This window comes from Micromonospora sp. MGP-C2, assembly GCF_057766525.1.
The window spans coordinates 3,918,007-3,975,677 of sequence record NZ_JBYMEN010000002.1; the positions used below are offsets into that span (position 1 = coordinate 3,918,007).

Here is a 57,671-nt window from a genome sequence, read left to right on the forward strand (position 1 = left end):
GACCCGCTCCGGCCGATCAGCGCCGCCAGTATGAGGTGGCCGACCGCCTGCGGGAGGTTGCGGCACGACTGGCGCCGGGTTGGTCGGGCGCGGCTCTGGACTCGCTCACCGTGGACACTCCGGCGGGTGACTGTCCGCCGCCGTTCGTCCGGGTCGGCACGGCGGCGCCGTTGGACGACGCCCGTTTTCCCGCGTTGGTGCCACTGGTCGGCACCGGTCATCTGAGCGTGGACGCTGACGCCCGGGAGCCGCGGGTGGCGGGGTTGCTCCGGGCCGTACTCCTGCGGTTGTTGGGTGCGGCACCGGCGGGTGCCCTGTTGATTCGCGCGGTGGATGCCACGGGTGCCGTGCTGACGCCGTTCGGTGCGCTCGCTGATGCTGGCCTGCTGCCGCCACCGGCGGTGGACGTGGCGAGTCTGCGTGCGGTGCTGACCGAGGCGGAGCAGTGGGTCACGCCGGGTGCGAGCGGGCGACGCCGCCACGACCGGACGTTGTTGTTGGTGGTCGCGGCGCTGCCGGATTCGACCGGTCCGAGTGATCTGGCGCGGATCGAGGCGCTGGCCGAGCAGGGGCCTGCGGCGGGGCTGCACCTGGTGGTGGCGGGCTGGCCGCCGGCCGGCCCGTATTCGGCCCGGGCGCCGCTGCCGCACACCACCTCGTTGGTGCTGCGCAACGCGTACGCGTTGCTCGGTGATCCGCCGGGGGCGTCCTTCGCCGGGCCGGGCGCCGATCCGCCGGGTGGCTTGAACTCACCGGTCTTCGTCGAGTCGGACCCGCCGGCTGAGCTGGTCGATGCGGTCTGTCGGCGGCTCGCCGAGCAGGTGGAGGCGGGTTCCCGGTTGGGGTTGGCGGCCCTGTTGCCGGCGACGGGTGAGCGGCTGTGGGAGTCGAGTTCCGCGGACGGGTTGACGACCACGGTCGGTGATGCCGGGGGCCGGTCGGTGCCGTTGGGCTTCACCGAGCTGACTCCGCACTGGCTGGTGAGCGGCCGGTCCGCCGGGGGTCGCGCGGCGTTCCTGACCACCGCGTTGCTCGGTCTGGCCGCCCGGTACGGCCCGGACGATCTGGCGCTCTACCTGGTGGATCTCGGTGACGGTGAGTCCTTCGTGGAGTTCCTGCAGACCGAGCGTGACCGGTCGTGGATTCCGCAGGTGCGCGCTGCCGCGATGGCCGCCGACCGGGAGTACGTCCGGGATCTGCTCGACGAGCTGACGGCCGAGGTGCAGCGGCGGACGGAGGCCGGTGCGCGGGCTGGCGGGCAGCGCTTCGCGGAGTTGCGTCAGCATCGGCAGCTGCCACGGATCGTCTGTGTGTTGGACAATGTGCCGCTGCTCTTCGCCGAACGGGACCGGTTGGCGGCCGAGGTGGCGGCGCAGTTGGACGGGCTGGCCCGGGCCGGTCGGGCGTACGGCGTGCACCTGGTGCTGGCCGGTGCAGGTGAGCTGGGGTTGAGTGCCCGCGCGGATGCCGGTCACCGGGATTCGGTGCTCGGGCAGTTCCCGGTGCGGGTGGCGTTGCCGGGTGGCAGCCCGGTGTTGGAGCCGACGAATGATTCGGCGGCTGGTCTGCCGGTGGGCAGTGCGGTGGTCAACACCGCTGGTGGGCTCGGTGGTCCCCGGGGCGCGATCCGAGGTCACGAACGGTTGATCCGTCACCCCGACCCGCAGGACCACCCGGATGTGGTGGAGGCGCTGCGGCACGAGCTGTGGGCGGCCCGTCCGGCCGGTTCGGTGCCACCTGTGGTCTTCGCCGGTTACGCCCGACCCCTGTTGAGCAACGATCCGCGACACCGGGCGGCCCTGGCGGGGCAGGCCCACGGTCCGGCCGCTCTGCTGGGTCGTGCGGTGGACGTGACCCGCTCGACGGTCGCCGTGCCGTTGGGGCCTGCGGCCGGGCGCAACCTGGCGGTGCTGGGGTCGGGTGTCGCAGCGGGCGGGCTGCTGGTCACGGCGGCCCGGAGCACCGCCGACCATCACCTGCCGGGCACCGCCCGTTTCCTGGTGGCGGCACCGGACCCGGGCTCCCGAGCGCTGGCGGAGGCGTTGACGGCCGAGTTGGCGGCCCGGCATTCGGCCGAGATGGTGGATCTGCCGACGCTGCTCGCGGACCCCGCCGACGAGTTGCCGACGTATCTGGTGGTCTTCGGTCTGGACCGGCCGGGCCCCCGGGAGCTGCCGGTGGACCGGCTGCGGGCGCTCCTGCGGGACGGGCCGCCGGCTGGCAGACACCTGCTGGGCTGGTGGCGGGCGGTGCCGCCGTTCGCCGCGCTGTTCGAGCCGGCGGGCGAGGTCGACAAGCTGGCCGCCGTGGTCGTGTTGGACGTGCCGGTCGCGCAGCTCACTCCGGTCTTCGGGCGGCCGGTGGAGTGGCGGGCCCGCCCCGACCGGGCGGTGCTCTGGGACGGCCCGGACGAGCGGGGCAGGGTCCTGGTGCCGTTCGCCGACGAGGCCGGCTGATCCGGTGACGCGAGCGGGGGGTGTCGAGATGGGTCCGAACGCGACGGTGACCGGGCCGGGGCGGCAGCGGGCCGCTGCGGTGGGCGGAGACGCCACGCCGACGGTGGTCGAGCCCGGCGCGGCCTGGGGTGAGTATCTGGCCGCGGCACGTCAGCTGGACGGGGTACGCCGCAGCGCGGCTGCCGCAGCGGGTGAGCAGGCCCGGTCGGCGGAGGCTGCCCGGGAGGAGCTGACGGTGGTCCGTAGTGGGCTCGCGAGTCAGCAGGAACTTCTGCGGGAGCTGGGCGTACCGGCGATCTCCCTGGTGCCGTCGCCGCCGGAGCTGACCGAGGCGGCCCGGTCGATGGCGGGCGGCCCGGCTGCGGTGTTGGCGGCGCTGCGGGCCGCGCGGGGTCGGGCCGAGGCGGCGGACGCGGCCCTGGCGGCGCGCGGCCGGTTCCGGCCGGGGTCGTGGCCGGCGCGGGCCCGCAACCTCCTGGTGTACGGGCCGTTCGCGCTGGTGGTGCCGCTGATCCAGGTCGCGGTGTACGCGGCCACGGGCATCGGGCCGGCCAGTGTGGCGGCGTTGATCTGCGGGCTGCCGATGCCGGCGGTCGCGTTCGTCGCCGGGTGGGTGGGCATCGGTCGGTTGTTCCGTGTGGGCCCCGCCGAGCGGCTGGACCGTACGGTGCGCTTCGGCGCGCTGGTGTGCCTGGTGCCGGCGGTGCTGGTCACGGCAGGCCTGTTGCTGGCCCTGCTGGCCGGCTGACCCACCGGGGTCTGCGGGAGGACGGGCAGCAACGGAACCGGCCGGCCGTCCCGGGAGGGGGTCGGCCGGCCGTGGTGTGTCCAGGGGTGTCAGCGGGGGATGATCAACGCCATCGCCTCGGCCCGCGACTTGGAGTCCGTCTGCAGGATGCCGCGCACGGCTGAGGTGATGGTCTTGGCACCGGACTTCTGGATGCCGCGCATCGCCATGCACATGTGCTCACACTCCAGCACGACGACGACGCCGCGTGGGGCGAGCTTGCTCATCAGCAGGTCGGCGACCTGCGAGGTGAGCCGCTCCTGCACCTGGGGTCGACGGGCGAAGACCTCGACCAGTCGGGCCAGCTTGGACAGGCCGGTGATCCGCCCGTCCGGGCCGGGGATGTAGCCGATGTGCGCGCTGCCGCGGAACGGCAGCAGGTGATGCTCACAGAGGCTCATCACGTCGATGTCCCGAACGATCACCAGCTCTTCGTGGTTGGCCTCGAAGGTGGTGCTGAGCACCTGAGCCGGGTCGACCCGCAGGCCGGCGAAGAGTTCGGCGTACGCGCGGGCGACCCGGGCCGGGGTCTGCTGGAGCCCGTCGCGGTCCGGGTCCTCACCGACGGCGATCAGGATCTCGCGGACGGCCTTCTCGATCCGGCCGAGGTCGACGGCGTCCTCGACCGGGCGGCCGGTCAGCTTGCCGCTGATCAGCCGCGCGGCCACGAAGTCGAGCTCGTCGTCGGGTTCGGTCGCGGAGACGGCCAGCTCCCGGTGGGGGGAGCTGGCCGTCGGGTCGTTGCTCAGTGCGTGCCGTCCGAGTTGTTGGACGGCGCCCCGCCACCGACGGACGCCTGCGCGCCGTCAGCCTCGGCCTGCGCCTTGAGCTTGTCCTTCTCCGCGGGGGTGAGCACGGGCGGCTCGGTGGACGGCTGGCGCTTGCCGAAGCCGTTGTACGGAGCCAGCGGCGGGCGCTTGACCACCCGGGAGCAGATCCGCGCCATGTCGGCCGTGGAGAGGGTTTCCTTCTCCATCAGCTCGAGCACGATGTTGTCCAGGACGTCCCGGTATTCCACCAGGATCTCCCAGGCCTCGTCGTGCGCCAGCTCGACCAGTGCCCGCATCTCGCCGTCGATCTCGGCGGCCACCGAGTCGGAGTAGTCCCGCTCGTGGCCCATGTTGCGACCGAGGAACGGCTCGTCTCCGCTGGTGCCGTACTTGATCGCACCGAGCTTGGAACTCATGCCGTACTGGGTGATCATCGCGCGGGCCAGTTGGGTGGCCTTCTCGATGTCGTTGCCGGCACCGGTGGTGGGCTCGTGGAAGACCAGCTCCTCGGCGGCCCGGCCGCCCAGCGCGTACGCCAGGGTGTCGATCATTTCGGCGCGGGTCTGGGTGTACTTGTCTTCGGTCGGGAGCACCAGGGTGTGGCCCAGCGAGCGGCCACGCGACAGGATCGTCACCTTGTGCACCGGCGCGGCGTGCGGCAGCGCCCAGGCGACCAGCGCGTGCCCACCCTCGTGGTACGCGGTGATCTTCTTTTCGTTGTCGCTCATCACCCGGGTTCGTCGCTGCGGACCGGCGACCACCCGGTCGATCGACTCTTCCAGCGAGTCGTTGGTGATCGCCCGCTGCTCCTTACGAGCGGTGAGCAGGGCCGACTCGTTGATCACGTTGGCCAGGTCGGCGCCGCTGAAGCCCGGCGTGCGACGGGCCACCGCGTCGAGGTCGACGTCGGGCGTGAACGGCTTGCCCTTGGCGTGCACCCGCAGGATTGCCTTGCGGCCCTCCATGTCGGGGGCGTCCACCGGGATCTGCCGGTCGAACCGGCCTGGGCGCAGCAGCGCCGGGTCGAGGATGTCCGGCCGGTTGGTGGCCGCGATCAGGATGACTCCACCCTTGGTGTCGAAGCCGTCCATCTCGACGAGCAGCTGGTTGAGCGTCTGCTCCCGCTCGTCGTGGCCGCCGCCCATGCCTGCGCCACGGTGCCGGCCGACGGCGTCGATCTCGTCGACGAAGACGATCGCCGGGGCGTTCGTCTTGGCCTGCTCGAACAGGTCACGGACCCGGCTGGCGCCGACGCCGACGAACATCTCCACGAAGTCGGAGCCGGAGATGGAGTAGAAGGGCACACCGGCCTCGCCGGCGACCGCGCGGGCCAGCAGCGTCTTGCCGGTGCCGGGCGGGCCGAACAGCAGCACGCCCTTCGGGATCTTGGCGCCCAGGGCCTGGTACTTCGCCGGGTTCTGCAGGAAGTCCTTGATCTCGTACAGCTCTTCGACGGCCTCCTCGGCACCCGCGACGTCCGCGAAGGTCGTCTTCGGAGTGTCCTTGGTGATCATCTTGGCCTTGGACTTGCCGAAGTTGAGCACCCGGGAGCCGCCGCCCTGCATCTGCGACATGAAGAACAGCAGCAGGAGCACGAGCAGCGCGATCGGCAGCAGGTTGACCAGCAGGCTCACCCAGATGCTGTCCGACGAGACCTTGGCGTCGGCCGGGCCGGTGACCCGGTTGTTCGCCTTGGCGTCCAGCACCTCGTTCCAGATCTGGTCGCCAGCCTGGTACGGGAACTGAGCCTCGATCTTGTTGGTCTCGGTCTTACCGAACTTGGTCTTCTGGGCCAGGTCGAGCTGGAGCGTCTGCTCCTTGTCCTGGAAGACAACTTTGTTGATCTTGGCGGTGTGCAGCTGATCGAGCGCAACGGAAGTGTCCACGCGGTGGTAGCTGGGACCAGCGGTGAACAGCTGACTGAGCACAACGGCGCCGAGGATGACCAGGATGATCCAGACCACCGGTCGGCGGAAGAAACGCGTACGTTCCATACTGTTGTCGAGCGCCGGGGCGCCCGCATCCTCCTGATCGACGTCCTGACCGTCTGATGGTGTCGCCGCGGTGAGCGGCAGCCGGAGCCGCCGTGCGGGCCGGCCTCGACCCCGAGGCGCGAAACTGCCGCGCCGCGGTCATTCGACGGTACACCGTGTACGCGAGGAGTGAGCTTGCGAGCCCCGCAGTCGTGCACCATCAAAAGCCGCGCGTACGCGAGAAGCGGGCTTGCGAGCCTGCGCACCAGGCGCACCTTCGGGATCGACGGCACGCACCGTGGGCAGGCCCACCAGCCCGGCACCGAACGTACGGCGGGTCCGGGTAGGAACCGGCGTGGCGGGGAGTCCTGCCCGGCCACCTGAACGCCCGGTCACGCGGTCGAGGGGGTCGGGCGCGGAGTTACCTCCGGGCCACCGTGGTCCACGGTAACCGCAAGAGCTGAGAGCGCGCTGAACGTCGGCTTGATGGATGCCGATGCGAGTTGGCCTCACGACGCCGCCGGGTCGCCCCGACAGCTCGCCTCCCGCGTCAGGATCGGGCGTAGACCTCGGGCTTGAGCACGCCGACGTACGGCAGCTCCCGGTAGCGCTCACCGAAGTCCAGGCCGTACCCGACCACGAACTCGGTGGGGATGTCGAAGCCGACGTACTTCACCGGGACCGGCACCTTGACCGCGTCCGGCTTGCGGAACAGCGCGACCACCTCGACGCTGGCCGCCGAACGCGACTCCAGGTAGCGCAGCAGCCAGGAGAGGGTTAGCCCGGAGTCGACGATGTCCTCGACGACCACTACGTGCCGGCCGGCGATGTCCCGGTCCAGGTCCTTGAGGATGCGGACCACCCCGGAGGAGGTGGTGCCCTGGCCGTAGGAGGAGATGGCCATGAAGTCCAGCTCGGCCGGCGGACCGTTGCGGCCCAACGCCCGGGCGAAGTCCGCCATGAACATCACCGCGCCCTTGAGTACGCACACCAGCAGCAGGCCGTCAGTCACGTGGGAGTAGTCGGCGGAGACCTGCTTGGCCAGCTCCGCCGTCTTCTCGCGGATCTGCGCCTCCGAGATGATCACGTGGTCGATGTCGGCGTCGTACCAGGAGCCGTCAGCCATGACTCCTAGCCTGCCGTACGTCGGATGGCCTCCGTCGGCGGGGCCGCACCTTTTGGCGCGGTCCCGCCGGGGATTTCTCCGCAAATTACGCTAATCACATCAGTTGGTGCGTGACCGCCAGCGGCGGCCGTCGTCAGTGGGCTTCCAGTCGGCCGAGTCGTGGCTGTCGGCGGTGAGGCCGGCGGCCGAGGCGGCGACGAGCAGGACGAGGAACAGGAGGAAGAGCAGGAACTCCATGGCGGCGCTCGCTTTCGCATGATTGCTGTCGTTTTCGCCGCCGGTGCGCACCGGACTGAGACCAGTCTGCGACCACTCACGCCGACCGGACAGTGGCAGCAATGCCATTGGTCATCGATTTACTGCCACCCGTCGGGTTACCCTCGTCACATGCTCCGGTCCATCGCCGTTCTCGCTCTCGACCAGGTCGCCCCCTTCGAGCTCGGCGTGCTCGCCGAGGTGTTCGGCACCGACCGCACCGCCGACGGTTTCCCCGGCTACCGCTTCCAGGTGTGCAGCCCCGACGGTGCTCCGGTGCGTACGTCGTCCGGCTTCCACCTCACCCCGCACGCCGACCTCGGCCCGGTCGACGAGGCCGACCTGGTGGCCATCCCCGCGCACAGCCAGGGCACCACCGTTCCCGGCCCGGTGCTGGACGCGCTGCGCCGAGCCGACGCGCGCGGGGCGCACCTGTTCAGCGTCTGCTCGGGCGCCTTCCTGCTCGGCGAGGCCGGCCTGCTCGACGGCCGGGAGTGCACGACCCACTGGCGGTACGTGGACGAGCTGCAACGCCGCCACCCGCTCGCCCGGGTGCGCTGCAACTCGCTCTACGTCCAGGACGGTCGCCTGCTCACCAGTGCAGGCACCGCGGCCGGCATCGACGCCTGCCTGCACCTGATCCGTCAGGAGCACGGCTCGGCCACCGCGACCCGACTGGCCCGGCGGATGGTGGTTCCGCCGCACCGCGACGGCGGTCAGTCCCAGTACGTCGAGGCGCCCATCCCGAAGGCACCCGAGGCACCGACCCTGGAGCCGGTGCTGGAGTGGCTGATGGGTCACCTGGACCGGGCGATCACGGTGGAGGAGCTGGCCGCCCGTGCCGGGATGGCGCCTCGCACGTTCGCCCGCCGTTTCCGCGCCGAGACCGGCACCACCCCGCACGACTGGCTCACCAACCAGCGGGTGCTCCTCGCCCGACGGCTGCTCGAAGAGACCCCGTTGAGCGTGGAGGCGGTCGCCGACCAGGCCGGCTTCGGCGACGCTGCGGCGCTGCGGCACCACTTCAGCCGCCGGGTCGGTGCGACCCCGCACAGCTACCGGGCCACCTTCCGGGACCGGGCGCACAGCGCCTGACCAGGACTCAGCCCGGGATGACGGGTGACAGTCGGTCGGCGCGACGGAGCACCCGGACACCGCCCGGCAGATCGGTCGGGCCCTGGCCGTGCCAGTCGGTGACGAGCGCGTCCAGGGCGGTGACGTGCCGGTGGGACAGCGCTCCCGGCAGGGCGCCCAGATCACGCGCCCACGAGTGCAGCACCCGGCCACGCACCGCGGGGGCCAGAGCGGCCAGCGCGGGCACGGAGAGCCCTCCATCGGGACACCGGGCCGCCGCCAGCGCCGTCGCGGCCACCTCGTCCAGCGCGGCATTGTCGGCCGCCACCAGCCGGGCGGTACGCGCGAGGTTGTCCACCACGCCGGGACCGAGCGCGCGTACCAGCGCCGGCAGCAGGTCGGCCCGCACCCGGGACCGGGCGTACGACGGGTCGGCGTTGTGCGGGTCCTGCCATGGGCTCAGCCCCAGCACGGCGCACGCGGCCCGTGTCTGGTCCCGGCTGATCTCCAGCAGCGGGCGCAGCAGCGGCACACCGTCCAACTCCCGCCGGGCGGGCATCCCGGCCAACCCGCGGGGGCCGGCGCCCCGGGCAAGGGCGAGCAGCACCGTCTCCGCCTGGTCGTCGCGGGTGTGCCCGGTCAGCACCGCTACCGCGTTCTGCTGTTGGGCCGCCTCGGCCAATGCCTCGTAGCGGGCCTCCCGGGCGGCCGCCTCCGGCCCACCTGGGCGCCCGGCCACCTCCACCGGCACCACGCTCGTCGACGAGAACCCGACCTCGCGGCCCCAGGCGGCCACCGCCTCGGCGCGCTCGGTGGAGCCGTCCTGCAAGCCGTGGTCGACGGTGACGAGCACCGCGCTGCGGCCCATCCGAGGCGCCACGAACACGGTGGCTGCCGCGAGGGCGAGCGAGTCGGCGCCGCCGGAGCAGGCGACCAGCACCGGCCCGTCGGACGACAGACCGGTCAGAGCGCGGCGAACCGCCACCCGGATCGCGGCCACCGGCGGGGCGAGCGCGGCCACCGACGGGTGATCAGCCAGCGGCCGGGATGGTGCCGGCCGGGCCGTGCACCCGGGCGACCCAGGCGTCCGGGTCACCCAACTCCGACAGCCGGGGCAGGGTGAGCGGCGAGTTGAAGATCGAGTTGAACCCCTCCATGCCGACCCGTTCCACCACACCGTGGACGAACTTGCGTCCCTCGGCGTACTGACGCATCTTGACGTCCACCCCGAGCAGCCGGCGGATCGCCTTCTCCACCGGGTTGCCCGCCTCCCGGCGCCGGTTGAACGACGCCCGGATCCGCTCCACGCTTGGGATCACCTGGGGGCCGACGCCGTCCATGACGAACTCGGCGTGCCCCTCCAGCAGGGTCATCAGCGCGGTGAGACGGTCCAGTACGGCCCTCTGCGCGGGGGTCTGCACGATGTCCAGCACGCTCGTGCGGCTGTCCGGGTCGCGGACGACGTCGGACAGCGTGGAAACGCCCCGCCGCAGGCGCTCGACCATGTGCTCGCCGCCGCTGGACGAGGCATCCACGAAGGCCTGCACCTCGCTCAGGAAGTACGCGCGCATCCACGGGACCGCCGTGAACTGGGTGCGGTGGGTCACCTCGTGCAGGCAGACCCAGAGCCGGAAGTCCCGGGGGTCGGCGCCGAGCTTGCGCTCCACCTCGACGATGTTCGGTGCGACCAGCAGCAGTTGGCCCGGGTCGGCCGAGAAGACCTCGTACTGGCCGAGCACCCGGCCGGAGAGGTACGCCAGCACGGTGCCGGCCTGGACGCCGGTCAACCGGGACCCGATCGCCTCGGTCAACGCGCCCGGCTGCTTGTCACCGGAGAGCCGGCTCACCAGCGGAGTGATCACCTCGCGGAGACCGGCGATGTTTGTCGCGGCCCAGTCACGCCGGTCGACCACCCGCACCGGCGGGTGCGCCACCTGCGCCTTCAGCCCCGTGTAGTCGGCCACGTGCCCGGCCGCCTCGTCGGTCAGCCGACGCAGGTCACCGACCACGTCGGTGGCCTCGGTGTACGACACCCGGGGGCCCGACTTGCTCAGCGCCCCCGCGGTGGCGGCGGCCAGATCCCAGTCCACGAACTGCGCCATGGACCCACCGTACCCGCGCCGCGACACCCCGGCCCGGCCTCGCGCCCTCGATCGACGCCGATGGCGGTGGCCGGCAGGCGCGGAGACCCGCGACCGGCGACGGTCAGCGGCAGCCGCAGCCGGCCAGGGCGGCGGCGATCCGGTCCAGCGCCGGTTGGGCGGTTTCCTTGCCGCCCGGCACCTGGTCGGTGAGCACCGCGAAGGTGAGCAGCCGACCGTCGGCGGTGGTGACCAGGCCCGCGATGGAGTGCACGGCGGTCAGCGTGCCGGTCTTGGCCCGGACACTGCCCGCACCGGGAGCGGTGCCGGGTGCGGTGCGGTAGCGCTCGTCCAAGGTCCCGGACCAGCCGCCCACCGGCAGACCACCGAACACGCCGGCCAACTCCGGGTGGTCCGGGCTGGCCGCCAGCCGGACCAGGTCGGTCAGCAGCGACGGGCTGATCCGGTTGCGTCGGGACAGCCCGCTGCCGTCGGAGAGGGTGATCTCGTCCGCCGGCAGGCCCAGCTCGGCCACCTCCGCGTCCATCGCGGCGGCGCCCCGTCGAACGAGGCCGGCTGGTTGCGGGCCAGCGCGACCTGACGGGCCAGCGCCTCGGCCACCAGGTTGTCGCTCTCACTGATCATGATGTCGACCATCCGGATCAGCGGTGGGGACTGCACCACGCCCAACTCGGTGCCCGGTGCCGGGGTGCCACCGGCGGCGGCCTGGGCCGGCGCCGCGCCACGCTTCACGGCGTCGGTGGGCACGCCGAGCAGTCGGGCGAACGACTTGCCGGCGGCCAGGTCCGGCTCGGCGAAGCGCTCGGCGGCCCCGTGTTCGGCGCCCGGGTCCCTGCGCCCGCCGTCGGTCATCAACGCGGTCACCGCGCCCCCGGACCCGCCGGTGGGGATGTCGGCGTCCCAGCCCGGGCCGTAGACCGGGCCGGAATAGACCGAGCCGTCCACTGTCACGCTGGTCGGGGTGGTGCCGCCGAGCGCGGTACGCACCTGGGCGGCCAGGTCGTCGAGGCGCGCAGCTCCCGGGTAGTAGCCCTTCTTGTCGATCGCCAGGGTCGGGTCGCCGCCCCCGATGATCACCACTTCGCCGGCCTTCGCGCCGGCCACCGCGCGAGTGGGTATCCGGTAACCGGGTTCCCGGGCCGCCAGGACGGTCACCGCGGTCGCCAGCTTGGTCACCGAGGCGGGCACGGTGCCGTCGTCCGCCCCCTTGGCGAACAGCGTCTGGCCGGAGATCACGTCGGCCACCGAGACGTTCACCCGGCTGCCCAGGACGGCGGCACCGACCAGCGGGTCGAGCGCGGCACGTACCCCGTCGGGGGTGGGCACCGGGGCGTTCGGGTCCGGGCCGGCCAGCACGTCCGACGGGTTGGGCTCCGGGGTCGCCCCGGCGGCGTTCGACGCAGACTCGGGCTCGTCGCCCAGCCACCCGGCGACCGGGCCGGGCCGGGCGACGACGACTCCGACGCCGGCGAGCACCAGCAGCAGCACGACCGCCAACACCACAGGTAGCCGCCGGCGGCCCGACGCGACGGGCGCGGACGCCGGCCCGGCGTCAGCGGGCCCGGGCAGTGCGGAGATCGGCGGACCCAGCGGTGGGACTCGACCGGGGTCACTCGGACCGGGGCCCTGCGGGCCGGTCGGTGCCGGACTGACCGGAACCGAAGCGCTCCCACGCGAAGGGCCGCCCGAGGCGGGGCTGACCGGAACCGAGGCGCTCCCACGCGACGGACCGCCCGCGGGGCTGACCGGAACCGGGGCGCTGCCGCGCGATGAACCGCTCACCGGCCGGTCGCCACCGACCACCGGAAAGCGACCCGGATTCGGGCTGGGCGAGGGCGACCCGGTCGGCGAGCGCCAGGGCAGCGGCGCGGGCCGCTCGGGCATCCGCTCCGAGCCCGGATTCGCCGGCTCGGGGGCCCGTGGGAGGTGGGCGTCAGGCACCGGGACCCGCCCCGTCGCACCGCCGGATCCGGATCGTCCGGTACCGTGCGCGGAGCCCCCGTCCGGGCGGTAGTGTGAATCTTCCCTCCCCACGACCCCCTCCTCCCCCAGCGAAAATCGGCTTGGGTGACACTACTTCGGTCCGAAGACTATGCGGCGGCCGGAGTCGGCGGGTGGGCATTCACCTGTCCGGAGGGGCGCCAGTGGTTCCGTTAGCCAGCGTGGGCAGACGAGGGAGCGTGCAGATGGATTTCGACGTGACGGTTGAGATCCCCAAAGGTCACCGGAACAAGTACGAGGTGGACCACAAGACCGGCCGGATCCGGCTGGATCGCACCCTCTTCACCTCGACTCAGTACCCGGCCGACTACGGGTTCATCGAGGGCACTCTGGGCGAGGACGGCGACCCGCTGGACGCGCTGGTGCTCGTCCCCGAGCCGACCTTCCCGGGCTGCCTGATCCGCTGCCGCACCATCGGCATGTTCCGGATGACCGACGAGAAGGGCGGGGACGACAAGGTCCTCTGCGTGCCCTACGAGGATCCTCGCCAGGAGCACCTGCGCGACATCCACCACCTCGGCGAGTTCGACCGGCTGGAGATCCAGCACTTCTTCGAGGTGTACAAGGACCTGGAGCCCGGCAAGTCGGTGGAGGGCGCGACCTGGGTCGGCCGCACCGAGGCCGAGGCCGAGGTCCACGCCTCCTACAAGCGGGCCAGGGACGCTGAGGCACGCGGCGAATCCATGCACTGACCGACAGCTGACGCACCGGGCCCGGGGGCCGCTCAACCGAGCAGCCCCCGGGCCCGGTCGTACAGGTCGAGCACCGCGCAGGCGATCGGCACCACGGCGACCACCAGGGCCGTGTCGGTGAGGTCCGCGACCCTTCCGACGTACGGGGAGACCGGCCGACGGGCGTACGAGGTGCCGGCCGCGACGGCCACCAGGGCCAGCGCCGCACCGCCCAGGACCAGCGCCAGCCGCCCCGTGTCGTCGGCCCGGCCGACAAGTGCCGCGCCCAGCACCGCGTAGCCGGCCAGCCCGGCGAGCACCGTCGGGACCCGGTGTCGCAGTGCCACGAACAGCCGCGACCGCAGCAGCAGCACGGCCGAGGTGACCGCCACGAGCACCCGGCCGGCCGTTCCGCCGACCGCCCCGAGGACGACCGCCGCGGCCACCGCCAGCAGGGCGTGCCCGATCAACATCCCGGTGAGCATCTCCTCGGTGCGGGTCACCGCGGCGTGTACCCGGCTCCGGTCCGGCAGGTCCCGGGCCCGCTCCGGCTCTTCGGCGGGGGCCGAGGTCGGCAGCGTGATGGGCGGCAGGGGCAACTTGCCCAGCCGGATGGCCAGCAGCGGGATCACGCCGACGGCGAAGACCAGTGCGCTGAGCAGCACCGCCGCCGTGCCGGCCGGGGTCAGCAGCAGCCCGCCGAGCGCCGCGCAGGCGCCGGTCAGCCCGACCGTGACACCGGCCACGAAGACCCGCAGCCGGCTGGCCACCCCGAGCAGGCCGATCAACGCCACCAGCAGCAGCGCCACCGAGCCGGCCAGCAGCTCGGGAGCGCCCACCCAGCGGGCCGGCCCGAACGGTCCGACCGGGTCGCCGGAGCCGACCGCGAGGGCGCCGGCCGTGAACGCGTACGGCAGCGCGTAGCCGCCGAGCGTCGCCCCGGCGGTGCCGTCGCCGTTGGCGCGGGAGGCCACCGCGCCGGCCACGGTGAGCAGCAGCGCCACGGCAGCGGCCGCCAGCCAGCCAGGCCGGTACGTCGGCCCACCGGCGAACAGGGCGAGCAGCCCGACGGCGAGCGGCACGGCGGCACCGGCCAGACCGGCGGCCCGGGTGGCGGTGGGCGACCATGCGCCGCCCCGGCGACGGGCACCGTCGGCGATCGCCTCGACCACGTCGTCGTACTCCAGCTCGGGCCAGTGCGCGCGGGCCGGCACCAGGTGCAGCACCTCGCCGTCGCGGACGCCCTGGGGCAGCAGCGCCTGGGCGGTCGCGAGCAACGCGCCGTCGGTGCGGCGCAGGACCCAGCCGCCGTGCTGTTCGCCGTCGTCGGCCAGCCCGACACCGGCGTGCCGGAGCACGTCGGGCAGCAGCTCGGCCAGGGGCACCTGCTCCGGCAGGGCGACGTCCACCCGTCGTTGCGGCGCGCTGATGGTGACGCGGGCCAGCCCGGTAGTCATCGACTGGTCTCCATATCGAGGGGGATCGGAGGCTGCGCGGACGACAGGACTTTACCTACCATGAGTCCGGCTCGGGTTACCCAGCGCTGTCAGGAGGCCGAGTGTCCACCGTCGTCATCAAGCGTCCGCCACGTCGACCAGCGCCGGAGATCCCCGGCGGCGAGCTGCCGGTCGAGGCCCCACCGGAGATTCCCGTGGTGGCCGGCGGGCGGTGGCAGCAGATGCTCATGCTGCTGCCCATGCTCGGCGGCACGGTGGCGATGGCCATGATGTTCGGCCGGGGCGGTGGCGCCTACTCGTACGTGGTGGGTGGGATGTTCGGGCTCTCCTCGCTGGCGATGTTGGTGACGTCCTGGGGCAGCGCCTCCGGCACCCCGAAGAAGTCCGAGATGATGGCCGCCCGCAGGGAGTACCTGCGGCACCTGGCCACGCTGCGCCGGCGGGTACGGCGGACCGCCGGGCAGCAGCGGGCCGGGCTCTTCTACCGGCACCCGGACCCGGGCGGGCTCTGGTCGACGGTGGACAGCCACCGGGTCTGGGAACGGCGCCCCGCCGACCCGGACTTCGCGGTGGTGCGGGTTGCCGTCGGGCCACAGACACTGGCCACCCCGCTCGTCCCGCCGGTCACCCGGCCACTGGAGGAGCTGGAGCCGATGACCGCCGGCGCGTTGCGTCGCTTCCTGGACGCGTACTCCGTGGTGCCGGACCTGCCGGTGGCGCTGTCGCTGCGCAGCTTCGCCCGGGTGCACGTCCGGCCTGCCGGCCGCACCGGGGGTGGCGGGCCGGCCACCAGCGGGCCGCCCACCGGCGACCCGGGGGCGCAGGCGCTGGTCCGGGCCGTGCTGACCCAGCTGGCGGTCTTCCACGCCCCCGACGAGCTGCTCGTCGCGGTGTGCGCGGGACCGGAACGCCGCGCCTGCTGGGAGTGGGTGAAATGGCTCCCGCACGCCCACCACCCCAGCCGCACCGACGCGCTCGGCCCGGTACGCCTGGTGACCAGCTCCGCCGCCGAGCTGGAAGCGCTGCTGGCCGACGTGCTGGCCAGCCGCTCCCGGTTCAGCCCGGCCGGCCCGGCCACCGACGGCCCGCACGTGGTGGTGGTCCTCGACGGCGGCGAACTGACCGGGGCCAGTGACCTGACCGGTGACGGCGGCATCGACGCGGTCACCGTGCTGGACCTGGACACTCCGCCGCCCCGGCTGCTCGACCGGTACGCGCTGCTGCTTGAGCTGCACGGCCGGAGACTGCACTCGCGGTCGTCCGACGGGCATGCCGAGGTGGGCATCGCCGACCAGCTCGACCTCGCCGACGCCGAGGCGGTCGCCCGACGGTTGGCGCCGCTCCGGCTCGCCGGTACGGCACGCGGGCCGGACGCCCCGCTCCAGGCCGACCTGGGCCTTCCCGAGCTGCTCGGTCTCGGCGACCCGGAGAGCTTCACGGCCGAGCAGGGCTGGCTGCCCCGCTCGGCGCGGGAGCGGCTGCGGGTGCCGATCGGGGTGGGCACCGACGGCGGTGCCATCGAGCTGGACCTCAAGGAGTCCGCCCAGGACGGGATGGGCCCGCACGGCCTGCTCATCGGGGCGACCGGTTCCGGCAAGTCCGAGCTGCTCCGCACGCTGGTGCTGGGGTTGGCCGCCACGCACAGCTCCGAGCAGCTCAACTTCGTGCTGGTCGACTTCAAGGGTGGGGCCACCTTCGCCTCGTTCGACCGGCTGCCGCACACCGCAGCCGTGATCACCAACCTGGCCGACGCGTTGCCCCTGGTCGACCGGATGGTCGACGCCATCAACGGGGAGCTGGTCCGCCGGCAGGAGCTGCTGCGGCGCGCCGGCAACTTCGCCAGCGTGCGCGACTACGAGCGGGCCCGGGCGGCCGGCAGCCCACTGGCCCCGCTGCCGTCGCTGCTGCTGATCTGCGACGAGTTCTCCGAACTGCTCTCCGCCAAGCCCGACTTCATCGACCTGTTCGTGCAGATCGGCCGGCTGGGCCGGTCCCTCGGTGTGCACCTGCTGCTCGCCAGTCAGCGACTTGAGGAGGGACGGCTTCGCGGGCTGGACACCCATCTGTCGTACCGGATCGGACTGCGTACCTTCTCCGCACTGGAGTCCCGCACGGTGCTCGGGGTGCCGGACGCGCACGAGCTGCCCCGCTCGCCCGGCCACGGCTACCTGCGCGCCGGCACCGACCCGCTGGCCCGGTTCAAGGCCGCGTACGTATCCGGTGCCGTCCGCCGTCGGAGCGCGACGGCCGGCGTCGTCGTCGAGGGCGGCGCGCGGCTGCTCACCTTCACCACCCACGTCGTGCCGGTGCCCGAGCCGACCACCCCGGTCGTGCCCGTCGTTCCCGAGGATGAGGGCAGGGGCACACTGCTCGACCTGCTGGTGGACCGGCTCGTCGGGCAGGGCCCACCGGCGCACCAGGTCTGGCTCCCGCCGCTCGGTCAGCCGCCGACCCTGGACGAGCTGCTCGGCCCGGTCGAGGTGGACCCGCAACGCGGCCTGACAGTGGGCAACCCGGAGCTGCACGGCGCACTCGGCGTGCCGCTGGCCGTCGTGGACAAGCCGTTGGAGCAACGCCGGGACCTGCTCTGGCTGGCCCTGGACGGCGCCGCCGGGCACGTCGCGCTGGTCGGCGCGCCGCAGAGCGGCAAGTCCACAGCGCTGCGCACGCTGATCTGCGCGCTGGCGCTCACCCACACACCGGCCGAGGTGCAGGTCTACTGCCTGGACTTCGGTGGCGGCGGGTTGGCCGCGCTGCGCGACCTTCCGCACGTGGGCGGGGTCACCGGCCGGGCCGACCCGACCGCCGTCCGGCGCACCGTCGGCGAGATGACCACCCTGCTGGCCGACCGGGAGCGCCGCTTCGCGGAGCTGGGCGTGGAGTCGATGGCCACGTACCGGCAGCGCCGCGCCGCGGCGGGAACGACCAACCAGCCGGGCACCGACCCGTTCGGTGACGTGTTCCTGGTGATCGACGGTTGGAGCGCCGTCCGAGGCGAGTACGACGACCTGGAACCCCTGGTCACCGACCTGGCCACCCGGGGCCTGTCGTACGGGCTGCACGTGGTCGCCACCGCTCTGCGCTGGCTGGACTTCCGCCCGGCGATCCGGGACCTGTTCGGCTCCCGCCTGGAGTTGCGCCTCGGCGACCCGTCCGACTCGCTCGTGGCCAGGCGTGCGGCGGTGAACGTGCCGGAGCGCCCGGGTCGAGGGGTGACCGCGGAGGGGCTGCACTTCCTCACCGCGCTACCTCAGCTCGCCGCCACCGACGGGGACACCGCCGACCTGGTCAAGCGGGCTGCCGACGGGTGGGCGGGTCCTCCGGCGCCCCGGGTCCGGCTGCTCCCGCCCGTGCTGCCGTACGCCGATCTGGACCTCGCCGCGACGACCGGGCTGCGCTTGCCGATCGGGATCGCGGAGGCGGACCTGCGCCCGGTGCTGCTCGACTTCGCCACCGAGCCACATTTCGTGATCTTCGGGGACTCGGAGTGCGGCAAGTCCTCGTTCCTCCGCGCGCTGGCCACGTCGATCACCACCCGGTTCACTCCCGAGCAGGCCCGGGTGATCCTGGTCGACTACCGGCGCAGCCTGCTGGGCGCCATCGAGACGCCACACCTGATCGGGTACGGCACCGCTGCGGCGCACACCGCCGAGCTGGTCGAGTCGGCCGCCGGCTATCTGGAACGGCGGGCCCCCGGGCCGGAGGTCACCCCGCAACAGCTGCGGGACCGCTCCTGGTGGTCCGGCCCGGAGTTGTTCGTGCTGGTGGACGACTACGACCTGGTGGCGTCCGGTCCTGCGAACCCGCTGCGGGCGCTGGAGGAGCATCTGCCGCACGCCCGTGACGTCGGGCTGCACCTGGTGCTGGCCCGTCGCTCCGGTGGCGCGGGCCGTGCCCAGTACGAGCCGATCGTGCAGCGACTGCGGGAGCTGTCCACCGCTGGTCTGGTGATGGCGGGCAGCCCCGAGGAGGGCGCACTCGTCGGATCGGTGCGACCCGGTCCGCTGCCGCCGGGCCGTGGCCGACTGGTCACCCGGCGAGAGGGCGTACGCCTCGTTCAGCTCGCGCAACTTCCGCCACCGTGACCTGACTCGCCGGTTCTTCCCGTGACAGGTGGGGAAACCGGTAATCTCCGATCGTCATGGTTCCGTCGGGATGAATGGCTGAGGATGTGACTGGGGTTCGGCACAGCGGTCCGTCAGTGGCCCGCCGGACGGCAGGCCGGGCGCTGCTCGGTGTGGCCGCGGCGCTCGCTGTCGTGGCCCCGACCGCGGCGGCCGCCCCCGTCGCCGTGCCCACCAACGGCGGACAGCTCGCCGGCGCGCCGATGGCGTTCGCCCCCGGTGACACCGTCACCCGCACCGACCAGGTCCGCGACGAGCAGTGGCAGCTCGACGAGTTGCGGGCCGACACGGCCTGGCGCAGCTCGACCGGCCGGGGCGTGATCGTCGCGGTGGTCGACTCCGGAGTGGACGGCAATCATCCCGACCTGGTCGGCCAGGTGCTGCCCGGAAAGGATCTGGTCGGCCCCGAGGGTGGGGCTGGTCCGGATCCGGTGGGGCACGGCACGACGGTCGCCGGCCTGATCGCCGGGCGCAGCGACGACAAACGAGGCGTGGTGGGCCTGGCACCGGACGCCCGGATCCTGCCGGTCCGGGTGCTCGACGAGCAGAACCGCTACGACGACGCGTTGATCGTCGCCCAGGGGGTCCGCTGGGCCGTCGACAACGGCGCCCGCGTGATCAACCTGTCGCTGGGCGGCAGCGGCGACAGCCCGGCCCTGGCAGCGGCCCTGGACTACGCGTTCGTGCGGGACGTGGTCGTGATCGCCTGCACCGGCAACCTGGCGACCTCCACGAGCACCAAGGTCTGGTACCCGGCCCGCGAGCCGGGCGTGATCGCGGTCGCCGGCCTCGAACGCAGCAGCGACAACCTGTGGTCCGGGTCGATCACCGGCCAGGCGACGGTGCTCACCGCTCCCGCCAGCGGGCTCGTCGGCGCCAAGTCTCCCGACGGGTACTGGCGGGTGCAGGGCACCAGCTTCGCCGCGCCACTGGTGACGGCCACCGCCGCGCTGGTCCGCTCCCGCTACCCGCAGATGCCCGCTGGCGAGGTCGTCAACCGGTTGCTGGCCACCGCCCGGGACCTCGGCCCGACCGGGCGGGACGACCGCTTCGGGTACGGGGTGGTCGACCCGGTGGCCGCGCTGACCGCGCAGGTGCCGCCGGTGACCGCCAACCCACTGGACGACCAGACGTCGCCGGGCGTGACGGGTTTCGGCCCCGCCCCCGGCTCGGCCGACGACGAGCCGGTGGCCGGCGCCGGCAGCGACCCACTCGGTCTCGCCGCACCCCGCCAGCAGACCAGGTGGACGGCCCGGGCGGCGGGCGGCCAGGACACCTCGGCACCGGAACAGCTGTGGACCGGAGTCGTGCTCCTCGTCGCCCTGGTCGGGGGCGCCGCCCTGGTGGTGCGCCGGCTCCGGCAACGGGCCCGCTGATCGCTGCCCACCGTCAGGCCTGACCGACCGCCAGGTCGGGTAGAACCGACCCATGAGTACGCATCCGCCGTCCACCCTCGCCCCCGCCGGCCAGCCGTCCTGGCGGCGGCGCCGACTTGATCCGGACCATTCGCTGGGTCTGCGGCTGACCCTGGCCGCGACGGCGGCGTTCCTGGTGCTGGTGCCCTTCGCGCTGCTCACACTGCTGGTGCTCGGCGCCTGGGCGCCGCTGCACCGGCTGGACACGGCGGTCACCCACGCGTTGCACGGCTACGCGCTCGACCACCCGGCCTGGGTCACGCTGATGCGGATCTGGACCGAGGTTTTCGCCCCGATGCCGCTGCGCGCCGTCGCACTGGTCCTGGTGATCTGGCTGCTGCGCCGGGGCGCCCGTCGGTTGGCCCTCTGGGCGACCACCACCATGGTGGTCGGTGGGCTGATCGGTCCGCTCCTCAAACTGCTCGTCGGCCGGGACCGGCCGGAGCTGCTGGACCCGGTGGCACGGGCCGCCGGTTACTCGTTCCCCTCCGGGCACGCGTCGAACGCCACCCTGGCCGCCGGGGTGTTTCTGCTGGTGTTCCTGCCGTTCGCCGGGCGGGGGGCGGCGCGGGTCGCGCTCTGGGCCGCCGCGCTGCTGATCACCGTGCTGACCGGGCTGAGCAGGGTGGCGCTCGGCGTGCACTTCGCCAGCGACGTGCTGGGTGGTTGGCTGCTCGCTGTGGCGGTGCTGGCGGCGACCACCGCCGCGTTCACCAGTTGGCGGGCGCACACCGGCCTCCGGCCGGTCCGACCGACCCGTGACGGCGTCGCTCCCGAGGTGGAGCGTCACCCGGGATCGGCCTGAGGCGTGCCGACGAGGTCGGCAGGGTAATGGGCGGCACATGTCCGAGACCGCGCTCCAGATCGTCCGCCGGGTGCTGCTGCCGGTGTCCCTCCTGCTCGGCGTCATGGTCCTGCTCGGGGTGCTGGTCACCCGCGTGTTCGCCCGAACCTGGCCGTTCACAGTGGAAGACGCGGTGAACCGGGAGTTGGCCGCCGACCGCACCGGCGGATGGAACGACGTCTCTCTGGTGTTCAGCACGCTGGCCAGCACCCAGATGATCGTCGTGGTCACGGTGTTGGTGGCGCTGGCGCTGCGGCTCTGGTTGAAGCGCTGGCGGGAGCCGCTGTTCCTGTGCGCGGCGGTGATCGCCCAGGCGCTGGTGTTCCTGCTGACCACGCTGGCGATCGACCGGCAGCGGCCGGCGGTGGAGCACATGGATGTCTCACCGCCCACGTCGAGCTTCCCGTCCGGGCACACCTCTGCGGCGGTGGCGCTCTACGTCGGCATTGCCGTGCTGATGGCGTTGCGGGCGCGCAGCACCGGGGCGAAGGTCGCCTGGTGGAGCCTGCTTTTGACGGTGCCGCTGGGGGTGGCGCTGACCCGGATGTACCGGGGGATGCACCACCCGAGCGACGTGGTGGCGTCCTTCCTCAACGGCGGCACCTGCGTCTTGATCATGGCTCGGGCCGTCCTCGACCGGGGTCTGCGGTGGGGGCGGGCGAAGCTGCCGACCGTGGGGCGGCCGGCGCTGTCGACCCGGAGCTGACCCCGCGCGGACTCTCAGGTGCACTCGCCGGTGGCGACCTGCCGGTTGCGTTCGGCACCGGCCAACGCCACCGGGCGGGCCTCCGCGGCGGTCACCGCGAAGCCGGTGTTCGGGTCGTCGGCCGCCGCCGCGAAGATCACGCCGAGCACCAGGCCGTTGGCGGAGAGCAGCGGGCCGCCGGAGTTACCGCTGCGAACCAGCGCTCGGATTGTGTAGATCTCCCGGGTGACGTCGCCGGACGAGTAGATGTCCGGGCCTTTGATCCGGTCGACGTCGCGGACCCGCGCCGACTGCGCGTTGTAGGGGCCGTCGAGCGGGAAGCCCAGCACGATGGCGTCGGAACCGCTGCCCGCGTTGCCGGCGGCGAACCGCAGGGACGGGCCGGGCAGCCCGGGCACGAGCAGCACGGCCAGGTCCCGGTCCGGGTCGTAGACCACCACCTTGCCGTCGTACCGCTCGCCGCCCAGCTCCACAGCGACCGAGCGGGTGCCGGCGACGACGTGCGCGTTGGTCATCACCCGGTCGTCGGCGTACACGAAACCGGAGCCCTCGATGCGGCGCGAGCAGCTGGGCGCCGAGCCGAGCACCTTGACGACCGACTTCTGGCCGTTGACGACGACCTGCGAGCCGGCCAGGGCCGGGTCCGGTGGGTCGACCTGCCGGGCCCGGGTGGGCGTGAGGTCACCGAAGACGTCCGGGAACCCGTCGGTGTCGACGGTGTCCTCCAACGCGGTCGACAACTGGTGGGCCTGCTCCGGCACGACCCGGTTGACCACCGAGATCAACGCGCTGTTGCGCACCGCGGCCGCGAGCCAGGGCACCGAGGACGAGCCGAGCGGCACCGCGACCAGCCAGGCGAGCAGCAGCACCGCGAGCAGTGAGACGAACGCCCCACCCACGTCGTCGACCCGTTTGCCCACGTCGCTGGTGATGGTCTTACGCAGGTGCGAGCCGAGCCAGCCGGCCAGCGCCTGCCCGACCACGGCCAACCCGAAGATCGCGACGAGCGAGATCAGCACGCGGGTGCCGGCATCCACGAACTGTCTGGCGAACAGCGGCCCGAGCTGGAGGCCCAGCAGCAGACCCAGGAAGAAGCCGGACAGCGACGTGATGCCGATGACGAAACCCTGGCGGTATCCGCTGATCGCGAACACGAGCATGAGCAGCAGGAGGACGAGATCCACGACGGACACGGGTCAAGCGTACGGGCAGTGCGCCTCCCGGATGACCATCGCTTGCCGAAGGTGACCGTGCGATCAGCGCAGGGCTGTCTCGTCCGCGTTGTCGGTGCCCGCCGAGGGCGCCGGCGTCGCCCCGCTCGGCGGGAGCTCGACCACCCGGCCGTGCGGCCACGGACGCGCCCAGCCCCCCATCTCCAGGAGGGTGGCCAGCACCCCGGCGGTGAAGCCCCAGACGAGCATCCCGCGCGCCGAGAACGCCGGCCCGATCCAGCCGCTCGGGTGGCGGACCCGCAGTCGGTTGGCCGGGTCGACCAGCTCGCTGACCGGCAACCGGGCGACGTGCGCCACCTCGGCCGGCTCCCGGGGGTGCACCGGGTGCGGGTCGTGCCACCAGGCCAGCACCGGGGTGACCACGAAGTCGCTGACCGGGATCCACAGTTTCGGCAGCTCGGCCAGCACGGTCACGCTGGTCGGGTCGAGACCGACCTCCTCGTTCGCCTCGCGCAGGGCGGTGGCGCGGACGTCGGCGTCCTCCGGGTCGGCCGCGCCACCGGGGAAGGCCGGCTGGCCGGCGTGGTTGCGCAGGGTGGCGGCGCGTTGCAGCACCAGCACGTCGGGGCCGGCACCGGGTTGCTCACCGAGCAGCACCAGCACGGCGCTCTCCCGACCGCCCTCGGCCGGGGTGGTCAGCCGGGTGAAGTCCTCGGCGCGGGCGGTGCCGAGCCGGGTCAGCAGGGGCTCGATCCACTCGGGTGGTCGACGGGTCACGCCGGCACCGCCAGGCCGAGGTGCTGGCGGACCAGCTTGGCGAGCTGGGCATCGTCGAGCGCGCCGGTGGCGTCGATGTGCCGGATCTGGCCCTGCGCGTCGACGAAGAGGGTGAGCGGGAAGGCGTTGCGCTTCAACTCCCGTTGCAGCGCGTCGCCCTGGTCGACCAGGATCGGGAAGCGTACGCCGAAGTCCTCGCCGATGGACTGGGCGCCGCCCCGGCTGTCGCGGGTGTTCACCCCGACCACCTGGAGTTGGCCGGCGGTCCGTTCGCTCAGCCGTTGGAAGGCGGGCAGTTCCTTGCGGCACGGCCCGCACCAGGACGCCCAGACGTTGATCACGGCCGGCCCGGCCACGTCCCGCAGGGCGACGGGAGCGCCGCCGGTGAAGCAGGACAGCGTCAGCTCCGGCAGCGCCTGCCCGGCGGCGGCCGTCGTGCCGGTCGTGGTGGGGGCCGTCGTCGCGGTCGACGTCGGCGCGGTGCCGAGCTTCGAACAGTCCCGGAACGGCGACGGCCGCTCAGCGGCGGCCGGCGGCCGGGGGGCCGGGTCGTCGTCGGCCTTTCCTGCGGTGCAGCCGGCGACGACCAGCAGCAGCGGCAGGACGAGCAGGGTGAGCCGGCGGTTCACGGCACCTCCGCGGCGATCGCCTGTGCGGGCACCAGCTCCGGGTCGACCCCGGCCGCCACCGCCAGATCACGCGCCCGAGGGCCCTTGAGAAGCTTCGCGGCGGCTGCCGGATCGGTCGGCCCGATGCCGTACGAGGGGCAGAGCTTCGCGAGTGTGCACGCCCCGCAGGCGGGCTTGCGGGCGTGGCAGACCCGTCGCCCGTGGAAGATGATCCGGTGCGACAGCATCGTCCAGTCGCGCTTCGGGTAGAGAGCGCCGACCGCATGCTCGATCTTGACCGGGTCGGTCTCGGTGGTCAGCCGCCACCGGTGGACCAGCCGCTGGAAGTGTGTGTCGACGGTGATGCCCGGGACGTCAAACGCGTTGCCGAGGATCACGTTGGCGGTCTTGCGGCCGATGCCGGGCAGGGTCACCAAGTCGACGAGCCGACCCGGGACCTGGCCGTCGTACCGGTCGAGGAGCGCCTGGCCGAGCTTGAGCAGCGAGTCGGTCTTGTTGCGGTAGAACCCGGTGGGCCGGATCAGCTCCTCCATCTCGGCCCGGTCGGCCCCGGCGTACGCGGCGGCGCTCGGGTAGCGGGCGAAGAGCTTGGGGGTGACCTCGTTGACCTTCTTGTCCGTGCACTGCGCGGAGAGGATGGTGGCGACGGCCAACTCCAGGGCGTTGGAGTGGTCCAGCTCACAATGCGCGTCGGGGTGCGTTTCGGTCAGCACTCGACCGATCTTGCGGGCACGGCGGGTGCGCCCGAGGTCGGTCTCGCTGGCGCCGGGAGGACTGTCGGTCACGACGGTCAGCCTACGTCGCGCCCCGGACGTTCCTGGCGGGTCAACCGCCGGCCGGCGGCGAGATCTTGCCCTGCCCGTCGAGCCGGGCGCCGCCCTTGGGGAAGTCGGTGCGGCTCAGCTCGGTGACCAGGCCCAGACCCCGGTCGTTCGGGTCCATCGTCGGCTTGCCGGCGTCGTTCATGTACGTCGAGGTGAACGAGCCGCCGGCCCAGGTGCCGTCCGGCTTGAGCGACACCTTCAGCACCCCGCCCCAGCCGAGGCGGCCGTCGTTGTTCAGCGAGTTGCCGCCGCCTGCGAAGTTGCCCAGGCTGTACGCGATCAGCCGCCCCTGGTAGAACTCCATGCCGCGCAGCACGTGCGGCCCGTGCCCGACGATCAGGTCGGCGCCAGCGTCGATCATGGCGTGGGAGAACTTGACCGGGTCGCCCCGGTTCTCGCCCAGGAACATCTCGGTGCCCGGCTTCACCCGGGTCTTCTCCGCGCCCTCGCCACCCATGTGCACCTGCACCACGACCAGGTCGGCCATGGTGGCGGCCTTGGCGACCACCGTCTTCGCCTTGGCGATGTCGACCAGACTGTTGGACCAGACGTACGACGAGAAGCCGGCCACGGCGACCTTGACGCCCTTGACGTCGACCACGGTGATCTGGTCCGGGGCACCGGTGTGCTTGAGGTCGTACTTCTCCAGCGCCTTCTGGGTGTTCTCGTAGCCCTTCGGCCCGTAGTCGTAGCCGTGGTTGTTGGCCTGGTTGAGCACGTCGAAACCCGCGTCACGCAGGTGTGCGGCGTATTCCGGTGGGGCCCGGAACTGGAAGCAACGGGTGGAGTTGGCCCCGCACTTGCCGGTGCCGGTGTCCACCGTCAACGGCTCCTCCAGGTTGCCCATCACCAGGTCGGCCTTGAGCGCCTCGGTGACCGAGGTGAAGAAGCCCTTGCCGCCGGATGGGGGCAGCCGGCTCGGCGCGTTGCCCATGATGATGTCGCCGGTGGCGGAGAGCGAGATCGCGCCACCCGCGCCGGCGGTCGCGCCCCCGCTGGCATCCGGGCCGGCCGTGGCCACCGGAGCGCCCGTGCCACCACCACCGGCGCCGGGCTGCCACACGGGGGCCTCGCCGCCCGCATCGGAGCAGCCGGCGGCGAGCAGGGCGGCCAGCAGCGCGGCGAGGCCGAGGGCGACGCGGCGACGCGGGCGGGACGCAAGGGGGGCGGGAGCATACATCGCCCGCGACCCTACCGGTCGGCAAACGCGCCGACGACAGCCGATCGGTCGAATCTTCAGCTGGTCAGCTGGTCCGACCAGGGCACGACCGCCCGGGAACCCCCGGCGAGCACCGCCGCGTGCACCGCGCGAGCCAGCGGGGCGCCCCAACTGGAGCGCGGTCCCCCGTACGCGGCCTCGGGCCCGTCGACCGGGCAGAGGACGGTGACCGCGTCGGTCGGGGTGCCGGTCCCCGGCAGTCCCAGCTCGCTGATCGCCTGGGTCTTCGCCTCGGTCGCGGTGGCCACCGCGTTGACCAGTGCCGAGTCGGCGAGCCGCGCCGGCACGTACACCACGATGTTGACCGTGCCGACCCGCTGCACGAGCCCGGCCGGAGCTGGCGCGGCCGCGAGCACCGGCGTGCCGAGCCCGACCGTCGCCCAGGCCCGCACGCCGGTGTCGGTGCGCGCCACCACCTCGCCCACGTCCACCCCGGTCAGCAGACCCACCCCGGGCCCGTCGAGGGCCAGGTCGGCGGCGAGGGCCGTCAGGTGCGCGGCGGGGTCACCCCGGTCGTACGACATCGGTACGGTCGCGTTCAGCACCCAGTGCCGGATGCCGATGCCACCGCCCAGTGGGCCGCTGCTGACAGCTCGTAGGGGCACTTCCGCGCGCCAGACGAGCAGCGGAATGTGAAGCCCATCCTCGGCGCGGCTGGTCAGGGTCGGCTCGCTCAGCACGTCGGGCAGGTTACGCCCACCGATCAAGATTCCAGGGGCGACCTCCGATTCGTGCTCACGTGCGCCTAGACTTGGCGGCGCGCGAGGGGATCAGCGGACGGCGGACCCGGCCGACGGACGGCACGCGTAAGCGGAGGTGCGCGATGGACGAGGTACTGGCCCGCAGCGGGATCTTCCAGGGTGTTGACCCGGAAGCTGCCGAGGCGCTTGCCAAGGAGATGGAGACGATCGAGGTCCGCAAGGGCGAGATCGTCTTCAATGAGGGCGAGCCCGGTGACAGCCTCTATATCCTGCTGTCCGGGAAGATCAAGGTTGGTCGCCGCGCAGCGGACGGCCGACAGAACCTGATCGCGGTGATGGGGCCGTCGGACATGGTCGGTGAGCTGTCGCTCTTCGACCCTGGCCCGCGTACGGCGACCGCCACCGCGGTGACCGACACCCGGCTGGTGCGACTGCGCAAGCAGGCGCTGCGGCCGTGGCTGAACAACCGCCCGGAGATCGCCGAGCAGTTGCTGCGGGTGCTCGCCCGGCGGCTGCGTCGGACCAACGACTCGCTCGCCGACCTGATCTTCACGGACGTGCCGGGCCGGGTCGCCAAGAACCTGCTCCAGATGGCTGGGCGGTTCGGCACCCGCGACGGCGGTGTCCTGCGGGTGACCCACGACCTCACCCAGGAGGAGATCGCCCAGCTCGTCGGCGCCTCGCGGGAGACGGTCAACAAGGCGCTCGCCGACTTCGCCTCGCGCGGCTGGCTGCGTCTGGACGGCAAGAGCATCATCATCCTGGACCCGGAGCGCCTGGCCCGTCGCGCCCGCGTCTGAGCGGTACGTCCCGTCCCCGCCTTCCGTCACCGACGGACGGCGGGGACGTTTCGTCTACCCGGCGTCACCGCCGCCGACCTGATCGTGGTGACCGGCGACATCGCGGCCGGCCCGCAGCCGGTCGAGGCGAGGGCCGGCAAGCCGGCATCGCTTGAGGTGTCGAACTGGGCCGCCGGGCAGCTCCGCGACGACCAGGTGGCCCGGGTGGCGGCGGAGTCGACCTTCCCGGATGCCGCCGCGTGGGCCGACGAGTACCTGCGCTCCCAGCACAGCGACGCCGACACGCTGGCCGTCTTCGGCCCACGCGACGGCCGCTGACCCGGTCGGCCTCGCCCAGGGGAGATGCCCTCGGTCCACAGTCCGGACCCAGCCACGGGTCGGGCGTAGGGAATGGTCCTCGCTGCCTGTAGAGCTGCCCCGGATCTGGGGCGACGCGACTCAGCCGAGACGGCCAATGCGCTCCGCGAACTCATGGAGAGTCGACACGGCAGTGGGCACGGCTCGATGCGGCGCCTGGCCGACAAGGTTCAGCAGGCCACCAACGAATCAGATCCATACAAGACAATCAGTCGGCAGCTCGACGGCCAACCCAGATGGCGGCCACCACTCCGCCCCTTCCCGACCTTCGGCAGCCGACACCCCGAAACCACGGCAGGCCGGTCACGATGGCCGACGGGGCCCTGGGTACGGCTGGATGGGCGAGGGGACTTCTTCACCTGAAGGCAAGGTCGCCTCCCCCGGTGACGTCGGCACCTGCCCCATCCATGGGGCAGCTCTACAGGAGCTGTGCCACAAGGTCCCGTCCCACTCCACCCGCGCCGAGCGACACAGAAAAAGTCAGTCTTGACTGTTTGTTTCTCAGGCCGCAGGCTGTTCCCGTGTCCCCCGCATCAACCCGCGTCCCTCAGCAGGAACGCAGCCGCGCCACTCAGGCCCGGCTGCTGGAGGCGACCGTCGACTGCCTGATCGAGCACGGCTGGTCCGGCACCACGACCACCGTCGTCGCCGCGCGCGCCGGTGTCTCACGCGGGGCTCAGCTGCACCACTACCCGACGAAGGCCGCCCTGGTCACGGCCGCCGTGGCCCATCTCGCCGAGCGACGGGCCGCCGAGTTGCGCAGCGAAGCCGAAGCCCTGCCGGCCGGGCCGCAGCGGCTGGACCGGGTCATCGACCTGCTTGGCGTGGCGTTCACCGGGCCGCTGTTCGTGGCCGCTCTCGAGCTCTGGGTCGCCGCCCGCACCGATCGGGAACTTCGCGACGCCCTGGTGCCGTTGGAGGCGATGGTCGGCCGGGAGATGCACCGGCTCACCGTTGCCCTGCTGGGCGTCGACGAGCGTCGACCCGGCGTCCGCGAGGCGGTGCAGGCCACCCTCGACCTGCTGCGCGGGCTCGGGGTGGCCAACCTGCTCAGTGATGACTCGGCCCGTCGTACCGCCCTGTTGACCACCTGGAAACGCCAGCTCGCCACCCTGCTCACGCCCTGACCGCCGGCCGCACCGGCCACCACCGACCGGAGGCACCATGGTCGACCTCACCGACCTGCTCGCGGATCTGGCCGCCGAGTCCGCCCAGCTCGATGCCCTGGTGGCTCCGCTGCCGGCCACCGACTGGGCCCGGCCAACCCCTGCGCAGGGCTGGAGCATCGGGCACCAGATCGCCCACCTCGCCTGGACCGACCATGTGGCGTTGCTCGCCGCCACCGATCCCGAGGCGTTCTACGCGACGGTGACCACCGCCCCGGACGCGACCCGGCTGGTCGACGCGGGCGCCGAGGAGTTCCTCGCCCCGCCGGTGGAGCTGCTCGAACGCTGGCGGGCCGGCCGGACGGCTCTCGCCGACGCGCTGGCCGCCGTTCCGGCCGGCGAGAAGCTGCCCTGGTACGGCACCCGGATGTCTGCCACCTCGATGGCGACGGCCCGGATCATGGAGACCTGGGCACACGGTGAGGACGTGGCCGACGCGCTCGGCGTCGTCCGTCCCGCCACTGACCGGCTCCGGCACGTCGCGCACCTCGGTGTGCGTACCCTCGGGCACGGCTTCGCCGCCCACGGCCGGGCGACACCGACGTCGCCGGTCCGGGTCGAGCTGCTCGGGCCCGGCGGCGACACGTGGAGCTGGGGTCCGGCGGACGCCGCCGACCGGCTGAGCGGCCCGGCACGGGACTTCTGCCTGCTGGTCACCCAGCGCCGCCACCGCGCGGACCTCGCCCTGGTCGCCACCGGCCCGGTCGCCGACGAATGGCTCGACGTGGCGCAGGCGTTCGCCGGCCCGCCGGGTGTCGGCCGCGAGCCGGCCAGCGCGGACGGAGCACGCGCGTGATCCGGATCGGCAACGCCTCCGGCTTCTACGGTGACCGGTTCACCGCCTGGCAGGAGATGCTCGACGGCGGCGAGCTGGACGTGTTGACCGGCGACTACCTGGCCGAGTTGACCATGCTGATCCTCGCCCGGGACCGGTTGCGCGACCCCGACCTGGGCTACGCGAAGACATTCCTTCGTCAACTGGAGACCTGTCTCGGCACCGCCCTCGACCGTGGGGTGCGGATCGTGACCAACGCCGGCGGGTTGAACCCGGCCGGCCTGGCCGCAGCCATCGACACCCTGGCCACCCGGTTGGGCCTGCCCGCCAAGGTGGGGTACGTCGAGGGCGACACGATCCAACGCCCCGACGCCCTGAGCGCGAACGCCTACCTCGGAGCGTTCGGCATCGCCGCCTGCCTGGACGGCGGCGCGGACGTGGTGGTCACCGGCCGGGTCACCGACGCGTCGCTGGTGGTCGGCCCGGCCATCGCCCGGTACGGGTGGGGCCGCGACGACCTCGACCAACTGGCCGGGGCGACGGTCGCTGGGCATCTCATCGAGTGCGGCGCGCAGGTCACCGGTGGCAACTTCAGCTTCTTCACCGAGCTGCCCGACGGCGGGCACCGGCCCGGCTTCCCGATCGCCGAGGTGTCCGCCGACGGCTCGACGGTGCTCACCAAGCATCCGGGCACCGGTGGCGCGGTCACCGTGGAGACGGTCACCGCACAACTGCTCTACGAGGTCGGTGGGCCGGCGTACCTGGGACCGGACGTGGTCGCCCGACTGGACACGGCGACGTTGCGCCCCGCCGGGCCGGACCGGGTCCGCGTCTCCGGCGTCCGGGGCACCCCGCCGCCGCCCACGCTGAAGGTGGGCGTCAACAACCTCGGCGGCTTCCGCAACTCGATGACGTTCGTCCTCTGCGGACTGGACATCGAGGCGAAGGCGGCGCTGGTCCGCGGGCAGGTCGAGGAGTCGGTCGGCAAGGACGGCCTGGAGTTCGTGCTGGCCCGGACCGACCACCCGGACGCCGCCGACACCGAGGCGGCCAGCGCCCTGCTGCACGTCCACCTGCGCGACGGCGACAAGGCGCGGGCCGGCCGGGCCTTCTCAGCCGCCGCCGTGGAGTTGGCCCTGGCCTCGTACCCGGGCTGCACGTTGACCACCCTGCCGGGCGATGCGACACCGTACGGCGTCTTCACCGCCGACGTGGTGCCGCAGGACGCGGTGCCACACGTGGCGGTGCTGCCCGGCGGCGCACGGGTCCCGATCGCCCCGCCGACCCGCACCGCGCCCATCTCGGCGGCCGAGACGGCTCCGGAGGGCGACGCGACCCACGACGGTCCGACCCGGCGCGGCCCGCTCGGCGAGCTGGTCGGCGCGCGGTCCGGGGACAAGGGCGGGGACGCCAACCTCGGCGTCTGGGCGCGCAACGACGAGGCGTACGCGTGGCTGCGCGGCTGGTTGACAGTCGCGCGGCTGGCCGAGCTGCTGCCGGAGACCGCGCCGCTGTCGGTGCGGCGCTATGACCTGCCGAACCTGCGCGCGGTCAACTTCGTGATCGAGGGCCTGCTCGGTGCGGGGGTGGCCGCGTCCACCCGGTTCGACCCGCAGGCGAAGGCGCTCGGTGAGCTGCTGCGCGCCCGGATCGTCGACCTGCCCGCCGACGCGCCGACGGGGGCGGCGCGATGAGCATCGTGGACACTCCGGAACGGCGGCAGCTGCGGGAGCTGACCCGCGCCTTCGTGACCCGCGAGGTGCTGCCGCACCTGGACGACTGGGAACGGGCCGGCGAGGTGCCGAGAGCCCTGCACGCCACCGCCGCGAAGCTGGGCCTGCTCGGCGTCGGCTTCCCCGAATCGGTCGGCGGCAGCGGCGGTGACCTGCTCGACTCGATCATCGTGACCGAGGAGGTGATCCGCTCCGGCGGCTCGTCCGGCCTGATCGCGGCCCTGTTCACGCACGGCATCGCCCTGCCGCACATGGTCGCAGCCGCCGGTGTGAGCATCGGCGGCTCGCTGGGCGGCCGGCTCGGTGGCACCTCGGCGCCCGGCGACGACGACCTGGTCCAGCGGTACGTCCGGCCGACCCTGGCCGGCACGATGATCGGGGCGTTGGCGATCACCGAGCCGGACGGCGGTTCGGACGTGGCCGGCATTCGCACCACCGCCCGCCGCGACGGCGACCACTACGTGGTGAACGGGTCGAAGACGTACATCACCAGCGGCCACCGGGCGGACTTCGTGACCACGGCGGTCTGCACCGACTTCCCCGGCAGCGGCGAGCTCACCCTGCTGGTCATCGACAAGGGGCTGCCCGGGTTCACGGTCGGGCGCCGGCTGGAGAAGCTGGGCTGGCACTGCTCGGACACCGCCGAGCTGTCGTTCGTCGACGTGCGGGTGCCGGTGGCCAACCGGATCGGCGCGGAGGACACCGGCTTCCTGGCGATCATGCAGAACTTCGCCGCGGAACGGCTCTCGCTGGCCACCCAGGCGTACGCCACCGCGCAGCGCTGCGTCGAGTTGGCGGTGCGCTGGTGCCGGGACCGGGAGACCTTCGGGCGTCCGCTGGCCAGCCGGCAGGTGGTCCGGCACCGGCTGGCCGAGATGCACACCCGCGCCGAGGCCGCCCGGGCGTACGTGCACGAGGTCGCCGTTCGGGTGGCGGCCGGTGAGCCGGTGGTGACCGAGGTGGCGATGGCCAAGAACGTGGCGGTGGCCGCCTGCGACGAGGTCGTCGACCAGGCGTTGCAGTTGCACGGCGGGTTCGGCTACATGCGCGACGCCGAGGTGGAGCGGCACTACCGCGACGCCCGGATCCTCGGCATCGGCGGCGGCGCCACCGAGATCATGAACGAGATCATCGTGAAGGGGATGGGCCTGTGACCACACTGGACACCACGGTCGATCCGTCCGCGCCCGGCTTCGTGGCGAACCGGGCGGCGCTGCTGGAACGGCTCGCCGAGCTGGACGCGGCGCTGGACCAGGCCCGCGCGGGCGGCGGCGAGAAGTACGTGGCCCGGCACCACAAGCGGGGCAAGCTGCTGGCCCGGGAGCGGATCGAGCTGCTGGTGGACGCCGACAGCCCGTTCCTGGAGCTGTCGCCGGTCGCCGCGTACGGCACGGACTTCCCGGTGGGCGCCAGCGTGGTCACCGGCATCGGCGTGGTCGAGGGCGTGGAGTGCCTCATCGTCGCGAACGACCCGACGGTACGCGGCGGCGCGGTCAACCCGTGGTCGCTCGCGAAGACGCGGCGGGCCGGTGAGATCGCGCTGGCCAACCGGCTGCCGATGGTCAACCTGGTCGAGTCGGCCGGGGCGGACCTGCCCACCCAGGCGGAGATCTTCATCCCGGGTGGTCGGGTGTTCCGTGACCTGACCCGACTCTCGGCCGCGGGCATCCCCACGGTCAGCGTGGTCTTCGGCAACGCCACGGCCGGTGGCGCGTACGTGCCGGGGATGTCCGACCACGTGATCATGATCCGGGACCGGTCACAGGTATACCTGGCCGGGCCGCCGTTGGTGAAGATGGCGACCGGCGAGGTCACCGACGACGAGTCGCTGGGCGGTGCGGCGATGCACGCCGGCACGTCCGGGCTCGCCGACCACCTGGCCGAGGACGAGCGGGACGGCATCCGGCTGGCCCGGCAGTGCGTACGACGGCTGAACTGGCGCAAGCACGGCCCGTCGCCGCGTACGGCGATGCCGCAGCCGCCGAAGTACGACCCGGACGAGCTGCTCGGCATCGCCAGCGCCGACCTGAAGGTGCCGTTCGATCCCCGTGAGGTGCTGGCCCGGATCCTCGACGGCAGCGACTTCGACGAGTTCAAGCCCGCGTACGGGGGCGCGTTGGTCACCGGTTGGGGCGAGCTGCACGGCTACCCGGTGGGCGTGCTGGCCAACGCCCGCGGTGTGCTGTTCAGCGAGGAGGCGCAGAAGGCGGCTCAGTTCATCCAGCTCGCGAACGCCTCGAACACCCCGCTGATCTTCCTCCAGAACACCACCGGCTACATGGTCGGCACCGAGTACGAGCAGCGCGGCATCATCAAGCACGGCGCTTTGATGATCAACGCGGTGTCCAACTCGACGGTGCCGCACCTGACGGTGAACCTGGGCGCCTCCTACGGGGCCGGCAACTACGGCATGTGCGGCCGGGCGTACGACCCGAGGTTCCTGTTCACCTGGCCGAACGCCAAGTCGGCGGTGATGGGCCCGGCGCAGCTCGCCGGGGTGCTGTCCATCGTGGCCCGGCAGGCGGCGGCCGCACGGGGGCGCGACTACGACGAGGACTCCGACGCGGCGATGCGGATGATGGTCGAGCAGCAGATCGAGTCCCAGTCGGGCGCGCTGTTCCTCTCCGGCCGGCTCTACGACGACGGCGTGATCGATCCCCGGGACACACGGACCGTCCTCGGGCTCTGCCTCTCGGCGATCCACAACGGCCCGGTCAAGGGTGCCGACGGCTACGGCATCTTCCGGATGTGAGAGGCGAACTGATGATGATTCGGAAACTGCTCGTTGCCAATCGCGGTGAGATCGCGCGTCGGGTCTTCGCGACCTGTCGCGCCCTCGGCGTGGAGACGGTCGCCGTGCACTCGGACGCGGACGCCGCCGAGCCGTTCGTCGGCGAGGCCGACCAGGCGGTCCGGCTGCCCGGGGCCACGCCGACCGAGACGTACCTTCAGGTCGAGAAGATCCTGGACGCGGCCCGGCGCAGCGGCGCGGACGCCGTCCATCCGGGTTACGGCTTCCTCGCCGAGAACGCCGAGTTCGCGGCGGCGGTGACCGACGCGGGGCTGACCTGGGTGGGTCCGCCGGCCAAGGTGATCGCGGCGATGGGCGACAAACTCGCGGCCAAGGCGATGCTCGCCGAGGCGGGCGTGCCGATGTTGCCGAGCTGGACCGACACCGATGGGATCTCGGACTTCCCGGTGCTGGTGAAGGCGTCTGCCGGCGGTGGTGGGCGGGGCATGCGGATCGTCCGGGACGCCGCGGGGTTGGCCGAGGCCGTCGCGTCCGCGCGCCGCGAGGCGGCTGCGGCGTTCGGCGACGGCACGGTCTTCATCGAGCGGTACGTCGAACGCGGCCGGCACGTCGAGGTGCAGATCTTCGGCGACGCCCACGGCCGGGTGGTGGCCCTCGGTGACCGGGAGTGCTCGATCCAGCGCCGGCATCAGAAGATCGTCGAGGAGGCGCCGGCGGTCGTTCCGGAGCAGGTGCGCAGTGCGTTGCACGAGGCTGCGGTGGCCGCCGGTCGCGCTGTCGACTATCTGGGCGCGGGCACTGTGGAGTTCCTGCTCGCCCCGGGCGGCGAGTTCTTCTTCCTGGAGATGAACACGCGCCTCCAGGTGGAGCACCCGGTGACCGAGCTGTGCACCGGCCTCGATCTGGTGGGGTTGCAACTGCTCGTGGCCGAGGGTGAGCCGCTGCCGGCGACCCTTCCGGTCAGCACCGGGCACGCGATCGAGGTGCGCCTCTGCGCCGAGGACGCCGGGGCGGGTTGGCGGCCGGCAACCGGCACCCTGCACCGGTTCACGGTCCCCGCGGTGGCGGCCGAGTTCGGCGGGCTGACCCGGCCGGGGCTTCGGCTCGACTCGGGCGTGGTGGCCGGCTCGGTGGTCGGGGTGCACTACGACTCGATGCTGGCGAAGCTGATCGCCTGGGGGCGTAACCGTGCCGAGGCGACCCGGTTGTTGTCCACCGCGCTGGCCCGGGCCGAGTTGCACGGGGTGACCACCAACCGGGACCTGCTGGTGCGGGTGCTGCGCAGCCCCGCGTTCGCCGCCGTGGAGATCGACACCGGATTCCTGGACCGGCACGCGGAGGTGTTCGCCGCGCTGCTGCCCACCGAGCGGCTCCCACTGGCCGCGCTCGCCGCGGCCCTGGCTGCGGCGAGCCAGCGTCGGGCGACCGCACCGGTGCTCGCCGGGCTCCCGTCCGGCTGGCGAAACGTGCCCGCCGTTCCCCAGACCACCCGCTTCGCCGTGACGGGCGGCGACGAGATCGAGATCCGCTACCGCCTGGACCGGGCCGGCCGGCTCGCCGAGTGGTCCAGCACCTCGGCGGCCTCCGACTCCGCAGATGGACCCGAAGCTCCAGAGCCGGCCGTCGCGCCCAGCGTGGCGCTGGTCGAGGCCACCCCGGAGCGGGTGGTGCTCGACGTCGACGGGGTGCGGTGCGCGTACCGCGTACACCGGGTGGGGTCGGCGGTCTTCGTGGACGGCCCGGACGGGGCGGCGAGCCTGGCCGAGCTGCCGCGTCTCCCCCTGCCGACGGCGGAGGTGGCCGCCGGGTCGCTGCTCGCGCCGCTGCCGGGCGCGGTGACCCGGGTGCATGTTCAGGTCGGTCAGCGGGTCACGGCCGGCGAACCACTGCTCACGCTGGAAGCGATGAAGCTGGAACATCCCGTGCTCGCCCCGACCGACGGTGTGGTCGCCGAACTGCCGGTGCCGGCCGGCGGTCAGGTCCAGACGGGCGCCGTGCTGGCCGTCATCGACAGCTCCCCCGCCACCGGCGACCTGGAGCCGTCGAATCCCGAGGAGGACCCCCGATGACCTTCGACCTCACCCCCGAGCAGGACCAGTTGCGCGACGCCGTGCGGGCGTTGGGCCGTCGTTACGGCCACGGCTACTTCGTCGAGAAGGCGAAGTCCGGCGAACACACCACCGAGCTCTGGGCCGACGCCGGACGGCTCGGTTACCTCGGCGTCAACATCCCCACCGAGTACGGCGGCGGGGGCGGTGGCATCACCGAGCTGGCGATCGTCTGCGAGGAGTTGGCGGCCGCTGGCTGTCCGTTGCTGCTGCTGGTGGTCTCTCCCGCGATCGCGGCCACCGTGCTGAGCCGGCACGGCACCGAGGAACAGCGCAAACGGCACCTGCCCGGCCTCGCCGACGGCTCCCAGAAGATCGTCTTCGCGATCACCGAGCCGGAGGCCGGTTCCAACTTCCACCGCCTCGGCACTGTGGCCCGCCGCGACGGTGACGGCTGGGTGCTCAACGGCCGCAAGTGCTACATCTCCGGCGTCGACGAGGCGGATCACGTCCTGGTGGTAGCCCGGACCGAGGACTCCTCCACCGGCAAGCTCAAGCCGGCGCTGTTCCTCGTGCCGACCGACGCGGCCGGGCTGACCCGGTCCAAGTTGGACATGGAGATCCTGTCTCCGGAGAACCAGTTCCTGCTCTACCTGGACGACGTCCGGGTCCCCGCCGACGCACTGCTCGGTGAGTCGCTGGACGCCGGGCTGCCGGCGCTCTTCGCCGGGCTCAACCCGGAGCGGATCACAGTGGCCGCGATGGGGGCCGGCACCGGCCGGTACGCCATCGAACGGGCCAGCGAGTACACCGCCACCCGCAAGGTCTGGGGTGGTCGGAGCATCGGCTCCCACCAGGGGGTGTCGCACCCGTTGGCGCACGCGGCGGTGCAGGTGGAGCTTGCCCGCCTGATGATCCAGAAGGCTGCCACCCTGTACGACGCCGGCCGTGATCTGGAGGCCGGGGTGGCTGGCAACATGGCGAAGTACGCGGCCGGGGAGGCCGCCGCGCTCGCCGTGGACACCGCCGTCCAGGTGCTCGGCGGGGCCGGCATGACCACCGAGTACGGGGTGGCGACCCTGCTCGGCGCGGTGCGGGCCGGCCGGATCGCCCCGGTCAGTCGGGAGATGATCCTCAACTTCGTGGCGCAACACGTCCTGGGACAGGACAAGTCGTACTGACCCGAGCCTCCGCGTCTGCGCGGGCGTGCCGGGCCATGGCCGCGCGAGCCCGCGTTCCCGCACGTGCCCACGCTGCATGATCGACTCGGTTTTCTTGAATCCGGGGTGTCCGGGCGTCAGTGATGCCCCGACTTCCTGAAAACCGAGTCGATCAGCGCGAGCCACGCGTGGCGGTGGTCAGCCCGGGGTACGACAGGTGGCATCGATGCGGTGGACCGGGCGGACCCGCCGACCCATGCCCTCCAACAGTGAATCCTCGACGTGGAAGTCATGAATGCGCAGTTGGTGGCGGGGCAGCTCCTCCTCGCTCGGGCAGAGCACCTGCGCGCGGACCAGATCGACCGGCACGTACCGGACGCCGCCCCGCTCCTGAAGGATCACCATGTTGACGTCGTCAGTGGTGACCACGTGCCCGCGTACGTCCTCGGTCGGCCCGTTCTCCTCGCCGACGGTGGTGACGGTCAGCGGCAACACCGGCGTGCTGATCACCGGCACCGCGGCCCAGATCAGCGTGGCCAGCACCGCCACCTCGGTCGCCGACGCCAGCGGCCGGATCACCACACCCGGCAGCGGTCCGGCGATGAACAGGGCCAGCAGCGGCGGCACCACGATGAGCGCCAGCACCAGCCCCTCGTCGCCCTGCTGCACCGCTTCCCGCAGGGTGGGCAGCATCAGCCAGCCGTACCCGGCCAGCAGCGCGACGATGATCAGCAGCCGTGGCAGCACCCGTTCGTGCAGGCGCGCGGGACGGAGTTGGAACGCGGCCACGAATGCCGGCAGCAGCAGCGGGAGATAGAGCAGCGGCCAGGTGATCAGGGCGAGCAGGAAGCTGGCCAGCACCACCCAGGCGGGGGTGATGTCGGCCCAGCGGGCGAAGAGCGGACGACGACGGGCGCCCGGTGGCAGCCGGTCGGCGCTGACGGCCAGCACCGCGCCGAGCGCGAAGACGGCGACCAAGCCGGTCGAGAGCAGCCGAGCTGCCGTGGTCAGGAAGCCGGCGAGCAGGTTGACCGGCCCGACGTTCGCCACCAGCAGCAGTGTGGTCTGGAGTTCGCCGCCGGCCTCCACCCCGAGGCGGAGCACCGAGAAGATCGCCGGTACGCCCACCACGGCGGTCCAGAACGACTGGCTGGCGCGAGCGCGTCGCTCCGCCGGGTCCCAGCGGACCCGCCCGGGCTCGACGTCGGCGATGATCGGCTCGGCGGGTTCGGCGACGGGCACACCGGCTGGCCAGTCGACACCGTCCACCCCGGCGGGCGGCACCGACTCCGTACCGTCGATTATCGGTGCGGCTGCGACGCCCGGCACGGAGCTGCGGGGCGGCGGGACCGGGCCGTCGCCGCCGGCGGCGGTGGTCGCCGCGCTCACTTCGTGGGCGCCTTGTCGTCGAAGTCGACCAGCTTCGGCACCTCCAGCGGCTGCGGCTGGCGCTTCTCGGCCTTGAGCCACGGACCCAGCGTCCGGTTGTACGAGGTCTGCCACGGGCTCGCCTGCTCGTCGCGCCCCTGCTGGTAGCTCTTCTGCAGGAAGAACGCGACCACGTCGCGCAGTGCGGGGTCACCGATCGGCACGCCGATGCCCAGCAGCTCGCTGGTGCCGAACGGCATGTCGACGATCTCGAACTCCTTCGGGTGGCGGGCCAGGAAGCCGGCGAGGATCGTCTCGTCGGAGCTGACCGCGTCGTAGCGGCCCGCCCGGATGCCGGCGACGCAGTCACCGACGGTTTTCACGACCAGGGCCTTGACCTGGTGACCTCCCAGCTCGGCCTCGGAGGTGGAGCCGCCACTGGTGCAGATCTTGTAGTCCGGGTTACGGAGGTCCTCGATGGTGCTGATCTTGCCTCTCAGCCGGGTCGGCACCATCACCTCCTGGGTGGTGACGAAGTACGGCCCGGCGAAGCTCACCACCTTCTTACGCTCCTCGGTGATGGAGAAGCTGGACACCACGAGGTCGACAGTGCCGCCCTGCAACGCGGGGATCCGCTCCTCGGTGGCCACCGGAACGAACTCCAGCCGCTGGTCCCCCTCGTAGCCGAGGGAGGCCGCTATGTATTTGGCGATCTCGACGTCGAACCCGACGTGCTGGCCGTTGCGCAGCTCACCCATCAGCGGCTCGTTCGTGGCGACGCCGATGCGCAACTTCGACTGACCGTAGATGTGCGTCTCGCGCATCTTCTCCTGCACCGTGGGCAGGTCCGGTTCCTGCCGGCTGTCGCACCCAGCGGCGGCGGCAAGGGTGAGCGTGAGGGCCACCGCCAGCGTCGACGCGACCGAGCGGAGCCGGGACTGCGAACTGCCTGCGTTCATGGGCGACCTCGCTGCCGGATGAGCTTGCGGGACACCGAGAGTAGCGGCTCTTGTCCATTGAGTGTGGACGTCGTCGGCCTTGTCGGCGGGCCCGGCGGATCGACGGCGATCGGCGCGGCGGTCGGTTCTGCGGTTGACAGCCGGCCCCGTGACGACATGCTGGACAGGTGAGTCGATCGCCCAGACCCGATGCGCGGACGGTGGCGGTGCTCGCGGCGCTGGGAGCCCTCGCGCCGCTGGTCATGCTGGTCATCTGGCGCCGACAAGATATTGTCGGCGTGGTCCTCGCGCTACTCTGCGTCCTGCTGACCATGGTGGCCGGGGTCGCCGTCTCCGCCGCCCGTCAGGCCGACGACCCGGAGCCGGCGGACCGGTCGGCGACCGTCGGGCCGCCCGAGCTGATGCCGTACGGGATCGACGCGGACACCCTCGACGCCCTGGACAGCCGGGCCACCTTGCGTGCGGCACGTGACCGGCGGCGCGGGTCGAACGGACTCAGCGGCGGCCGGTGAGGGTGGGCGCGGCGAGCGCGTCCACGCCCCGCCCGGCCAGGCACCGGTACGTCCGGTCGATGCTGCCGTCGACCGGTGGAAGCACCTCCAGGTGCCAGCCGGTCGGCTCGGCGATCCCGGTGGTCAACCGGAACGTCGTTGCGCTGCACACCTGCCGCACCGGGGCAGCGGCGACCACCTCGTCGTAGTCGGCACCGACCAGCGCCACCGGCAAAATCCCCTCGGCGTACGTCTCCCAGGTGTGCCGGCCGGCGCAGGGAAGCCGCGCCGCCTCGGCGCGGCTTCCGCGGATCCGTACCGGGCCGAAGCACTCCAGCTCGGGCAGGCAGCGGGCGCCCTCGGGCAGGGCGGTCGGCGAGCCGGCGCCGGTCACACAACCGGGCAGCGGGCCGGTGGCCGGGGCGGCGACCTGGGTGACCGACGGGCTCGGGGTGGGTGATGGCGCTCGGTCGGCGACCCAGGCCCCAGCGGTGGCGGAGGCGGCGAGCGCGAGCACTCCCGCGCCGCCGAGGAACCAGCGCCGCCAGCGCCCGCCACCGGTCACGACCTGCTGAGTGTCCTCAATGGGCGGGCGGGGCACCGGCTGACTGGCCGCGTACGGGCCGGAGAGGGTGACGCCGCCGCTGACCGGGGCACCGCTGACCGGTGTCGACGGTGAGCCGAGGGGCAGGTTGGCGAGCAGGTCGTGCAGTTCGAGGGCGGAGGGACGCTCGGCCGGGTCATTGGCCATGCCGAGGCGCAGGACGTCGATCAGCTCGTCCGGTACGCCGGGCAGGGCGGGAAGCGGCTGGTTGAACAACTCCAGCACGGTGACCAGGCTGGGGTTGCGCTCGGACTGCCAGCGGGGCGGCCGGCCGTGCATCACCGCGTAGAGGGTGGCGCAGAGCGCGTACACGTCGACGGCCGGCGACGGCGGGCTGTGGCTGAACATCTCCGGTGGCGCGTACGCCGGGGTGAGCACCTCCAGGGTGACCGAGGCGTCCCGGTGCTCGGCGAGCACTGCCAGCCCGAAGTCGGCCAGCACTGCCGAGTTGAAGTGCGAGTGGAGGATGTTGGCGGGCTTGACGTCGCGGTGCAGCACTCCGGCCCCGTGCGAGTGGGCCAGCGCGTCGGCGATCTTGATGCCGAGGTCACGGGCCTCCACCGGGCCCAGCGGCGACGTACGCATCCGTTCGGCGTACGAGCCGTCGCAGAGTTCCATGATCAGGTAGGGGTGCTGGTCGACGGTGACCCCGACGTCGAAGAGGTCCACCACGTGCGGGTGTGACGACATCCGGCCGGCAGCCCGCGCCTCGCGCAGGAAACGGGCCTGATCCCGCTCGCTGTCCAGCGTCCGGTTTTCCACCTTGACGGCGACCTCGCGACCCACCGAGATCTGGGTGGCCTGGTAGACGGTCGCGTAGCCGCCCCGGGCAAAGACCCGCAAATCCGTCAGACCGGGCACGATCGGAACTCGCAAGCCGCCGGTCGGGGTGTCGGTCACCGCTCGAAAATACCCAACCCGACCGATGGCTCAGCGCACCGCGTCCGCCGGAGCGGCACCGGCCGGACCGGTACCCTCCTCAGCGTCCGCAGTCGCCCCGGCACCGTCGGACGTCGCCACGTCGCCCGCCGGCCCGCCCCGGCGGGCGTCCAGGCGCAGGCCGACGGCGGTGGCCACCGCCCCCAGGCCCTCCCAGGCCGCCACGCCGAAGAACCGGCCCGGAGCGATGTCGGCCAGCACCGCGATGGTGAACACGGTGAACGTGACCAGCCGGAAGACGACGGTGAACCGGTAGAACACCCGCCACTCGGTGACCGTGGCCAGCAGGTAGTAGACGCCCATGTTGAACGCCGCCATCGAGGACGCCAGCAGGAACGTGCCGGTGTGGTCACCGACGGCACGCGTCTCCGGCACCTCGAACCCGAGCATGCGCAACTGCGCCTCCGGCCAGAGCAGCCCGACCGTGCCCATCACCAGCGCCAACACGCCGAAGACCGCGATGGTCCAGCCCGCGATGGAACGCGGCAGCTTCATGAAGGGCCTCCCCAGGCACGGCGACGATCACACTGTGGACCGGCACACGGTGGTGACACGCTAGCCGCTCACCCCGACCGCCACATCCCCGGAACCGGCAGAAACCGTGCCGGGTGGGGTCAGGTGAGGGCGGGGGTCAGGCGGGCGCGGAGGGCGTCGGCGGCGGCGCGTTCGCTGCGCTGCTCGGTCGCGTACGCCAGGCGGACCGCCTCGTCCGCGCTGGCCAGGGCCTCCGTCGGCTGGCCGCAGGCAGCCAGCGCCTCGGCCAGCACGCTGGCCGCGATCACCTGACTGCGCACGTCCTCGGCCGGCGCGGTGACCGCCCGGCGGGCCCAGTCCAACGCCTGCTCCCGCTGACCGTGGGCGAGCAGCGCCGCCGCGTACTGGGCCATCGTCTGGCGCCGGGAGAAGAGCAGCGAGGGCGCGTTCGCGGCGGCCGTGGCCACCGGGGCGAGCAACCCGACCGCAGTCGCCGAGTCACCGGCGGCCAGACGTGCCGTCGCCAGCAGCACCCGGGGCGCCACCTGCGCCGGGGCCTGCGGGTTGTGCGGCTCCACAGCGGTCAGCACCGAGCGGGCCACCCGCTCGGCCGTCTCGCAGTCGCCCATGTCCAACGCGACGAAGCCGCGCAGCGTGCCGGCCATCCCGGTGAGCAACGGGTGCGAGGTGCGCTCCGCGTACGCGAGGGCGTCGGTGAGCAGGTCCGCCGCGTGCTCCGGCTCGCCCAGCCCACGCGCCACCACCGCGCGCACCACCAGCGCGAACCCGCGCCCCCAGTCGTCGGAGGCGGCGGCGAACTCCCGGTACGCCCGCCGGGCCTCCCGGTCCGCCTCGGCCAGGTCACCCAGCTCGGCGGTGGCGAAGGCGGCCACCGCACGAAGCGTGCCCACCGCCCACGCCTCACCGACCCGCTCCCCGAAGGGCAGGAACACCTGCGCCATCCGACACGCCTCGCGCAGTCGGCCGGCGAGCAGTCGGGCGAACGCCGTGGTGCCGCGCAGCCAGGCCCGCCCGTACGGGTCCTTCAGCTCGGCGAAGAGCCGGGCAGCCCTGCCGAGCACCGCGTCGGTGCCGGCGAAGTCACCCCGGGTGGTGGTCACCCAGGCCAGGTTCTGCAACGACCAGGCCTGCCCGCGTCGGTCCTTCGCGCCGAGGCTGACCTGGTACGCGGCAGCCAACCGGCTGCTCGCCTGACTCAGCCGGCCAGCCACGAAGTCGGCCATGCCGAGCCGGCGCATCGCCGTGGCACGTTGGATGGGCAACTGGCCCGCCGTGGCCACCTGCAACGCCTCCTGCCAGGCGGTCACCGCCCGACCCTGATCACCGAGGGTTTCCTGGGCCTGCCCCGCGAGCAGCAGCGCGCTGACCCGGGTGACCTCGTCCCCCGCGTTCGCGGCGATCTTCTCGGCGTACGCCAGCGCGTCGGTCACCCGGCCGACCTGGAGCAGCGCCCGTGCGTGCACCACCCGATCGGCCGCCGGCATGCCGTCGCGAGCCAACTCGGTGGCGCGCTCGGCGTACTCCACGGCCAGCACCGGCTCACCGGCGGACAGCGACCGGCGGGCGGCCCGGCCGAGCGCGGCGACGCCGAGCGGGACCACCGCCCGGGCCGGCGCGTCCGGGCGCAACTTCACTGCGTCGGCGAGCGTGGCGGCCCGCTCGACGTGCATCGCCACGAAGTCGTCCCGGGCCTCGTCGGTGAACCCGCCCGGTGCCCCGGCGGCGGCCTCGTTCGCGGGCGCCGCCCAGCGGGCCAGCGCGGCGTGCCGCTCGGCCAGTTCCGCCTTGCTCACCCCTGCGTACGCGGCCTCCCGCATCAGCGGGGTCGCGAACGAGTAGCCGGTGCGGGAGCGGTGCAGCATCCGACGTTGCAGCAGCTCCTCGACAGCCCTGTCGAGTTCCACGGCGACCACGGCCGACGGCCGGCCGTCGCGGCCGGCGCGCTGCTCACGCATCGCCTCCAGGGCCCCGGTCGGCACCGCGTCACCGATGACCGCGGCGTCACGCAGCACCGAACGGGCGTCCGGTGGCAGCGCGTCGATCCGGGCGGCGAGGACGGCGGCGAGGTCGCGGGAGAGCAGCCGGCTGCCCAGCGACCCGGGCACCAACCGCCAACCCGTCGACGGGCTCTGGTCGCGTTCGCCGGAGCCGGGACGATCAACCGAGGCACGCGCACCGCGCGCCGCCTCCGAGGCACCGGCACCACGCGCTGCCTCCGAGGCGCGCACACCACGCGCTGCCTCCGCAGCGCGGATACCGCGCGCTGTTTCCGCAGCGCGGATACCGCGCGCTGTTTCCGTGGTGAGCGCTCCGCGCTCGATGAGCAGGGTGACCAGCTCGGCCAGGTAGAAGGGGTTGCCCTGAGCGGTGGCGAGCAGCCGGTCCGTGTCGGCCTGCGGCAGCTTGCCGCCGCTGAGGTAGCTGGTGAGCAGCCGCGCCGCGTCGGCACCGCGCAGTGGCGGCAGGGAGTGCACCTCGGCGTCCGCGACCCGGGTCAGCGCGCCGGCCGTACGCACCAGCTCCGGCCGGCCGAGCAGCAGCACCAGCACCGGGCCGGTGAGCCGGGACAGGGTCAGCCCGAGGGCACTGATCGTCTCGGGGGTGGCGTCGTGCAGGTCGTCCACCACGATCACCAGTGGCGCTTCCGAGGCGAGCCCGCTGAGCAGGTTGGCGACCGCGTTAGGCACCGCCTCGGCATCCGCGGCCGGGACGCTCGACCCGCCCCACTCGCCCGAGTCGGTGCCGCCGTGGGCCGGAAGTTCGCCGTAGCCGAGCAGGGCGAGCAGCTGCTCGACGGCGATCGGGGTGGTCTCGCCGCCGGAGCGGGCGAGCCGCTGCCCGAGCCGTCGCAGCCTCTCGTCCACGGCCGGTCGGGTCAGTGCGGTGGAGGCGTCACTGGGCAGGCCGACGGCGGCTCGCACCAGGTCGGCCAACGGCGCGAGCCGACGTCGCTCACCGAAGGCGGCACACCGCACCGACAGCACCCGGGCGCCCGTGTGCGCCGCGTACCGGCCAGCGCCCACGTCGTACCCGGCGGCGAGGCGCTCGACCTCCGCGGCGAACCGGGACTTGCCGATGCCCGCCTCGGCGGTCATCAGCAGCACCCGCGGGTCACCCTGGTCGATCACCTCGGCGAGCCGGCCGGCGACCCGACCGATCTCCGTCTCCCGGCCGACGTACGGCGCTTCGTCGCCCAGCCCCGAGCGGGTGCCCGGTGCGTCCAGCAGGCCCAGCAGCTCGTACGCCTCGACCGGCTCACGCTTGCCCTTGAGCCGCAGCGGGCGCAGCGCCCGCCAGGACGACACGTGTCGGGTGGCGGCGGCGGTGCGACCGCCGGCGTAGACCGCGCCGACCGCTGCGGCGTCGGCCAGCCGGGCGGCCGTGTTCACCGTGTCGCCGATGACCGTGTATTCGATGGCGGCCTGGATGCCGGCGATGACGTCGCCGGTGTTCAACCCGACGCGCAGCCCGAGCGGCGCGCCGCCGCCCCGCTCGTCGTCGAGCACCCGGCGGACGGCCCGCTGCATGGACAGGGCGGCCCGGACGGCGCGTTCGGCGTCGTCCTCATGCGCCACCGGGGCGCCGAAGACGGCCATGATCCCGTCGCCGGTCAGCTTGTCGACGTGCCCGCCGAAGGTCTTCACCGCACCGGCGAGCGCGGCGAGCACCCGGTCGGTGACCGCACCGACCCGTTCCGGGTCGAGGTCCTCCGACCAGGAGGTGAACTCGGAGAGGTCGCCGAAGAGCACGGTGACCACCCGGCGCTCGGCTGCCGGCAACGTAGCGGCGGCCGGCAGCGCGGCACCGCAGTTGTGGCAGAACCGCGCGCCGGGAACGGCGACGGTTCCACACACGGGGCAGGTCACATGTGCTCCAACCCACTGACCCCCGGCGCAGATTCCCCGATGCCGACACCCAGATACTCAAGCTGCGCACGGACCGACCACTCGGCCGCCCACCAGAGCGAGCGGTCCACGTCCGCGTAGACCGCAGCCACCACGTCGGCGGGCGTGCGGGCGCCGGCCGCGACCGCCGCCCGGACCTGGTCGAGCCGGGCGCGACGGTGCGCGAGGTAGAAGTCGGCGGCGGCTGCGCAGTCGGCCAGCGCCGGGCCGTGCCCGGGCAACGCCGGGATCCCCCGGTACGCGGACAGCAACTCCAAGCTGGTCAGGTAGTCACCGAGGTGCCCGTCCGGATGGGCGACCACGGTGGTGCCCCTGCCGAGAATGGTGTCGCCGGTGAACACCACCCGCTCGTCACCGTGCCCGACCAGGAAGCAGACCGAGTCGGCGGTGTGCCCTGGAGTGCCCAGCAGGCTGATCTCCAGGCCGAAACCGCCGAGGCGTTCGCCCGGTTCGGTCAGTGGCTCGCCGCCGAGGGTGTGCGCCGGGTCGACGGCGAGGACGTGCACGCCGCCGAGCAGTTCGCTCAGCCGGGCGGAGCCCTCGGTGTGGTCGGGGTGGCCGTGGGTGATCAGGACCAGCCCGATCGGGCCGTGCTCGGCGATCCGGGTCAGGTGTCCCTCGTCCGCCGGCCCCGGGTCGACCACGACGGCGTGCTCGGCCGACGGGGCGCGCAGAACCCAGGTGTTGGTGCCGTCGAGGGTCATCGGCCCCGGGTTCGGTGCACGCAGCAGTGTCACCCAGGTCGGCAGCTCGTCGGCCAGCGCCGCAGCCGGTGCCGTCACGTGCCCGCTCATGGCTGCGATGGTACGACCCCGCCCGCAACACCCCACGATCTTGCCCACCGAACCCGGAGGAAGGGCCCCGTCGACGCCTGGTGGCGAGGAAGGGGCCCCTCCTGAGCGCGGATCGCGGGGGTGCTGGTGACGCGTCAGGCGACCTCGACGATGAGCTCGATCTCCACCGGGGCGTCGAGGGGCAGTTCGGCCACTCCAACCGCGCTGCGGGCGTGGCGGCCAGCCTCGCCGAAGACGGTCCCGAAGAGGTCGGAGGCACCGTTGATCACCGCCGGCTGACCGGTGAAGCCGGGCGCGGAGGCCACGAAACCCGTCACCTTGACGACCTTGACGACGTTCTCCAGGCCGACGAGCGAGTCGACAGCGGCCAGCGCGTTGAGCGCGCACCGCTGGGCCAGATCCTTCGCCTGCTCGGCGGAGATCCCGGCGCCGACCTTGCCGGTCGCGAGCAGCTTGCCCTCGGCGATCGGCAGCTGGCCGGAGACGTACACGTGCTGCCCGGACTGTACGGCCGGCACGTAACTGGCCACCGGTGGCACGACCTCGGGCAGTTCGAACCCCAGCTCGGCGAGTTTCGCGTGCGGACCGTTGCTCACGCCTTGGGCCGCTTCAGGTAGGCGACCAGCTGGTCCGGATTGGGCCCGGGGATCACGGCGACGAGCTCCCACCCGTCCTCGCCCCAGTTGTCGAGGATCTGCTTGGTCGCGTGGACCAGCAGCGGGACCGTGGAGTATTCCCACTTCTGCATCGCTGAAGGGCTCCCTCTCGGTGCGGAATTGTTCGAGGGACAGCCTACGGTCCGCTGGCGGGGCGAGGTGCGGGACGCTGCTCCGGAGCGGCCGGCAGCTCCCCGCAGAGCCCTTCGTGCTCGTATCCCTGGGGGCAGCGGGAGCGGTCGGGCAGCAGCAGGTCGCAGAACACCCGGTGCCGGTTGTTCTGGTCGTCGGCGTTGGACACGGTGGTCTCGCCGGCGTCCAGCTCGGGCAGGAAGCCCAGGGACACCGCGACCCGGCCGGCCAGCACGGTCGCCGCGGCCAGACTCGGCACCCGGATCGGCAGGTGGATGACGAAGCCCGGCTCGTCGTCGTCGCGGGCCCGCTCGGCGGGGCGGCCCGGCGCCCGAGCCGCCTCCGTCTGCTCCGGCATCCGGCGGTACGACCGTTCGTTTACCGGCTGGCTGCCGACGGGCCCGCCGGTCTCGACCACGGACCCGGGCCGGCGCGGCCGGTCGTTGGTCGGGAACTGGGTGCGAGGGATGTTGTCCGCGTCGCGCATGCACTGCCTCCGGTCGTACCTCTCGGATCATGCTTCCGGTCCGAACCCATTCGTCCGTTCCGGCCCCCGCACCGGGACGAAGGTAGGTCGGTGGCCGCAGTCCCGCCAATAGGACGCGCACAACGGCCACCAACAGTCACATATGCGACAGATCGACAGTCGGAGGATGGACTGCCAAACCGAGCGCGGCTCATCACCGACCGAACCGACGGCCCGCGCGGCATGGCAGGGGCGACGCCGATCCGCTCATCGACCGCTACCCTTCCGGTCGGACGGTCGCGCTGCGCCCGGACGCCCGCTCGATCACGCTCGGCGCCAGGGGTGGCGGCGGGCGCCGCACCCCCGGGGGAAAGACCATGACCCAACCGCCCAGCGGCGACCAGGCCGGCCCACCCGCTCACCCGCCGGCCCACCCGGATCCCGCCGGTCAGCCCGGCTCTCCGAGCATTCCTGCCCAGCCAGCCCCCGCCGCACCGGCCGGGCGGCTCGCCCTCCCCGCGTCCCCGGCCCAGCCGGCGCTCCCCGCTGGGCCGGCCGCTCCCTCCCGACCGGCCTTCCCCAGCCAGTCGAGTGGTGCTGAGGGTGCCGGGCAGCCGGAGGGGCCGGGTGGCTCCACTTCGACCGCGGCACCGACCCAGCCGGGCAGCCCGGAGATCCCGCCACCGCCGTCGGGGTACCCGCCCTACCAGGGCACGGCCGCGCCGAAGAAGAAGCGCGGCCTGCTGATCGCGGCGATCGCACTGGTCGTGATCATGGTGCTCTGCGTGGGCGGCGGCGTGGTGGCGTTCCTGACCCTGCGCAATGCCGAGACCGGCGAGGGCGCGAAGGAGCCTGCGATCGCCGTCGACGAGTTCCTCACCGCGGTCTACAAGGATCGCGACGCCTCCAAGGCTGCCGATCGGGTCTGTGCCGCCTCCCGCGACGACGAGAAGATCGCCGCGAAGGTCGCCGAAGTGCAGAAGTACGCCTCAGCGCACCAGAATCCGCGTTTCCGGTGGACCACCCCGAAGGTGGACAACCAGACCGGGGACCGGGCCACCGTCTCCACCCGGATCACCATGACCACCTCCGACGAGAAGGTGGCCGACCAGGACCTGCGCTTCACTGTGGTGCAGAAGACGGGTTGGTGGGTCTGCGAGGTCGCGTGACCGTCGGGCCTGGATAGGCTCGACGGGTGTGTGCAGCTGAGCGGCCGATCGAGCCGGCCGGTACCGGATGGTCCGCCCGTCTTCATGTGGTGACCGGCAAGGGGGGCACCGGCAAGACCAGCGTCGCGGCGGCCCTGGCCCTGGCGCTCGCCGCCGGCGGCCGGCGCACCCTGCTGGTCGAGGTCGAGGGGCGGCAGGGCATCGCCCAGCTGTTCGGCATCGACCCGCTGCCCTACGAGGAGCGGCACCTCGCCGACGCGCCGGACGGCGGCGAGGTACGCGCTCTCGCGGTGGACGCCGAGGAGGCGCTGCTCGAGTACCTCGACATGTTCTACAAGCTGGGCGCGGCGGGTCGGGCGCTGCGCAAGCTCGGTGCCATCGACTTCGCCACCACCATCGCGCCGGGGCTGCGGGACGTGCTGCTCACCGGCAAGGTGAAGGAAGCCACCACCCGCACCTCGGGGCAGCGGCGGGTCTACGACGCGGTGGTGCTGGACGCCCCGCCGACCGGGCGGATCGGTCGTTTCCTCAACGTCACGGCCGAGACCGCCCGGCTGGCCAAGGTGGGCCCGATCAAGACCCAGAGCGAGGGGGTCGCCGCGCTGCTGCGCTCCCCGATGACCGCTGTGCACGTGGTCACGTTGCTGGAGGAGATGCCGGTGCAGGAGACGGTGGACGCGATCGCCGACGTGACCTCGCTCGGCTTCGGCATCGGGAAGGTGATCGTCAACGGCGCCCGACCCCCGCTGCCCGCCGGCCAGGCGATCACCGCCGCGGAGCTGCGGCGTGGGCTGGTCGCCGCCGGCCTGCCGGCCGATCGGGACACCGTGGCCGGTTTGCACGACGAGGCCCGGGACCAGGTCATCCGTCGCGAACTGGAAGATTCGCTCCGCGCCGAGCTGGTGGAGTTGGGGCTGCCGATGGTCGAGCTGCCGTTGCTGCCCGACGGGGTGGACCGTGCGGGCCTCACGACACTGGCCCGGGCCCTCGTCAGCGCCGATTGACTCACACCTGAGCTCAGCACCGGCGCATGGACCGACGCGGCCCGATACGCTCGATTGGTGCCTTCCGAAGACGCGGCGCCGCAGCTGGACGTCGACCAGATCCTCGCCGACCCCGGCGTGCGGATCGTCGTGTGTTGCGGTGCCGGCGGAGTGGGAAAGACGACCACCGCTGCTGCGCTGGCCCTGCGGGCCGCCGAGCACCACGGCCGACGCACTGTGGTGCTCACCATCGACCCGGCCCGCCGGCTGGCCCAGTCGCTGGGCCTGACCGAGCTGGACAACACCCCTCGCCAGGTCAAGGGCATCGACGTCGAGAGCAGCGGCGGCGAGTTGCACGCCATGATGCTGGACATGAAGCGCACCTTCGACGACGTGGTGCTGCAGCACACCGATCCGGCGAAGGCCGCGGAGATCTTCGCGAACCCGTTCTACCAGGCGATGAGCTCGACCTTCGCCGGCACGCAGGAATACATGGCGATGGAGAAGCTGGGCCAGCTGCACGCCCGGGGCGAATGGGACCTCATCGTGGTGGACACGCCGCCGTCCCGCTCGGCACTGGATTTCCTGGACGCGCCGGCCCGGCTCTCCCGCTTTCTCGACGGCCGGATGCTGCGGCTGCTGCTGGCCCCGGCCCGCAGCGGCGGGCGGAGCATGTTCAGCCTGGTCACGGCCTCGTTCGGGATGTTCTCGAAGGTGGTGCAGAAGGTGCTCGGCGCACAGCTGCTCACCGACCTGTCCGGCTTCGTGGCCGCACTGGACTCGATGTTCGGTGGTTTCCGGCAGCGCGCCGAGCAGACGTACCGCATCCTCCAGGCCGGGGAGACGGCCTTCCTGCTGGTCGCGGCGCCCGAGCCCGACGCGGTCCGGGAGGCCGCCTACTTCGCGGGCCGTCTGCGGGACGAGCGGATGCCGCTCGCCGGCCTGGTGCTCAACCGGGTGCACCGACCGGCGGTGCCGGAGCTGGACGCCGAGCAGAGCCGGCTCGCCGCCGAGCGGCTGACCGAGCTGGGTGGGCACGAGGCCACCGCCGACGTGCTGCGGGCGCACGCGGCGCTGGCTCGTCAGGCGGTACGCGAGCAGCAGGTCGCCGCGCGGTTCACCGAGGCGTTCCCGGCGGTGCCGGCGGTGTCGGTGACGGCGCAGCCCGCCGACGTGCACGACGTCGACGGGCTGCGAACGATCGGCGCGGCGATCAGCCGGCCGTGACCGGTGTCAGGTGGCCGCGCTGACGAGGATCTTGTCCTTGCCGGTCTTGTCCTTGCTGTTCTTCTTCATCGCTGCCTCGAACATCTTGCGCCAGCTCGTCACCTGCGGGTGACGACGCAACAGCGCCCGCCGTTCGCGTTCGGTCATGCCACCCCACACACCGAACTCGATCCGGTTGTCCAGCGCGTCGGCCAGGCACTCGTACCGAACTGGGCAGCTCCGGCAGATCCGCTTCGCCACGTTCTGTTCGGCGCCTTGTACGAACAACGCGTCCGGGTCCCCGTTCTGACATGCCGCCAGCGACGGCCAGTCAGTGATCATGCCCATGTGTACACGTCCCCCCTTGCAGTACCTACCGACCTCGTCGATGCACGTCAGCCGGCAATTCCCCCCGATCGCCCGGCCTGCCTTCCCCAAGGCGGCGCGGACGACATGTGGCGCTGTCGCCGCCCCCATCATGCTCTGTAGTCACCCGATTACGCAACGTTGTCGGCGAAATCCATCATTCCGGACACTCCCGGCTTCCCGGGCCTTCAACCGCCGGTTACCCCGCCGAGGTCAGCGATAACGCCGCGCCGCCTCCCTGAATCGGAGGAGACTCACGCCAGGTCACACGCAACCAAGCACGGGGGGTCGTGCGTTTAGCACAACGAGGGCAGCGCACGCAGGAAATGGGGAAAGAACGCCCCAGCGCACCTCGTTCCCTACTCGCGTACCCTGCTGAGGTGACCTGGATGCGGAAACGTGACCACAATGTGCTGACCAACGCCGCATCGCTACTCGTGTGTGGCCTGTTGGCCGGCGTAGTGGTCGCTGCGGCGGCCTTCCCCGCGGTGGCGATGTCCGGCTTGGCCGCGAAGGCGGGCGCCGAGACATTCGGCAACCTGCCCACGGAGCTGACGGTGGCCCGAGCGCCGCAGATCAGCTACCTGCTGGCCTCGGACGGCAAGACACCGCTCGCAACGATGTACGACGAGAACCGGCGCGACGTGAAGCTCGCCGACATCTCTCCCTACATGCAGAAGGCCATCATCGCGGCCGAGGACCACGACTTCTACAAGCACAACGGCGTCGACATCAACGGTGTCGCACGCGCGTTCGTCAACAACCAGGCCGAGGGCTCCGGCCGGCAGGGCGCCTCGACGCTGACCATGCAGTACGTCCGGCTGGCCATCGCCTACTCGGCCACCCACCCGGCCGACGTGGTCGCGGCGACCGAGGACACCAGCGCCCGCAAGCTCCGCGAGATGCGGTTGGCCCTCCAGGTCGACAAGGAATTCTCCAAGGACGAGATCCTCACCCGCTACCTCAACCTCGCCTCATTCGGCAACGGCGCGTACGGCATCTTCGCCGCCAGCCAGGTCTACTTCGGTAAGCCGCCGAGCAAGCTCAAGATCGAGGAAGCGGCACTGCTGGCCGGCATGGTCAAGGCCCCGACGACGAACGACCCGACCACCAAGGCCGGCTACCCGCTCGCTCTGGACCGCCGTGACTACGTCATCCAGAACATGGTCGAGATCCAGGCCATCACCCAGCAGGAGGCCGATGCGGCCAAGGCCGTCAAGCTCGAGGTGAAGGACAAGCGCACCCCGAACGGTTGCGTTTCCGCCAACGTCAACAGCTGGGGCTTCTTCTGCGACTACTTCTACCGCTGGTGGATGCAGCAGGAGACGTTCGGTTCGACCTCGTACGACCGGGAGCGGCGGCTGAAGAGCGGCGGCTACACCGTCGTGACGTCGATCGACGTCCAGGCGCAGAAGGGCGCCGACAAGGCGGTCCGGAAGGCCAAGAGCGAGAACAGCAAGGAAGCCGCCATGGTCGCGGTGGTCGAGCCCGGCACCGGCCGGGTCCGGGCGCTGGCTGTCAACCGGCAGTTCAAGCTGGACGACCCGAAGAACCCGAAGAACAAAATCTCCAGCGATCCCGCGAAGAGCAAGAAGAAGATCCGGGGCAACTACCCGGCGACGGTCAACCCCCTGCTCACCGGTGGCGACGGCATCACCGGTTATCAGGCCGGCTCGACCTTCAAGATGTTCACGATCGTGGCGGCGTTGGAAAAGGGCATCCCGCTCAGCTACCCGATCAACGCGCAGAAGCAGTTCAAATCGGAATACATCATCCAGCCGGGCCCCGCCGCCTGCCCAGGCACCAACTTCTACTGCCCCACCAACTCGACCGAGAGCATGGCCGGCCCACACAACATGTGGACCGCGTTCGGCCGCTCGGTGAACACCTACTTCGTGCCACTGCAGCAGCAGGTCGGCGCGGAGAACGTGGTCAAGGCCGCCAAGCGGCTGGGCATCAACTTCCGGTCCCAGGAGGATCTGGACCTGGAGAAGGGTGCGCACCAGTGGGGCGCGTTCACCCTGGGCGTCTCGCAGACCACCCCGCTGGATCTGGCCAACGCCTACGCCACCCTGGCCGCGGACGGCACGTACTGCGAACCGATCCCGGTGCAGGAGATCCGCGACCCGGAGGGCAACAAGCTCGACATCGCCAACCCGCGCTGCGAGAAGCGGTTCAGCACCGACGTGGCCCGCGCCGCGGTGGACGCGGCCAGATGCCCGGTCGGTGACAAGTCGTCGTCCTCCCGGTGCGCGGGAGCCACTGCCGGCAACGTCCGCAACGACGTCGGTTACCCGGTGGCCGGCAAGTCCGGCACCACCGACTCGGAGAAGACCGCCGCACTGGTCGCGATGACCAAGCAGTACGCGGTGGCGGGCATCATGGCCGACCCGGACTGGCCGCAGACCAACGTGAAGATGAAGCACGGGGAGAAGGACGGCATCAACCCGCCGGTGTGGGAGACGCTGCGGGACGCCATGAAGGGCAAGAAGGCGATCCAGTTCGAGCCGCCGGGCCAGAAGATCTCCGAGGGCGACCAGCGGAGCATCCCGAGCGTGAGCTGCATCCCGCTGGATCAGGCGAAGTCCCGGATCAAGGGTGCCGGCTTCGAGCCGGTGGTCTCCGACACCAAGGTCAAGTCTTCCTGTCCTCCGGGCACCGCCCACGGCACCAGCCCGGACGGGCGCACCATCAAGGGTGGCGTGGTCACCATCGAGGTCAGCAACGGTGGTGGCGGCACCACGCCGGGCAACACCGGTGGTCCCGGTGGCCCCGGGCAGCCTGGCAACCCGCCCGGTCGACCCGGTGGCGGTGGTCGTCCCGGCGGCTGAGCCGACGAGCAGGACACAACGGGCGGGCACCCTTCTCGGGTGCCCGCCCGTTCGTCTGTCCGGTTGACCGGCTACCGATCCCGAGGGTGCCAGTCGCGGTGCCGCTGGCGGGTCAGAGGCCCAGCTGTCGGCGTACCTCGGAAGCCACCCGGCCGCCCTCGGCCTGGCCCGCCACCGCGGCCTGGGCCGCCTTCATGGCCGGGCCCATCTGGGCCTTGCCGGTGAAGCCGCCCGCGGCGAGCGCCCCCGACACCAGCTCGGCCAGCTCGGCGTCCGAGAGCTGCTTGGGCAGGTAGCGGTCCAGCACCTCACCCTCGGCCGACTCCTTCGCGGCCTGCTCGGCGCGGCCGGCGTCGGCGAACGCGGTGGCTGCCTCCCGGCGCTTCTTGGCTTCCTTGGTCAACACGGCGAGCACCTCGTCATCGGTGAGCTCGCGCTTGGCCTTGCCAGCGACCTCCGCGGTGCCGACGGCGGCCAGAGCCATCCGCAGCGTGGAGGTGGTCAGCTCGTCGCGCGCCTTGAGCGCGGAACGCATGTCGGCAGTGAGGCGGTCCTTCAGCGTGCTCATGGACGGTCAAACTACCCTGAACGCCATGCGAAAGCGCACACTATTCCGGCTTGCCGCCGGAACCGCCACGGTCGGCGCGGCCACCCTCGCGTACGCGTCGCTCATCGAGCGCAACATGTTCACCCTGCGGCGGTACGACGTGCCGGTGCTGCCGGCCGACGCGGAGCCGCTGCGTGTGCTCCACCTGTCGGACCTGCACATGATGCCCGACCAGGCGCGCAAGCAGCGCTGGGTGGCGTCGCTGGCCGCCCTCGACCCCGACCTGGTGGTGGTGACCGGCGACAACATGGCCCACCCGGACGCGGTGCCCGGGGTGCTGCGCGCCCTACAGCCGCTGCTGGACTATCCGGGGGCGTTCGTGTTCGGCTCCAACGACTACACCGGGCCGGTCCTGAAGAACCCGTTCACCTACTTCCTGCCCGACCGTGAATACACCGAGGGCGTCGAGCTCCCCTACGAGGAGCTGCGTCAGGTGTTCACCGGCGCCGGCTGGGCGGACCTCAACAACGTCCGGACCACGTTGAAGGCCGGCGGTCGGCAGCTCGACCTGGTCGGCGTGGACGACCCCCACATCGACCGGGACGACTACCCCTCGGTGGCTGGCGCTGTCTCGTCGTCGGCCGATCTGTCCATCGCGCTGACGCACTCCCCGGAGCCACGGGTGCTCGACCAGATGGCGGCGGACGGCTTCGGGCTGATGCTGGCCGGGCACACCCACGGCGGTCAGGTCTGCGTACCGGGCTTCGGTGCGCTTGTCACCAACTGCGGCCTGCCCCGCTCGATGGCGCGCGGTCTGCACCGCTGGCCGGGCTCGGACTCCTGGCTGCACGTCTCCGCCGGCCTCGGCACCCACCCCACCGCCCCGATCCGCTTCGCCTGCCCCCCGGAGGCCAGCATCCTCACCCTCATCCCCCGCTGACCCGCCCACACCCCTGCGCCCCGCGCAGGCCTCAAGATCCGCGCACACCCCCGCGCCCGCGCACACCCCTGCGCCCGCGCGGGCCTCAAGATCCGCGCACACCCCTGCGCCCCGCGCAGGCCTCAAGATCCGCGCAACATCAGGGATGTTGATGCCTCAGCCCGCGCCGAGGCAGCAACATCGGGGAAGTTGCGCGGATCTTGAGGCCTGCGCGGGGTCCGGGCAGCGGGGGTACCGAGTTTGACCATCGGGGCGGGTGGGCTACTATTTGTCGGCACGCCTCGGGGTGTGGCGCAGCTTGGTAGCGCGCTTCGTTCGGGACGAAGAGGTCGTCGGTTCGAATCCGGCCACCCCGACCAGGTCAGAGGGCACATCCGATCCATGGATGTGCCCTCTAGTGCTTCCTGGGTGACCAACTGCGGCCGGATCGAGGCCAGCCAGGGTTGCGACCCGGCGGAAGGCCCGGCGGACGTTGGCCGCATCGAGGCCAGCGTCCGAACGTGCGTCAAGGCCGTCTTGACGTGGTGGACCGGGGTGGCGGCCCGCTCCCCAGGAGGGCGGGTCGGCGGCAGGCGGGATGGCAAGCAAGGCGACAGCGGTGACGATCTCAGTAGGATGCGCACATGTCTCGGCCAGTGATCTTCGATCTCTTCCATACCCTGGTTCACGGTGCCGATGACGAGCGTGACCGGGTAGTCGGCGAGATGGCGCTCGTGGTCGGGGTGGCTCCGTCCGCGCTGATCGCTGCGTACCACGCCACCTGGCGTGACCGGCTGGTCCGGTGGGACGTGGAGGAGACCGTTCGCATTCTCGCCGGACGGCTTGGTGGCACGCCAACCGACGCACAGGTGACACAGGCCGGTGGACATCGGCGAGCCCTCGCGCGCCGGGTGCTGGGCACTGTCTCGACCGCCACCCTGGACGTGCTTGATGCGCTGCGCGACGA

At 72.4% G+C, this 57,671-nt stretch carries 47 protein-coding genes, 1 tRNA gene and 2 pseudogenes (2 of these 50 only partly in view); 25 read left to right on the forward strand and 25 right to left on the reverse strand.

The window, feature by feature from the left end; genetic code table 11:
* Both AC3CF1_RS17925 and AC3CF1_RS17930 read left to right on the forward strand, forming a co-directional pair.
* Positions 1–2,456, forward strand: partial view of an FtsK/SpoIIIE domain-containing protein gene (locus AC3CF1_RS17925; protein WP_355160241.1) — the 3' portion only. 106 nt of this gene lie to the left of the window's left edge; only the last 2,456 of its 2,562 coding nucleotides appear in the window; its start codon lies off the left edge, out of view; it ends in the stop codon at positions 2,454–2,456.
* Positions 2,457–2,484: 28 nt separating this feature from the next.
* A complete protein-coding gene (locus AC3CF1_RS17930) occupies positions 2,485–3,204 on the forward strand; it encodes a hypothetical protein (RefSeq protein WP_355160242.1) in 720 nt (239 codons plus the stop codon).
* Between the two features lie 89 nt (positions 3,205–3,293).
* Here AC3CF1_RS17930 and folE read toward each other — a convergent pair whose 3' ends face one another.
* The 4 genes from folE to AC3CF1_RS17950 form a co-directional block, all read right to left on the reverse strand.
* Complete coding sequence (gene folE / locus AC3CF1_RS17935; RefSeq protein WP_088950542.1) at positions 3,294–3,953, reverse strand: GTP cyclohydrolase I FolE; 660 nt, start codon at positions 3,951–3,953, stop codon at positions 3,294–3,296.
* Positions 3,954–3,988: 35 nt separating this feature from the next.
* Positions 3,989–6,007 (reverse strand): ATP-dependent zinc metalloprotease FtsH, encoded by a 2,019-nt coding sequence (gene ftsH / locus AC3CF1_RS17940; protein WP_088950543.1) that lies wholly within the window; start codon positions 6,005–6,007, stop codon positions 3,989–3,991.
* 529 nt (positions 6,008–6,536) lie between these two features.
* Positions 6,537–7,112, reverse strand: coding sequence for a hypoxanthine phosphoribosyltransferase (hpt, locus tag AC3CF1_RS17945; protein WP_179781302.1), 576 nt, complete (start codon positions 7,110–7,112; stop codon positions 6,537–6,539).
* A 99-nt stretch (positions 7,113–7,211) separates the two neighbouring features.
* Positions 7,212–7,349, reverse strand: a complete 138-nt coding sequence (locus AC3CF1_RS17950) for a hypothetical protein (protein WP_172862125.1) — start codon at positions 7,347–7,349, stop codon at positions 7,212–7,214.
* Positions 7,350–7,499: 150 nt separating this feature from the next.
* Here AC3CF1_RS17950 and AC3CF1_RS17955 point away from each other — a divergent pair, with 150 nt between their 5' ends.
* Positions 7,500–8,462, forward strand: a complete 963-nt coding sequence (locus AC3CF1_RS17955) for a GlxA family transcriptional regulator (protein WP_488450886.1) — start codon at positions 7,500–7,502, stop codon at positions 8,460–8,462.
* A gap of 7 nt (positions 8,463–8,469) precedes the next feature.
* On the opposite strand, the gene tilS is transcribed toward AC3CF1_RS17955, so the two are convergent.
* The 3 genes and pseudogenes from tilS to dacB all read right to left on the reverse strand — a co-directional run bounded on the left by tilS (position 8,470) and on the right by dacB (position 12,043).
* A complete protein-coding gene (gene tilS / locus AC3CF1_RS17960; protein ID WP_488450887.1) occupies positions 8,470–9,462 on the reverse strand; it encodes a tRNA lysidine(34) synthetase TilS in 993 nt (330 codons plus the stop codon).
* 10 nt (positions 9,463–9,472) lie between these two features.
* Positions 9,473–10,543: a zinc-dependent metalloprotease gene (locus AC3CF1_RS17965; RefSeq protein WP_088950548.1), complete on the reverse strand. Its 1,071-nt coding sequence runs from the start codon at positions 10,541–10,543 to the stop codon at positions 9,473–9,475.
* A gap of 103 nt (positions 10,544–10,646) precedes the next feature.
* Positions 10,647–12,043, reverse strand: a pseudogene (gene dacB, locus AC3CF1_RS17970) (D-alanyl-D-alanine carboxypeptidase/D-alanyl-D-alanine endopeptidase).
* 686 nt (positions 12,044–12,729) lie between these two features.
* On the opposite strand from dacB, the gene AC3CF1_RS17975 reads away from it, so the two are divergent.
* Positions 12,730–13,236, forward strand: a complete 507-nt coding sequence (locus tag AC3CF1_RS17975) for an inorganic diphosphatase (RefSeq protein ID WP_088950549.1) — start codon at positions 12,730–12,732, stop codon at positions 13,234–13,236.
* A gap of 32 nt (positions 13,237–13,268) precedes the next feature.
* Here the strand turns inward: AC3CF1_RS17975 and eccD are convergent, their stop codons facing one another.
* Positions 13,269–14,672: a type VII secretion integral membrane protein EccD gene (gene eccD, locus AC3CF1_RS17980; RefSeq protein ID WP_488450888.1), complete on the reverse strand. Its 1,404-nt coding sequence runs from the start codon at positions 14,670–14,672 to the stop codon at positions 13,269–13,271.
* A gap of 101 nt (positions 14,673–14,773) precedes the next feature.
* On the opposite strand from eccD, the gene eccCa reads away from it, so the two are divergent.
* The 4 genes from eccCa (at position 14,774) to AC3CF1_RS18000 (ending at position 21,761) form a co-directional block, all read left to right on the forward strand.
* Positions 14,774–18,757, forward strand: a complete 3,984-nt coding sequence (gene eccCa / locus AC3CF1_RS17985; RefSeq protein ID WP_488450889.1) for a type VII secretion protein EccCa — start codon at positions 14,774–14,776, stop codon at positions 18,755–18,757.
* A gap of 74 nt (positions 18,758–18,831) precedes the next feature.
* Entirely contained in the window at positions 18,832–20,172 is a 1,341-nt protein-coding gene (gene mycP, locus AC3CF1_RS17990; protein WP_488450890.1) for a type VII secretion-associated serine protease mycosin, read from the forward strand.
* Between the two features lie 52 nt (positions 20,173–20,224).
* Entirely contained in the window at positions 20,225–21,016 is a 792-nt protein-coding gene (locus AC3CF1_RS17995) for a phosphatase PAP2 family protein (RefSeq protein WP_355160247.1), read from the forward strand.
* A 37-nt stretch (positions 21,017–21,053) separates the two neighbouring features.
* Complete coding sequence (locus AC3CF1_RS18000) at positions 21,054–21,761, forward strand: phosphatase PAP2 family protein (protein ID WP_330464852.1); 708 nt, start codon at positions 21,054–21,056, stop codon at positions 21,759–21,761.
* 14 nt (positions 21,762–21,775) lie between these two features.
* Here the strand turns inward: AC3CF1_RS18000 and AC3CF1_RS18005 are convergent, their stop codons facing one another.
* From AC3CF1_RS18005 to AC3CF1_RS18030, 6 genes are all read right to left on the reverse strand, one after another.
* On the reverse strand, positions 21,776–22,954 hold the full coding sequence (locus tag AC3CF1_RS18005) for a MarP family serine protease (RefSeq protein ID WP_099849154.1): 1,179 nt from the start codon (positions 22,952–22,954) through the stop codon (positions 21,776–21,778).
* Between the two features lie 63 nt (positions 22,955–23,017).
* Positions 23,018–23,710 carry an NUDIX hydrolase gene (locus AC3CF1_RS18010; protein WP_354976364.1) on the reverse strand — a complete coding sequence of 231 codons (693 nt, stop codon included), beginning with the start codon at positions 23,708–23,710 and terminating at the stop codon, positions 23,018–23,020.
* The gene (locus AC3CF1_RS18015; protein WP_488450891.1) at positions 23,707–24,339 is read right to left on the reverse strand and encodes a TlpA family protein disulfide reductase; all 633 of its coding nucleotides are present in this window, start codon (positions 24,337–24,339) and stop codon (positions 23,707–23,709) included. The genes AC3CF1_RS18010 and AC3CF1_RS18015 overlap by 4 nt, the downstream gene beginning before the upstream one ends.
* Positions 24,336–25,124 carry an endonuclease III gene (gene nth / locus AC3CF1_RS18020; protein ID WP_355163484.1) on the reverse strand — a complete coding sequence of 263 codons (789 nt, stop codon included), beginning with the start codon at positions 25,122–25,124 and terminating at the stop codon, positions 24,336–24,338. Before nth ends, AC3CF1_RS18015 begins: the two co-directional genes overlap by 4 nt.
* Positions 25,125–25,164: 40 nt before the next feature.
* A complete protein-coding gene (locus tag AC3CF1_RS18025; protein ID WP_354981836.1) occupies positions 25,165–26,343 on the reverse strand; it encodes a CapA family protein in 1,179 nt (392 codons plus the stop codon).
* Positions 26,344–26,399: 56 nt separating this feature from the next.
* Positions 26,400–27,062: an adenosylcobinamide amidohydrolase gene (locus AC3CF1_RS18030; protein WP_328381156.1), complete on the reverse strand. Its 663-nt coding sequence runs from the start codon at positions 27,060–27,062 to the stop codon at positions 26,400–26,402.
* A gap of 143 nt (positions 27,063–27,205) precedes the next feature.
* Here AC3CF1_RS18030 and AC3CF1_RS18035 point away from each other — a divergent pair, with 143 nt between their 5' ends.
* From AC3CF1_RS18035 to AC3CF1_RS18075, 9 genes are all read left to right on the forward strand, one after another.
* A complete protein-coding gene (locus AC3CF1_RS18035; RefSeq protein WP_007466162.1) occupies positions 27,206–27,883 on the forward strand; it encodes a Crp/Fnr family transcriptional regulator in 678 nt (225 codons plus the stop codon).
* 87 nt (positions 27,884–27,970) lie between these two features.
* Complete coding sequence (locus AC3CF1_RS18040; protein WP_488450892.1) at positions 27,971–28,201, forward strand: hypothetical protein; 231 nt, start codon at positions 27,971–27,973, stop codon at positions 28,199–28,201.
* A 560-nt stretch (positions 28,202–28,761) separates the two neighbouring features.
* Positions 28,762–29,367 (forward strand): TetR/AcrR family transcriptional regulator, encoded by a 606-nt coding sequence (locus tag AC3CF1_RS18045; RefSeq protein WP_088950560.1) that lies wholly within the window; start codon positions 28,762–28,764, stop codon positions 29,365–29,367.
* Between the two features lie 37 nt (positions 29,368–29,404).
* Positions 29,405–30,202, forward strand: coding sequence for a TIGR03084 family metal-binding protein (locus tag AC3CF1_RS18050; RefSeq protein WP_099849157.1), 798 nt, complete (start codon positions 29,405–29,407; stop codon positions 30,200–30,202).
* A gap of 56 nt (positions 30,203–30,258) precedes the next feature.
* Entirely contained in the window at positions 30,259–31,875 is a 1,617-nt protein-coding gene (locus tag AC3CF1_RS18055) for an acyclic terpene utilization AtuA family protein (protein ID WP_488452098.1), read from the forward strand.
* Positions 31,872–33,068, forward strand: coding sequence for an acyl-CoA dehydrogenase family protein (locus AC3CF1_RS18060; protein ID WP_088950563.1), 1,197 nt, complete (start codon positions 31,872–31,874; stop codon positions 33,066–33,068). Before AC3CF1_RS18055 ends, AC3CF1_RS18060 begins: the two co-directional genes overlap by 4 nt.
* Positions 33,065–34,666, forward strand: coding sequence for an acyl-CoA carboxylase subunit beta (locus tag AC3CF1_RS18065; RefSeq protein WP_210791347.1), 1,602 nt, complete (start codon positions 33,065–33,067; stop codon positions 34,664–34,666). Before AC3CF1_RS18060 ends, AC3CF1_RS18065 begins: the two co-directional genes overlap by 4 nt.
* A gap of 14 nt (positions 34,667–34,680) precedes the next feature.
* Positions 34,681–36,735 (forward strand): acetyl/propionyl/methylcrotonyl-CoA carboxylase subunit alpha, encoded by a 2,055-nt coding sequence (locus AC3CF1_RS18070; RefSeq protein WP_488452099.1) that lies wholly within the window; start codon positions 34,681–34,683, stop codon positions 36,733–36,735.
* Entirely contained in the window at positions 36,732–37,895 is a 1,164-nt protein-coding gene (locus AC3CF1_RS18075) for an acyl-CoA dehydrogenase family protein (protein ID WP_099849164.1), read from the forward strand. The genes AC3CF1_RS18070 and AC3CF1_RS18075 overlap by 4 nt, the downstream gene beginning before the upstream one ends.
* A gap of 177 nt (positions 37,896–38,072) precedes the next feature.
* Here AC3CF1_RS18075 and AC3CF1_RS18080 read toward each other — a convergent pair whose 3' ends face one another.
* Complete coding sequence (locus AC3CF1_RS18080) at positions 38,073–39,263, reverse strand: hypothetical protein (protein WP_354981839.1); 1,191 nt, start codon at positions 39,261–39,263, stop codon at positions 38,073–38,075.
* A complete protein-coding gene (locus AC3CF1_RS18085) occupies positions 39,260–40,201 on the reverse strand; it encodes a transporter substrate-binding domain-containing protein (RefSeq protein ID WP_355163286.1) in 942 nt (313 codons plus the stop codon). Before AC3CF1_RS18085 ends, AC3CF1_RS18080 begins: the two co-directional genes overlap by 4 nt.
* 167 nt (positions 40,202–40,368) lie before the next feature.
* Between AC3CF1_RS18085 and AC3CF1_RS18090 the strand changes: the two genes are divergently transcribed.
* A complete protein-coding gene (locus tag AC3CF1_RS18090) occupies positions 40,369–40,713 on the forward strand; it encodes a hypothetical protein (protein ID WP_354981841.1) in 345 nt (114 codons plus the stop codon).
* On the opposite strand, the gene AC3CF1_RS18095 is transcribed toward AC3CF1_RS18090, so the two are convergent.
* The 7 genes from AC3CF1_RS18095 to AC3CF1_RS18125 form a co-directional block, all read right to left on the reverse strand.
* Complete coding sequence (locus AC3CF1_RS18095; RefSeq protein ID WP_354981842.1) at positions 40,697–42,196, reverse strand: serine/threonine-protein kinase; 1,500 nt, start codon at positions 42,194–42,196, stop codon at positions 40,697–40,699. The genes AC3CF1_RS18090 and AC3CF1_RS18095 overlap by 17 nt on opposite strands.
* A gap of 30 nt (positions 42,197–42,226) precedes the next feature.
* The gene (locus AC3CF1_RS18100; protein ID WP_354981843.1) at positions 42,227–42,730 is read right to left on the reverse strand and encodes a hypothetical protein; all 504 of its coding nucleotides are present in this window, start codon (positions 42,728–42,730) and stop codon (positions 42,227–42,229) included.
* A 119-nt stretch (positions 42,731–42,849) separates the two neighbouring features.
* Entirely contained in the window at positions 42,850–46,596 is a 3,747-nt protein-coding gene (locus AC3CF1_RS18105) for an adenylate/guanylate cyclase domain-containing protein (protein ID WP_488450893.1), read from the reverse strand.
* Positions 46,593–47,429: an MBL fold metallo-hydrolase gene (locus tag AC3CF1_RS18110; protein ID WP_488450894.1), complete on the reverse strand. Its 837-nt coding sequence runs from the start codon at positions 47,427–47,429 to the stop codon at positions 46,593–46,595. The genes AC3CF1_RS18105 and AC3CF1_RS18110 overlap by 4 nt, the downstream gene beginning before the upstream one ends.
* A 134-nt stretch (positions 47,430–47,563) precedes the next feature.
* Positions 47,564–48,025, reverse strand: coding sequence for a RidA family protein (locus AC3CF1_RS18115; RefSeq protein ID WP_088950573.1), 462 nt, complete (start codon positions 48,023–48,025; stop codon positions 47,564–47,566).
* Positions 48,022–48,177 (reverse strand): Sp36 family protein, encoded by a 156-nt coding sequence (gene sp36 / locus AC3CF1_RS18120; RefSeq protein ID WP_088950574.1) that lies wholly within the window; start codon positions 48,175–48,177, stop codon positions 48,022–48,024. The genes AC3CF1_RS18115 and sp36 overlap by 4 nt, the downstream gene beginning before the upstream one ends.
* Positions 48,178–48,221: 44 nt before the next feature.
* Positions 48,222–48,704 (reverse strand): hypothetical protein, encoded by a 483-nt coding sequence (locus AC3CF1_RS18125; protein ID WP_141911644.1) that lies wholly within the window; start codon positions 48,702–48,704, stop codon positions 48,222–48,224.
* 560 nt (positions 48,705–49,264) lie between these two features.
* Between AC3CF1_RS18125 and AC3CF1_RS18130 the strand changes: the two are divergent.
* The 3 genes and pseudogenes from AC3CF1_RS18130 to bagB all read left to right on the forward strand — a co-directional run.
* Positions 49,265–49,852: pseudogene (locus AC3CF1_RS18130) on the forward strand (Rv0361 family membrane protein); the annotation flags it as partial.
* Positions 49,853–49,878: 26 nt separating this feature from the next.
* Entirely contained in the window at positions 49,879–50,856 is a 978-nt protein-coding gene (bagA, locus tag AC3CF1_RS18135; RefSeq protein WP_330464826.1) for an ATPase BagA, read from the forward strand.
* 54 nt (positions 50,857–50,910) lie between these two features.
* Positions 50,911–52,062 carry an ArsA family ATPase gene (gene bagB / locus AC3CF1_RS18140; RefSeq protein ID WP_172862126.1) on the forward strand — a complete coding sequence of 384 codons (1,152 nt, stop codon included), beginning with the start codon at positions 50,911–50,913 and terminating at the stop codon, positions 52,060–52,062.
* A gap of 6 nt (positions 52,063–52,068) precedes the next feature.
* Here bagB and AC3CF1_RS18145 read toward each other — a convergent pair whose 3' ends face one another.
* Positions 52,069–52,389 (reverse strand): WhiB family transcriptional regulator, encoded by a 321-nt coding sequence (locus AC3CF1_RS18145; protein ID WP_238646800.1) that lies wholly within the window; start codon positions 52,387–52,389, stop codon positions 52,069–52,071.
* A gap of 407 nt (positions 52,390–52,796) precedes the next feature.
* On the opposite strand from AC3CF1_RS18145, the gene AC3CF1_RS18150 reads away from it, so the two are divergent.
* Positions 52,797–55,238 (forward strand): penicillin-binding protein, encoded by a 2,442-nt coding sequence (locus AC3CF1_RS18150; RefSeq protein ID WP_488450895.1) that lies wholly within the window; start codon positions 52,797–52,799, stop codon positions 55,236–55,238.
* Between the two features lie 112 nt (positions 55,239–55,350).
* Here the strand turns inward: AC3CF1_RS18150 and AC3CF1_RS18155 are convergent, their stop codons facing one another.
* Entirely contained in the window at positions 55,351–55,806 is a 456-nt protein-coding gene (locus AC3CF1_RS18155; protein WP_088950579.1) for a GatB/YqeY domain-containing protein, read from the reverse strand.
* A 25-nt stretch (positions 55,807–55,831) separates the two neighbouring features.
* Here AC3CF1_RS18155 and AC3CF1_RS18160 point away from each other — a divergent pair, with 25 nt between their 5' ends.
* The 3 genes from AC3CF1_RS18160 to AC3CF1_RS18170 all read left to right on the forward strand — a co-directional run.
* On the forward strand, positions 55,832–56,725 hold the full coding sequence (locus tag AC3CF1_RS18160) for a metallophosphoesterase (RefSeq protein WP_141911651.1): 894 nt from the start codon (positions 55,832–55,834) through the stop codon (positions 56,723–56,725).
* 282 nt (positions 56,726–57,007) lie between these two features.
* Positions 57,008–57,084, forward strand: a tRNA-Pro gene (locus AC3CF1_RS18165).
* A 264-nt stretch (positions 57,085–57,348) separates the two neighbouring features.
* Positions 57,349–57,671 carry the 5' portion of an HAD family hydrolase gene (locus AC3CF1_RS18170; RefSeq protein ID WP_355160166.1) on the forward strand. 382 nt of this gene lie beyond the right edge of the window, so the window shows 323 of its 705 coding nt (coding positions 1–323); the start codon lies at positions 57,349–57,351; the stop codon falls past the right edge of the window.

Excerpts from the sequence above, each read along its gene's own strand:
- AC3CF1_RS18060 (WP_088950563.1), top strand. The coding sequence starts at position 31,872 with ATGAGCATCGTGGACACTCCGGAACGGCGGCAGCTGCGGGAGCTGACC.
- AC3CF1_RS17975 (WP_088950549.1), top strand. The coding sequence starts at position 12,730 with ATGGATTTCGACGTGACGGTTGAGATCCCCAAAGGTCACCGGAACAAG.
- AC3CF1_RS18145 (WP_238646800.1), bottom strand. The coding sequence starts at position 52,389 with ATGGGCATGATCACTGACTGGCCGTCGCTGGCGGCATGTCAGAACGGG.
- AC3CF1_RS17995 (WP_355160247.1), top strand. The coding sequence starts at position 20,225 with ATGAGTACGCATCCGCCGTCCACCCTCGCCCCCGCCGGCCAGCCGTCC.
- AC3CF1_RS17955 (WP_488450886.1), top strand. The coding sequence starts at position 7,500 with ATGCTCCGGTCCATCGCCGTTCTCGCTCTCGACCAGGTCGCCCCCTTC.
- AC3CF1_RS17965 (WP_088950548.1), bottom strand. The coding sequence starts at position 10,543 with ATGGCGCAGTTCGTGGACTGGGATCTGGCCGCCGCCACCGCGGGGGCG.
- mycP (WP_488450890.1), top strand. The coding sequence starts at position 18,832 with ATGGCTGAGGATGTGACTGGGGTTCGGCACAGCGGTCCGTCAGTGGCC.
- AC3CF1_RS18035 (WP_007466162.1), top strand. The coding sequence starts at position 27,206 with ATGGACGAGGTACTGGCCCGCAGCGGGATCTTCCAGGGTGTTGACCCG.
- AC3CF1_RS17950 (WP_172862125.1), bottom strand. The coding sequence starts at position 7,349 with ATGGAGTTCCTGCTCTTCCTCCTGTTCCTCGTCCTGCTCGTCGCCGCC.
- ftsH (WP_088950543.1), bottom strand. The coding sequence starts at position 6,007 with ATGGAACGTACGCGTTTCTTCCGCCGACCGGTGGTCTGGATCATCCTG.
- AC3CF1_RS18160 (WP_141911651.1), top strand. The coding sequence starts at position 55,832 with ATGCGAAAGCGCACACTATTCCGGCTTGCCGCCGGAACCGCCACGGTC.
- AC3CF1_RS18075 (WP_099849164.1), top strand. The coding sequence starts at position 36,732 with ATGACCTTCGACCTCACCCCCGAGCAGGACCAGTTGCGCGACGCCGTG.
- eccD (WP_488450888.1), bottom strand. The coding sequence starts at position 14,672 with ATGACTACCGGGCTGGCCCGCGTCACCATCAGCGCGCCGCAACGACGG.
- AC3CF1_RS18085 (WP_355163286.1), bottom strand. The coding sequence starts at position 40,201 with ATGAACGCAGGCAGTTCGCAGTCCCGGCTCCGCTCGGTCGCGTCGACG.
- AC3CF1_RS18055 (WP_488452098.1), top strand. The coding sequence starts at position 30,259 with ATGCTCGACGGCGGCGAGCTGGACGTGTTGACCGGCGACTACCTGGCC.
- hpt (WP_179781302.1), bottom strand. The coding sequence starts at position 7,112 with ATGGCTGACGGCTCCTGGTACGACGCCGACATCGACCACGTGATCATC.
- AC3CF1_RS18125 (WP_141911644.1), bottom strand. The coding sequence starts at position 48,704 with ATGCGCGACGCGGACAACATCCCTCGCACCCAGTTCCCGACCAACGAC.
- AC3CF1_RS17930 (WP_355160242.1), top strand. The coding sequence starts at position 2,485 with ATGGGTCCGAACGCGACGGTGACCGGGCCGGGGCGGCAGCGGGCCGCT.
- AC3CF1_RS18025 (WP_354981836.1), bottom strand. The coding sequence starts at position 26,343 with ATGTATGCTCCCGCCCCCCTTGCGTCCCGCCCGCGTCGCCGCGTCGCC.
- sp36 (WP_088950574.1), bottom strand. The coding sequence starts at position 48,177 with ATGCAGAAGTGGGAATACTCCACGGTCCCGCTGCTGGTCCACGCGACC.
- AC3CF1_RS18100 (WP_354981843.1), bottom strand. The coding sequence starts at position 42,730 with ATGAAGCTGCCGCGTTCCATCGCGGGCTGGACCATCGCGGTCTTCGGC.
- AC3CF1_RS18110 (WP_488450894.1), bottom strand. The coding sequence starts at position 47,429 with ATGAGCGGGCACGTGACGGCACCGGCTGCGGCGCTGGCCGACGAGCTG.
- AC3CF1_RS18070 (WP_488452099.1), top strand. The coding sequence starts at position 34,681 with ATGATTCGGAAACTGCTCGTTGCCAATCGCGGTGAGATCGCGCGTCGG.
- AC3CF1_RS18000 (WP_330464852.1), top strand. The coding sequence starts at position 21,054 with ATGTCCGAGACCGCGCTCCAGATCGTCCGCCGGGTGCTGCTGCCGGTG.
- AC3CF1_RS18050 (WP_099849157.1), top strand. The coding sequence starts at position 29,405 with ATGGTCGACCTCACCGACCTGCTCGCGGATCTGGCCGCCGAGTCCGCC.
- AC3CF1_RS18155 (WP_088950579.1), bottom strand. The coding sequence starts at position 55,806 with ATGAGCACGCTGAAGGACCGCCTCACTGCCGACATGCGTTCCGCGCTC.
- AC3CF1_RS18150 (WP_488450895.1), top strand. The coding sequence starts at position 52,797 with ATGCGGAAACGTGACCACAATGTGCTGACCAACGCCGCATCGCTACTC.